This is a genomic window from Paractinoplanes abujensis, from assembly GCF_014204895.1.
Lineage (GTDB): Bacteria > Actinomycetota > Actinomycetes > Mycobacteriales > Micromonosporaceae > Actinoplanes > Actinoplanes abujensis.
The window spans coordinates 5,620,455-5,676,907 of the sequence record NZ_JACHMF010000001.1 but is presented as its reverse complement, the minus strand read 5'-3'; the positions used below and the strand labels follow the sequence as shown (position 1 = coordinate 5,676,907).

The 56,453-nt window shown below is 70.6% G+C and carries 51 protein-coding genes, 1 tRNA gene and 2 pseudogenes (2 of these 54 cut by a window edge); 25 read left to right on the top strand and 29 right to left on the bottom strand.

Annotation, left to right across the window (positions count from 1 at the left end):
- A protein-coding gene (locus BKA14_RS25840; RefSeq protein ID WP_184953440.1) for an arginase family protein crosses the window boundary here: on the top strand, positions 1-1,301 show its 3' end. 3,610 nt of this gene lie to the left of the window's left edge; only the last 1,301 of its 4,911 coding nucleotides appear in the window; the start codon falls outside the window, past its left edge; it ends in the stop codon at positions 1,299-1,301.
- Here the strand turns inward: BKA14_RS25840 and BKA14_RS25835 are convergent.
- Entirely contained in the window at positions 1,298-2,047 is a 750-nt protein-coding gene (locus BKA14_RS25835; protein ID WP_239093501.1) for an alpha/beta fold hydrolase, read from the bottom strand. The genes BKA14_RS25840 and BKA14_RS25835 overlap by 4 nt on opposite strands.
- Positions 2,044-2,232, bottom strand: coding sequence for a hypothetical protein (locus BKA14_RS25830; RefSeq protein ID WP_184953439.1), 189 nt, complete (start codon positions 2,230-2,232; stop codon positions 2,044-2,046). The genes BKA14_RS25835 and BKA14_RS25830 overlap by 4 nt, the downstream gene beginning before the upstream one ends.
- A 108-nt stretch (positions 2,233-2,340) precedes the next feature.
- On the opposite strand from BKA14_RS25830, the gene BKA14_RS25825 reads away from it, so the two are divergent.
- Positions 2,341-3,147, top strand: a complete 807-nt coding sequence (locus BKA14_RS25825; protein WP_184953438.1) for an FkbM family methyltransferase — start codon at positions 2,341-2,343, stop codon at positions 3,145-3,147.
- Here the strand turns inward: BKA14_RS25825 and BKA14_RS25820 are convergent.
- On the bottom strand, positions 3,108-4,703 hold the full coding sequence (locus BKA14_RS25820; protein ID WP_184953437.1) for a restriction endonuclease: 1,596 nt from the start codon (positions 4,701-4,703) through the stop codon (positions 3,108-3,110). The genes BKA14_RS25825 and BKA14_RS25820 overlap by 40 nt on opposite strands.
- A gap of 373 nt (positions 4,704-5,076) precedes the next feature.
- On the opposite strand from BKA14_RS25820, the gene BKA14_RS25815 reads away from it, so the two are divergent.
- The 4 genes from BKA14_RS25815 (at position 5,077) to BKA14_RS25800 (ending at position 8,987) form a co-directional block, all read left to right on the top strand.
- Positions 5,077-6,774, top strand: coding sequence for an EAL domain-containing protein (locus BKA14_RS25815; protein ID WP_184953436.1), 1,698 nt, complete (start codon positions 5,077-5,079; stop codon positions 6,772-6,774).
- Between the two features lie 18 nt (positions 6,775-6,792).
- The gene (locus BKA14_RS25810; protein WP_184953435.1) at positions 6,793-7,182 is read left to right on the top strand and encodes a cupin domain-containing protein; all 390 of its coding nucleotides are present in this window, start codon (positions 6,793-6,795) and stop codon (positions 7,180-7,182) included.
- A gap of 193 nt (positions 7,183-7,375) precedes the next feature.
- Positions 7,376-7,876, top strand: a complete 501-nt coding sequence (locus tag BKA14_RS25805) for a MarR family winged helix-turn-helix transcriptional regulator (RefSeq protein ID WP_184953434.1) — start codon at positions 7,376-7,378, stop codon at positions 7,874-7,876.
- 19 nt (positions 7,877-7,895) lie between these two features.
- Complete coding sequence (locus BKA14_RS25800) at positions 7,896-8,987, top strand: S-(hydroxymethyl)mycothiol dehydrogenase (RefSeq protein WP_184953433.1); 1,092 nt, start codon at positions 7,896-7,898, stop codon at positions 8,985-8,987.
- A gap of 10 nt (positions 8,988-8,997) precedes the next feature.
- Here the strand turns inward: BKA14_RS25800 and BKA14_RS25795 are convergent, their stop codons facing one another.
- Positions 8,998-10,350 carry an MGH1-like glycoside hydrolase domain-containing protein gene (locus BKA14_RS25795; RefSeq protein ID WP_184953432.1) on the bottom strand — a complete coding sequence of 451 codons (1,353 nt, stop codon included), beginning with the start codon at positions 10,348-10,350 and terminating at the stop codon, positions 8,998-9,000.
- A 282-nt stretch (positions 10,351-10,632) separates the two neighbouring features.
- Here BKA14_RS25795 and BKA14_RS25790 point away from each other — a divergent pair, with 282 nt between their 5' ends.
- Complete coding sequence (locus BKA14_RS25790) at positions 10,633-12,027, top strand: hypothetical protein (protein ID WP_184953431.1); 1,395 nt, start codon at positions 10,633-10,635, stop codon at positions 12,025-12,027.
- A 77-nt stretch (positions 12,028-12,104) separates the two neighbouring features.
- Positions 12,105-13,667, top strand: coding sequence for a hypothetical protein (locus BKA14_RS25785; RefSeq protein ID WP_184953430.1), 1,563 nt, complete (start codon positions 12,105-12,107; stop codon positions 13,665-13,667).
- On the opposite strand, the gene BKA14_RS25780 is transcribed toward BKA14_RS25785, so the two are convergent.
- Positions 13,645-14,712, bottom strand: coding sequence for a DNA polymerase ligase N-terminal domain-containing protein (locus BKA14_RS25780; protein WP_184953429.1), 1,068 nt, complete (start codon positions 14,710-14,712; stop codon positions 13,645-13,647). The genes BKA14_RS25785 and BKA14_RS25780 overlap by 23 nt on opposite strands.
- 189 nt (positions 14,713-14,901) lie before the next feature.
- Between BKA14_RS25780 and BKA14_RS25775 the strand changes: the two genes are divergently transcribed.
- Both BKA14_RS25775 and ctaD read left to right on the top strand, forming a co-directional pair.
- On the top strand, positions 14,902-16,008 hold the full coding sequence (locus BKA14_RS25775) for an FAD-dependent monooxygenase (RefSeq protein WP_184953428.1): 1,107 nt from the start codon (positions 14,902-14,904) through the stop codon (positions 16,006-16,008).
- Between the two features lie 137 nt (positions 16,009-16,145).
- Positions 16,146-17,900 (top strand): aa3-type cytochrome oxidase subunit I, encoded by a 1,755-nt coding sequence (gene ctaD / locus BKA14_RS25770; protein WP_184953427.1) that lies wholly within the window; start codon positions 16,146-16,148, stop codon positions 17,898-17,900.
- Between the two features lie 401 nt (positions 17,901-18,301).
- On the opposite strand, the gene BKA14_RS25765 is transcribed toward ctaD, so the two are convergent.
- The 5 genes from BKA14_RS25765 to BKA14_RS25745 form a co-directional block, all read right to left on the bottom strand.
- Entirely contained in the window at positions 18,302-18,781 is a 480-nt protein-coding gene (locus tag BKA14_RS25765; RefSeq protein ID WP_239093499.1) for a TetR/AcrR family transcriptional regulator, read from the bottom strand.
- Positions 18,782-19,071: 290 nt separating this feature from the next.
- Positions 19,072-19,392, bottom strand: coding sequence for a DMT family transporter (locus BKA14_RS44340; protein ID WP_133872928.1), 321 nt, complete (start codon positions 19,390-19,392; stop codon positions 19,072-19,074).
- A gap of 1,084 nt (positions 19,393-20,476) precedes the next feature.
- A complete protein-coding gene (locus tag BKA14_RS25755) occupies positions 20,477-21,835 on the bottom strand; it encodes an MFS transporter (protein ID WP_184953426.1) in 1,359 nt (452 codons plus the stop codon).
- A 74-nt stretch (positions 21,836-21,909) separates the two neighbouring features.
- The gene (locus BKA14_RS25750) at positions 21,910-22,488 is read right to left on the bottom strand and encodes an isochorismatase family protein (protein ID WP_184953425.1); all 579 of its coding nucleotides are present in this window, start codon (positions 22,486-22,488) and stop codon (positions 21,910-21,912) included.
- Positions 22,489-22,498: 10 nt separating this feature from the next.
- Entirely contained in the window at positions 22,499-23,785 is a 1,287-nt protein-coding gene (locus BKA14_RS25745; protein ID WP_184953424.1) for a nicotinate phosphoribosyltransferase, read from the bottom strand.
- A 105-nt stretch (positions 23,786-23,890) separates the two neighbouring features.
- Here BKA14_RS25745 and clpS point away from each other — a divergent pair, with 105 nt between their 5' ends.
- The 5 genes and pseudogenes from clpS to BKA14_RS25720 all read left to right on the top strand — a co-directional run bounded on the left by clpS (position 23,891) and on the right by BKA14_RS25720 (position 26,632).
- Entirely contained in the window at positions 23,891-24,181 is a 291-nt protein-coding gene (clpS, locus tag BKA14_RS25740; RefSeq protein ID WP_184953423.1) for an ATP-dependent Clp protease adapter ClpS, read from the top strand.
- An 18-nt stretch (positions 24,182-24,199) separates the two neighbouring features.
- Complete coding sequence (locus tag BKA14_RS25735) at positions 24,200-24,700, top strand: DUF2017 domain-containing protein (protein ID WP_184953422.1); 501 nt, start codon at positions 24,200-24,202, stop codon at positions 24,698-24,700.
- 47 nt (positions 24,701-24,747) lie between these two features.
- Positions 24,748-25,238 (top strand): annotated as a pseudogene (locus tag BKA14_RS25730) (M67 family metallopeptidase).
- A 63-nt stretch (positions 25,239-25,301) separates the two neighbouring features.
- On the top strand, positions 25,302-25,661 hold the full coding sequence (locus BKA14_RS25725; protein WP_184953420.1) for a MoaD/ThiS family protein: 360 nt from the start codon (positions 25,302-25,304) through the stop codon (positions 25,659-25,661).
- Positions 25,662-25,666: 5 nt separating this feature from the next.
- The gene (locus BKA14_RS25720) at positions 25,667-26,632 is read left to right on the top strand and encodes a PLP-dependent cysteine synthase family protein (RefSeq protein WP_184953419.1); all 966 of its coding nucleotides are present in this window, start codon (positions 25,667-25,669) and stop codon (positions 26,630-26,632) included.
- Between the two features lie 6 nt (positions 26,633-26,638).
- On the opposite strand, the gene BKA14_RS25715 is transcribed toward BKA14_RS25720, so the two are convergent.
- Positions 26,639-27,049, bottom strand: a complete 411-nt coding sequence (locus BKA14_RS25715; protein ID WP_184953418.1) for a hypothetical protein — start codon at positions 27,047-27,049, stop codon at positions 26,639-26,641.
- A gap of 261 nt (positions 27,050-27,310) precedes the next feature.
- Between BKA14_RS25715 and BKA14_RS25710 the strand changes: the two genes are divergently transcribed.
- The 4 genes from BKA14_RS25710 to rdgB all read left to right on the top strand — a co-directional run bounded on the left by BKA14_RS25710 (position 27,311) and on the right by rdgB (position 30,730).
- On the top strand, positions 27,311-28,057 hold the full coding sequence (locus BKA14_RS25710) for an MBL fold metallo-hydrolase (RefSeq protein ID WP_184953417.1): 747 nt from the start codon (positions 27,311-27,313) through the stop codon (positions 28,055-28,057).
- A gap of 70 nt (positions 28,058-28,127) precedes the next feature.
- Entirely contained in the window at positions 28,128-29,309 is a 1,182-nt protein-coding gene (locus BKA14_RS25705) for a glycosyltransferase (protein ID WP_184953416.1), read from the top strand.
- A gap of 81 nt (positions 29,310-29,390) precedes the next feature.
- A complete protein-coding gene (gene rph / locus BKA14_RS25700; protein WP_184953415.1) occupies positions 29,391-30,119 on the top strand; it encodes a ribonuclease PH in 729 nt (242 codons plus the stop codon).
- On the top strand, positions 30,116-30,730 hold the full coding sequence (rdgB, locus tag BKA14_RS25695) for an RdgB/HAM1 family non-canonical purine NTP pyrophosphatase (protein ID WP_184953414.1): 615 nt from the start codon (positions 30,116-30,118) through the stop codon (positions 30,728-30,730). The genes rph and rdgB overlap by 4 nt, the downstream gene beginning before the upstream one ends.
- Here the strand turns inward: rdgB and BKA14_RS25690 are convergent.
- On the bottom strand, positions 30,727-31,296 hold the full coding sequence (locus BKA14_RS25690) for a TetR/AcrR family transcriptional regulator (RefSeq protein ID WP_239093497.1): 570 nt from the start codon (positions 31,294-31,296) through the stop codon (positions 30,727-30,729). The genes rdgB and BKA14_RS25690 overlap by 4 nt on opposite strands.
- Positions 31,297-31,383: 87 nt before the next feature.
- Entirely contained in the window at positions 31,384-32,232 is an 849-nt protein-coding gene (locus tag BKA14_RS25685; protein ID WP_184953413.1) for an SDR family oxidoreductase, read from the bottom strand.
- 140 nt (positions 32,233-32,372) lie between these two features.
- Here BKA14_RS25685 and BKA14_RS25680 point away from each other — a divergent pair, with 140 nt between their 5' ends.
- The gene (locus BKA14_RS25680) at positions 32,373-32,546 is read left to right on the top strand and encodes a hypothetical protein (protein ID WP_184953412.1); all 174 of its coding nucleotides are present in this window, start codon (positions 32,373-32,375) and stop codon (positions 32,544-32,546) included.
- 18 nt (positions 32,547-32,564) lie between these two features.
- Positions 32,565-33,209, top strand: a complete 645-nt coding sequence (locus tag BKA14_RS25675) for a pentapeptide repeat-containing protein (protein ID WP_184953411.1) — start codon at positions 32,565-32,567, stop codon at positions 33,207-33,209.
- Here BKA14_RS25675 and BKA14_RS25670 read toward each other — a convergent pair.
- The 9 genes and pseudogenes from BKA14_RS25670 to BKA14_RS25630 form a co-directional block, all read right to left on the bottom strand.
- The gene (locus tag BKA14_RS25670; RefSeq protein ID WP_184953410.1) at positions 33,196-35,529 is read right to left on the bottom strand and encodes a leucine--tRNA ligase; all 2,334 of its coding nucleotides are present in this window, start codon (positions 35,527-35,529) and stop codon (positions 33,196-33,198) included. The two genes, BKA14_RS25675 and BKA14_RS25670, sit on opposite strands and share 14 nt — an antisense overlap.
- Before the next feature lie 11 nt (positions 35,530-35,540).
- Positions 35,541-36,863 (bottom strand): NAD(P)/FAD-dependent oxidoreductase, encoded by a 1,323-nt coding sequence (locus BKA14_RS25665; RefSeq protein ID WP_239093494.1) that lies wholly within the window; start codon positions 36,861-36,863, stop codon positions 35,541-35,543.
- A gap of 48 nt (positions 36,864-36,911) precedes the next feature.
- Complete coding sequence (gene hutH / locus BKA14_RS25660) at positions 36,912-38,447, bottom strand: histidine ammonia-lyase (protein WP_184953409.1); 1,536 nt, start codon at positions 38,445-38,447, stop codon at positions 36,912-36,914.
- On the bottom strand, positions 38,444-39,601 hold the full coding sequence (hutI, locus tag BKA14_RS25655) for an imidazolonepropionase (protein WP_184953408.1): 1,158 nt from the start codon (positions 39,599-39,601) through the stop codon (positions 38,444-38,446). Before hutI ends, hutH begins: the two co-directional genes overlap by 4 nt.
- Positions 39,598-40,506 (bottom strand): hypothetical protein, encoded by a 909-nt coding sequence (locus BKA14_RS25650; RefSeq protein WP_184953407.1) that lies wholly within the window; start codon positions 40,504-40,506, stop codon positions 39,598-39,600. Before BKA14_RS25650 ends, hutI begins: the two co-directional genes overlap by 4 nt.
- Positions 40,503-41,828, bottom strand: a pseudogene (locus tag BKA14_RS25645) (formimidoylglutamate deiminase); the annotation flags it as partial. The gene BKA14_RS25650 and the pseudogene BKA14_RS25645, both read right to left, overlap by 4 nt.
- A gap of 269 nt (positions 41,829-42,097) precedes the next feature.
- Positions 42,098-43,273: an allantoate amidohydrolase gene (locus BKA14_RS25640; RefSeq protein ID WP_184953405.1), complete on the bottom strand. Its 1,176-nt coding sequence runs from the start codon at positions 43,271-43,273 to the stop codon at positions 42,098-42,100.
- Entirely contained in the window at positions 43,270-44,910 is a 1,641-nt protein-coding gene (gene hutU / locus BKA14_RS25635) for a urocanate hydratase (RefSeq protein WP_184953404.1), read from the bottom strand. The genes BKA14_RS25640 and hutU overlap by 4 nt, the downstream gene beginning before the upstream one ends.
- A gap of 11 nt (positions 44,911-44,921) precedes the next feature.
- A complete protein-coding gene (locus tag BKA14_RS25630; protein ID WP_184953403.1) occupies positions 44,922-45,770 on the bottom strand; it encodes a MurR/RpiR family transcriptional regulator in 849 nt (282 codons plus the stop codon).
- Positions 45,771-45,863: 93 nt separating this feature from the next.
- Between BKA14_RS25630 and BKA14_RS25625 the strand changes: the two genes are divergently transcribed.
- Positions 45,864-47,495 (top strand): integrase, encoded by a 1,632-nt coding sequence (locus BKA14_RS25625; protein ID WP_184953402.1) that lies wholly within the window; start codon positions 45,864-45,866, stop codon positions 47,493-47,495.
- Positions 47,496-47,596: 101 nt separating this feature from the next.
- On the opposite strand, the gene BKA14_RS25620 is transcribed toward BKA14_RS25625, so the two are convergent.
- Positions 47,597-48,172 carry a TetR/AcrR family transcriptional regulator gene (locus tag BKA14_RS25620; RefSeq protein WP_203722710.1) on the bottom strand — a complete coding sequence of 192 codons (576 nt, stop codon included), beginning with the start codon at positions 48,170-48,172 and terminating at the stop codon, positions 47,597-47,599.
- A 63-nt stretch (positions 48,173-48,235) separates the two neighbouring features.
- Between BKA14_RS25620 and BKA14_RS25615 the strand changes: the two genes are divergently transcribed.
- The gene (locus BKA14_RS25615) at positions 48,236-49,666 is read left to right on the top strand and encodes an MFS transporter (RefSeq protein WP_239093487.1); all 1,431 of its coding nucleotides are present in this window, start codon (positions 48,236-48,238) and stop codon (positions 49,664-49,666) included.
- On the opposite strand, the gene BKA14_RS25610 is transcribed toward BKA14_RS25615, so the two are convergent.
- A complete protein-coding gene (locus tag BKA14_RS25610) occupies positions 49,626-51,752 on the bottom strand; it encodes a copper-translocating P-type ATPase (protein WP_184953401.1) in 2,127 nt (708 codons plus the stop codon). The genes BKA14_RS25615 and BKA14_RS25610 overlap by 41 nt on opposite strands.
- A gap of 229 nt (positions 51,753-51,981) precedes the next feature.
- Here BKA14_RS25610 and BKA14_RS25605 point away from each other — a divergent pair, with 229 nt between their 5' ends.
- Both BKA14_RS25605 and BKA14_RS25600 read left to right on the top strand, forming a co-directional pair.
- The gene (locus BKA14_RS25605) at positions 51,982-52,779 is read left to right on the top strand and encodes an MOSC domain-containing protein (protein ID WP_184953400.1); all 798 of its coding nucleotides are present in this window, start codon (positions 51,982-51,984) and stop codon (positions 52,777-52,779) included.
- Positions 52,780-52,869: 90 nt separating this feature from the next.
- A complete protein-coding gene (locus BKA14_RS25600; protein WP_184953399.1) occupies positions 52,870-53,826 on the top strand; it encodes an expansin EXLX1 family cellulose-binding protein in 957 nt (318 codons plus the stop codon).
- Between the two features lie 17 nt (positions 53,827-53,843).
- Here BKA14_RS25600 and BKA14_RS25595 read toward each other — a convergent pair whose 3' ends face one another.
- The 5 genes from BKA14_RS25595 to BKA14_RS25575 all read right to left on the bottom strand — a co-directional run.
- Positions 53,844-54,362 (bottom strand): GNAT family N-acetyltransferase, encoded by a 519-nt coding sequence (locus tag BKA14_RS25595; protein WP_184953398.1) that lies wholly within the window; start codon positions 54,360-54,362, stop codon positions 53,844-53,846.
- 20 nt (positions 54,363-54,382) lie between these two features.
- Positions 54,383-54,466, bottom strand: a tRNA-Leu gene (locus BKA14_RS25590).
- 180 nt (positions 54,467-54,646) lie between these two features.
- Complete coding sequence (gene bcp / locus BKA14_RS25585; RefSeq protein WP_184953397.1) at positions 54,647-55,123, bottom strand: thioredoxin-dependent thiol peroxidase; 477 nt, start codon at positions 55,121-55,123, stop codon at positions 54,647-54,649.
- A gap of 40 nt (positions 55,124-55,163) precedes the next feature.
- Positions 55,164-56,138 carry a hypothetical protein gene (locus BKA14_RS25580; protein ID WP_203722708.1) on the bottom strand — a complete coding sequence of 325 codons (975 nt, stop codon included), beginning with the start codon at positions 56,136-56,138 and terminating at the stop codon, positions 55,164-55,166.
- A protein-coding gene (locus tag BKA14_RS25575; protein ID WP_184953396.1) for a DsbA family protein crosses the window boundary here: on the bottom strand, positions 56,135-56,453 show its final stretch. Its footprint extends 434 nt past the window's final position; 319 of the gene's 753 nt are visible here — the last part of the coding sequence; the start codon falls outside the window, past its right edge — the gene reads right to left on this strand; its stop codon occupies positions 56,135-56,137. Before BKA14_RS25575 ends, BKA14_RS25580 begins: the two co-directional genes overlap by 4 nt.

Here is a 56,453-nt window from a genome sequence, read left to right as displayed (position 1 = left end):
ACATCGTGCTGGTGTCCATGGTGGTCTCGGACAACGACCCCAAGGTGGCCGCGTTCACCAAGCGCGAGTATCACCGCCGGATCAACGTCGCCGCCTCGCGGGCCCGCGACCAGCTGTGGATCTTCCACTCGGTGCGGCCGGGCTCGCTGCTGGCCGACGACGCGCGGGGGCTGCTGCTCGCGTACGCGCTCAATCTGGCCCCCGCCGAGGAGGTCGCCGACCTGGCCGCCCGCTGCGAGAGCGACTTCGAGCGGGACGTGCTGGGACGCCTGACGGCCCGCGGGTTCCGGCCGATCCCGCAGTTCCGGATCGGCGCCTACCGGATCGACTTCGTGCTCGGCGCCCCGGACGGGCGGCGGCTGGCGATCGAGTGCGACGGCGACGCGTACCACGGGCCGGAGCAGTGGGAGAGCGACATGCGCCGGCAGGCGGTGCTCGAACGTGTCGGCAACTGCGTGTTCGTACGCATTCGGGGCAGCATCTTCGCCCGCGAGCCGGAGGCCGCGATGGCGCCGGTGTGGCAGCGGATCGCCGAGCTCGGTATCACACCGCCGCCCCGCCGCACGGTGCTCGAGGTGGGGCAGTGGCAGGGTTCCGGCGCCCCGGACGCCCCGCGGCTGGCCGAGGGGGCGGCCGTGCTGGCCTCGCTGGTCCCGGCCGACCGCCGGGTGCGGGTGCCGATCACCGGCTCGCCGGCGGAGAACCTGGCCGCGATCCGCGCGGCGGTGACCGACCCGCCGATGGTGACCGTCGGCGGCGACTGCGGGGTCGAGCTGGCCCCGATCGAGGCGGCGCTCGAACGGCACGGCGACGGGCTGGTCGTGGTCTGGTTCGACGCGCACGGCGACCTCAACACGCCCGATTCGTCACCGTCGGGGGCGTTCCACGGCATGGTTCTGCGCACTCTGCTGGGGGAGGGGCCGCCCGACATGGCGCCTCGGCGCGTCCTGCGACCCGCCCAGGTGGTGCTGGCCGGGGTGCGCGCCTTGGACGTCTCGGAAAAGGCGTACATCTCCGACAACAACATCGAAGTGGCGGAGCTTGACGAGGTGCCGAGCGTGGTCGCGGCGGCCGGAGCCCGGGCCGTCTACATCCACATCGACCTCGACGTGCTCGATCCGGCCTGGTTCAGCTCGGTCGGCTACCCCGAGCCCGACGGCGTGCGCCCGGAGCGGCTGGCCGCCGCGGTCCGTGCCTTGACGGAGCGGTTCCCGCTGGCCGGCCTGGGCATCACCGAATACCAGCCCGGCGATCCGGCCGACCGGGAAGTGCTGGCCGGCCTGGTCCGGGCGATCTTCTAGACGTCGCGCAGGTGGGCCGCGATCGCCGCGGCCGACCGCCGGGGTGAGGTGGTCAGCACGTTGTGCGCCCCCTGCGGCACGGTCACCGAGATGCCGCCGGTCAGGGCGGCCACCTCGGCCCGCCACCGCGCCGGGGCCACCGGGTCGAGCGAGCCGCCCAGCACGAGCGTGGGCACACCCGCCTTGACCAGGTCGTCCTCGACGCGGTTGCGCACCGAGTGGCCGACCGTGGCCAGCACCCGCCACGGCTTGGCGTCGGCCACGTCGCGGGCCAGGATCGGCACCTGCCAGGGCGCCTCGACGGCGGTGTCGACCAGCCAGCGCCCGATCAGCCCGCGCCGGGTGCGGGCGCGCGGGTCGGTCGTCGGGCTTGCGAGCACCAGCGCGGCCACCGTGCCGGGCACCAGGACGGCGAGCCGGGCCGCCACCTCGGCGCCGAACGAGTGCCCGGCCAGCGCGACGCGCCGCAGCCCCCGCGCCGCCAGCCAGTCCGCCATGACGTCGGCGTGCTCGCTCACGTCGTACGGGTGGGAAGGTTTGCCGCTCAGGCCGAAGCCCGGCAGGTCGGGCACCACCACCGGATGCCATCGGCTCAGGACGGCGGCGGTGGGCATCAGGTAGCGGTGCGACACGGCCAGCCCGTGCAGCATGACGACGGGCAGGGCGACCGGGCCGGGCCCGGAACGATCGTGGATCCGGAGCCCGCGCACCGTCGTCCACCGGCTCCGGAATCCGTGATCGGTCAAGACGCGTCGTCCGCGACCTTGCCGTCCGGGCCGTACGGGGACTCCTGGGCCGCGGGCACCGGCGAATTCCCCGTCTTGTCGGGGCTGCCGTGCGGGGCCTCGGTCGCCTGGGCGTCCTGTGTGCGCTGCTTGGTCGTCGGCGACTCCTCGCTGCGGCGCATCTCCGGCTGCTGAATGTTGGTCATCGCGCTCCCTCCCTCAGGCGCCGACTACCCGATCACGGGTCGGATATGCGCAGGTTGCGGGGCGTATCCGGGTCGCATCAAACGCGGCGGGCGGGGAACGCGACCCGGATGACCGATCCCGGCCCTCGCGATTCGACGGTGATCTCCGAGCTGCTGGCGGACCTCGCCATGGCGCCGCTGCGCCGTTCCCTGCGCCTGTCCTACGGCGACGTGCTCCGTCAGGCCGTGCTGGACGGCTTCTACCAGCGCTTCGTCCGCCCCGGGGACCTGGTGTTCGACATCGGCGCGCACGTCGGTGACCGGGTCGCGAGTTTCCGGCGGCTCGGCGCCCATGTGGTGGCCGTCGAGCCGCAACCGCTCTGCGTCCGGGCGCTCCGCCGGATCTACTCCGCGGACAGCGGGGTCAAGATCGTGCCGGCGGCCTGCGGTGCGCGCTCCGGGATCCTTCCGCTGCGCCTCAACACGCGGAACCCGACCGTCTCCACGCTGTCGGACGACTTCGTGGCGGCGGCGAGCGGCGCCCACGGCTGGGACCGGGAGATCTGGGACGACGTGCTCGCCGTGCGGGTCCGCACGCTGGACTCGCTGATCAGCCGGTTCGGCGTCCCGGCCTTCATCAAGATCGATGTCGAGGGGTACGAGGACGAGGTACTCGCGGGGCTCGGCACGCTCGTCCCCGCCCTGTCGTTCGAGTACACGACCATCAGCCGGGCCGTGGGCCGGCGCTGCCTCGACCGGCTGGACGACCTCGGCTACGCGGGCTTCGACGTCTCGCCGGGGGAGAGCCTGCGGCTGACCTTCGAGCGCTGGGCGACCCGGCGGGAACTGCTCGATCACCTGCGGGCGTTGCCGGTCGAGGCCAACGCCGGTGACGTCTACGCCGTCAGCTCGATCCGGGCCTTCACCCGGCAGTAGTTCGAGAGCAGCGTGACCAGAGCCGGGCCGTCGATCAGCTCGAGCGGCCGGCCCGCCACGGCCCCGTACGCCTCGGGTTCGATGCCGCCCAGCGACACCAGGATGCCCTTGGTCGCCCCGGCCGCCGTGACCGCGCCGGCCAGCGCGTGCACCGCGGCCGGCCCGGACGCCCCGCCGCGCACCGCGAAGATCACCACCGGTCCACCGAAGACCGGCCGCGGATCGGTCGCCTGCCACCGGGTGCCCAGCTCACCGCGCGCCGGCGGACCCATCTGCAGGCCCATGATGCCGAACAGGTCGGCCAGCTGCTGCTCCCACTGGGGGTCGGTCAGGGTCACCAGGTTGGGCCGCTCGTCGATCTCGGCCAGCACGTTGAACTCCTCCGTGAAGTCACGGTCGGCGTCCCGGTCGAAGTCGATCTTTTCCCGTACGGCGGTCAGCTCGTCGGGCGCCGTGGAGAGCGCGCCCTCGAGGTGCTTCACGCAGGCCACCGGGTCGACCCGGCGCAGCTTGATGGCCGCGAACGTCTCCCGCGAGGTCTGCAGCGACACCAGGCAGGGCCGCACGAACCGGCCGGTGCGGCGGTCGATCGTGTCGACGATGCCGTTGAACGAGACCTGCCGGACCAGCCCGCCCCGATCGGCCTCGATCACCTCGTGGATGGTCCGCAGCGTCACCCGCGCGATCACCTCGACGTAGCGCCGGCGCAGCTCGCTCTCGTCGCGCGGCACGGCGTTCACGTCGTCGCGGAACCGGTCGTAGCGGTACTCCTTGACGTGCGGGACCACCTCGATCGGGGGCAGGTGGTACTCGATCAGCAGGTGCCGCTGCTTGGGCAGATAAGCCAGCCGGAAGTGCTGCGGGAAGTCGTCGGGGTAGACCGACCTGCCCAGCACCATCGCGAAGTACTCCACGACCGAGGCCGGGTCGGCTTCCGCGACCGCCCGGGCGAACCGGTCGACCTCCGCGTTGTAGGCCGCGACCTTGGCCTCGTGCTTGCGCACACTTTCCTCGTACGCCTTCCGGCGCGCCGCGAGCTGCCGTCGGCGCCGCTCCTCGGCCTCGGCCCAGCGGGCCCGGGCGTCCTCGTAGGCCCGCTGCGCGCTGCTGTTGTGCTGCTGGCGCAGGCGGTCACCGCCGAGGATCTTGCCCACGCCGCGCGGCTGCGGCGGCACGTAACTGTCCCACCGGGGTTCGGGCAGCGGGCGCGCCAGCGGGCCGGGGTCGAACGGCGGCGCGGTCATCGGCTTCTTGAAGACCTGCAGGTCGATGTGGTCGTCGACATCCAGCGTGGAGAGCAGCAGTGCGTCGAGGTCGCTGAGCCGGGCCCGGATCTCCGCGTTGGCCGCGGCGGCGTCGGCCGTCTTCGCCTCCAGATAGAGCCGCTGATGCTCCCGCTTGCGGTCGACGTCGACCGCGGCCTGCTGCGCCGCGGCGATCGCCAGGTCGGCGTTGCGCCGGATCAGGTCGCGCTGCTGCGCAGCCGCCGTGTTGGCCCGTTGATCGGCGAACGCCTGGGTGGCGTGCGCCCGCTGCATGTCCCGAATGATGCCCATGCCTCGCCTTCCACGTCGGTCCAATAGCCACCATATCCAGCCAGATTGGATCTAGTTACGCGGCGCGTCGCGAGTGTGACGTGGCGTGCATGACCGTGCGGCCGGGCGGGTAGCAGTCGCTTATGGTTTCGCCATCGGCACTAGCAGTAACTGTCTGTCATGGAATAGACGCTAAATCACGTGCGGAACTACGGAGCGCAGTGGTCAACCGATCAGGTATTTCCCTACTCTGATCGGGCGAGAAGCTGCTGCTTGGCGGTGTGGTGGGGGGTTCGGCAAAAGTTTGCGGCAGCCGTCCACTGTTATATCGGCCGCGTGACGGGTCGTAATAGTTCTGGGGTCTGGGGACTTTGTGGGGGGAGGTGGCGGGCGCATGGCCGCACCCGAGGAGCATCAGCATGTGCCGGCGCAGCGGCTTCCCGAGCAGCTGCCGGTCGAGAACCGGCCCGCCTGGTTCTCCTACACGGCCACCGGTGACCGCATCGTGTGGTCGCCCGCGCTGCGCGCGATGCTCGGCGACCCGCCCACGCAGGACGAGGTGAGCCGGGTCCTCGTGCGGTACGTGCACCGCGACGACCACGCCGAGGCGATGTCGGCGATCACCCAGGTGTGGACCTCGCAGGCCCGGGTGCACACGACGATCCGGCTCGTCCGGGCCGACGGCGGGTGGTTCGACGTGGACTGCCGGCTCGACCCGGTGAAGAGCCCGGACGGCGCGGTCCGGGGCATCCGCGGCACGGTGACCGATGTGTCGGACCGCGAGCGCGCCCGCCGCGAACTGGACCGGCTGGCCCGCCGGGGCGAGACCGTACAGGCGTCCCTGGTCGAGACCGACCCGGCGACCGGCCTGCTGACCCGGGCCCGATTCGCCGACGAGATCGACCGGGCCCTGCGCCGCGGCGGCGGAGCGGTGCTGGTGCTGCGGGTGCAGCCCGGCCCGTCCGGCCAGGACGGCGAGCCCGTACGCCTGGAACGCAACGCCAACCTGCTGCAGCGGGCCGCCCGCGTGCTCGAAGGCGTGATGCAACAGGGCGCGCTGCTGGGCCGGGTCGGGCCCAACGAGATCGCCGTGCTGCTGCCCGGTACATCCTGGCCGATGGCCTGCCGCGAGGCCGAGCTGCTGGTGGAGGCGCTGCGGTCGCAGACCTTCGTGCTGCCCGACACCTGGCTGCGGGCGCAGGTCTGGGGTGGGCTGGTGCGGTTCACCCCCGACGGCGACGCCGGCAGCCACGACCTGCTGATCGACGCCGAGCACGCCTGGCGTCAGTCCCGCGACGGCGGCGAGCCGCTCACCCTGATCGCGCACCCGATGCCGGCCCGCGACCGGCAGGGCACCTACCGCAGCCGGGTCGCCGACGCGCTCGACACCGACCGGTTCACCCTCTACGCCCAGCCGATCCTCGAGTTGCAGACCAACGAGGTCACCCGGCACGAGCTGCTGCTGCGGGTGCTCGACGAGGCCGACGGCCCGCAGTCGCCGATCCAGGTGCTCGACATCGCCGAGCGCCTCGACGCGGTCTTCGACATCGACCTGTGGGTGGTCGAGCGGGCCATGCAGCTCGCCGCCGACCAGCCCGGTTCCTGCCTGCAGATCAACCTGTCGGGCCGCTCGGTCGGTGACCCGCGGCTGACCGACGAGGTCGAGCGGCTGATCGAGCGGTACGGGGTCAAGCCCGAGCAACTGACGTTCGAGATCACCGAGACCGCTCTGATCGGCAACCTCAGCGAGGCCCGCCGGTTCGCCGACCACATCCGGGATCTCGGCTGCGAGCTGGCGCTGGACGACTTCGGTTCGGGCTACGCGTCGTTCCGCTACCTGCGAATCTTCCCGATCGACCTCGTCAAGATCGACGGTGAGTACGTGGTCGACCTGGTCAATAGCCCGCAGGACCAGGTCCTCGTGCGAGCGCTGGTGCAGGTGTGCCAGGCGTACGGGATCCACACCGTGGCCGAGTTCGTGCAGGACGAGCCCACCCTGCGCCTGCTGCGCGAGCTGGGCGTCGACTACGTGCAGGGCTATCTGATCGGCCGGCCCGCCCCAGTTCTCGAAGGCCGATTGCACCCGTCCTGAGCTGGGTACAGCAGAGGCATGGAGCACTTCACCATCGCCACCGTCGCCGAGGAGAGCCCGGACTTCCGCCGCGTGCTCTGGACCGGCAAGCACACCCAGCTGGTCATCATGACGATCCCGCCGGACGGCGAGATCGGTGAGGAGGTTCACGAGGTGGACCAGATCCTCACCTTCGTCAGCGGGACCGGGAAGGCTGTCGTCTCCGGCCAGGAGCGCAAGGTCGCCCAGGGCGACCTCGTCGTGGTCCCGGCCGGGCGCAAGCACAACTTCCTCAACACCGGCCCGAACCCGCTGGTCCTCTACACCGTCTACGGCCCCCCGGAGCACGCCGAGGGCGCTGTGCACAAGACGAAGGAAGAGGCCGACGCCCTCGAGGAGGCCGGCAAGGACGAGCCGCCGCAGAGCTAGCCTCCGCGGCGTCGCCGATGTGAGCACGGCGCCGGCACCGGTCGTGGCCCCCCAGCCGAACCGGTGCCGGCGCCGTGCCGCTTCTGGTCGGCCCCCGGGAAAGTCCGAGCGCAGCGTACTAGGGACAACGCCGGTCGTCGATCGATCAGACCCGGATCGTGACCTGGAGCCGGGCCGCTACTAACCTTCGTGCATGACAGACCCATCCGGTGTGGCCCAGCCACGGTGGTTGAGCGACGAGCAGCAGCAGACCTGGCGCCGCTTCGTCGAAGTGCTGATCAAGGTGCCTGCGGCGCTCGAAGCCCAGCTGCAACGCGACGCCGGGCTGACCCACATGGGCTACATCGTTCTCGTGCGCCTCAGCGAGCAGCCCGACCGCCGGCTGGCCATGAGCAAGCTCGCCAAGAATGTGAGCGCCTCCCTCTCGCGCCTCTCGCACGTCGTGGCCCGGCTCGAGGGCCAGGGGTGGGTGCGCCGCGAGCGTGACCCGGCCGACGGCCGCGTGCAGATCGCCGTGCTCACCGAGGCCGGGTTCGACAAGATCAGGGATTCCGCGCCCGGTCACGTCGAGGCCGTGCAGCAGCTCGTCTTCGACCGGCTCACCCCGGCCCAGGTGCGGCAGCTGGCCAAGCTGGCCGACACGCTGCTCGACCAGCCGCTCGATGTTCGCCTCGCCGCTGACCCGTGCGCCTGATCGCCTCTACGCTGGGCCCATGAGTCAGCGAGTGCAGGGCGTGATCGCCCGCAGCAAGGGTGCCCCCGTCGAGCTCACCACGATCGTGGTGCCCGATCCGGGTCCGGGTGAGGCCGTGGTCGCGATCCAGGCGTGCGGGGTGTGCCACACCGACCTGCACTATCGCGAGGGCGGCATCAACGACGACTTCCCGTTCCTGCTGGGCCACGAGGCGGCCGGTGTGGTCGAGTCGGTCGGAGCCGGGGTCACCGACGTCGCCCCGGGCGACTTCGTGGTGCTCAACTGGCGGGCCGTCTGCGGCGTCTGCCGGGCCTGCCGGAAGGGCAAGCCGTGGTACTGCTTCGCCACCCACAACGCCGGCCAGAAGATGACCCTGGAGGACGGCACCGAGCTGTCGCCGGCCCTGGGCATCGGCGCGTTCGCGGAGAAGACGCTCGTACACGCGGGACAGTGCACAAAGGTGGACCCGCGGGCCCGGGCCGCCGCCGTGGGTCTGCTCGGCTGCGGCGTGATGGCGGGCATCGGCGCGGCCATCAACACCGGCGGTGTGACCCGCGGCGACTCGGTCGCGGTGATCGGCTGCGGCGGGGTCGGCGACGGCGCGGTGGTGGGCGCGGCGCTGGCCGGGGCGACCACGATCATCGCGATCGACACCGACGACCAGAAGCTGGAGTGGGCCAAGGGCTTCGGCGCGACCCACACGGTCAACGCCCGTGGCGTCGACGTGGTCGAGAAGGTCAAGGAGCTGACCGGCGGGTTCGGGGCGGACGTCGTGGTCGAGGCGGTGGGCCGTCCCGAGACGTACGAGCAGGCTTTCTACGCTCGTGACCTGGCCGGCACGGTGGTGCTGGTCGGCGTGCCCACCCCCGACATGAAGATCGAGCTGCCGCTGCTGGAGATCTTCGGACGCGGCGGCGCGCTCAAGTCGAGCTGGTACGGCGACTGCCTGCCCACCCGCGACTTCCCGATGCTCACCGACCTCTACCTGCAGGGCCGCCTCGACCTCGACGCGTTCGTGACCGAGGAGATCCCGCTGGGCGGGGTCGAGGAGGCCTTCAAGAAGATGCACACCGGCGGCGTGCTGCGCTCGGTAGTCGTGAGCTCCAGCTAGCTCGGTCAGGTCAACCCGCTTTCGCGTACGCGGGCACCGATCGGTCGGCGAGCAGGTCGAGGGCCAGGGCGGCCGTCCAGCTGAACGTGGGCGCGCCCAGGCCTTCGCCGTTCTTCGGGTGGAAGTACTCGAAGTGGCCGTTGCGGTGCACCAGCCGCACCATCGCGGCCCGCAGGTCCTTGGCCTCGTCGAGCCGGCCGTGGGTCAGCAGGCCCCGCCGCAGCAGCCAGTTCACATTGATCCAGACCGGCCCGCGCCAGTAGCGCCGGGTGTCGAAATCGGGCGCCGTACGGTCGTAGCTCGGCACCGGCAGCCCCGTCTCGTCGGGCAGGCCGAACCGTGGCGAACGGGCCTCGGCCAGCACCCCGTCGACCTGCGCGGCGGGCAGGTCGGGCAGCATCAACGGCAGCAGGCCGCTCACGCAGCGGGCCGGGCTGAGCGTGCCGGTGTGCAGGTCGCGGACGTGGAACGTGCGGGTCTCGGGATTCCACAGCCGCTTGACGATCGCGCCGGTGATCCGCTGCGCCCGCTCGCGGTGCGCGTCGGCCTCGGCGGCCCGCCCCAGCACGGCCGCGATCTGTGCCAGGGCCAGCTCGGCGGCGCCCAGGATCGCGTTGAACGAGGGGCACTCGACGGCGAACGCGTGCCGCCGCAGCAGCGCGGTGTCCGAATACTGCTCGGCCCGATAGCTCAGCACCAGGCCGACGTAGCGGGCGTAGTCCCGGTCGGTCGGGCGGTGCGCGGCGTCGGCCACGTCGAGGTCACGCCGGCGGAACGTGGTCAGCAGCGACAAGTCGGCGGGCACCCCGGCCAGCGCGGCGTCCCAGGCCGGGCTGTTGTCGAGCCCCGACTCCCACGGGTGCACCAGGGCGGCCAGCCCACCCTCGCCCAGGTCGCGGCGCGTCGTCAGATAGTCCTGCTGGGCCACCAGGCGGGGATAGAGCCATTCCAGTTCCCCGTACGCCTGCTGGACGCACGCCGCGCCGTGGGCCGACGCGCGGCGGTAGACCTCCCACGCCGCCACCGCGTGCAGCGGAGGCTGCACGATCCCGGTGCTTCCGTGTGACGGCCGGTTCGCGTACGGGGGAACGCTCCAGAAGGCCGGCCCGGGGAAGTAGTCCGCCTCCGCGGTCGCGGGATCGAAGACGATGTGCGGCACGCGGCCGTCCGGCCACTGCGCCTCGAACAGGCTGCGCAGGTCACGCCAGGCGCGCGCCGGGTTCACGTAGGCCAGGCCGACCGCGATGAAAGCGGCGTCCCAGCTCCACTGGTGGGGATAGAGGCGGCGGGACGGGACCATGTGGTCGTCCTGCCAGTTGATCTCGAGGACGCGGGCGGCGGAGTTCCAGAGTTCAGCAGACATCTCGGTCACGGGTGCGGAGGGCGGGGGGCTGTCGGCGTGCATCTAAACAGAAGACCTTTCCGCTGCGGTCACCGGTAAACCCTTCATCGGGAGCCGGGGGGCTGCGTTGAAGGGAACCGGGAAGCCATACTCGGAGCACGGACTGCCGGTGCGCCGGGCGGACGGATTCAATCGGATTTTACGTTAACGAGAGATAACAATTCTGTTTCGGGGCCGCGGGAGTTTCTGTTGATCTCTATGCTGCGGGCGCCTTTGATGGTTCAAGGACAACGGAGGGGTCCGATGCGCCGACCAGTTCTGCACCGATTGCTCGCCGGTCTGGCCGCGATGGCCCTCGTTCTGGCCTGGGCGCTGCCCGCGCAAGCGGCGGCCAAGGCCAAGGTGGATCTCTTCGTCAAGAGCTACACGATCGCCCCGGGCCACGGCGAGCTGATCTACACGCTGCTGTTCGCCGATCGGCCGCTGCCGGTGGCGCGCGGCGCGGTCAGCATCAAATACCGCTTCGTCAACCAGAACCGGGTCTTCCGTCTGCAGGAGGCGGGCCATCCCAACAACTGCAGCGTCGACATCGAGACCCTGCTCGAGCTGAACTGCGGCGCCGAGGTGAGCGCGCTGACCCCGGCCGGTGTCGACTCCGCAGTCGTGGGCTGGGTGCAGGTCGACGGCGCGGCCAAGCCCGGCGACCAGGCCACGCTCACCGCGACGATGACAGTGAAGGGCTACGCCCCGGTCACCCGTACGGCCCGGATCACCGCCGGCGAGGGCGTGGCGCTCACCCCCGTCGAGCCCGAGAAGGAGCGCTCGGCCGCACCCGGCGCCACCCTCGACACCCCGCTGACCATCACCAACTCGTCCGCGGTGCCGGCGCAGGGCACGGCCGTCCTCGCCTCCACCCAGTACGCCTTCGAGTCCCGCACCCAATACAGCAACTGCGCCTACCTCGACGGCGTGCTGACCGCGTGCGTCTTCCCGCAGACGCTCGCCGCGGGCGCGACCTACCAGGTCACCCTGCCGCAGCGGGTGCGTAAGGACACCGCGGCCCCGAGCGAGCAGTACGCCGGGTGGCGCTGGATGACCGACGAGGAGTTCGCCGACCTGCGGCAGTACGTGATCAAGGGCGGGTTCGGCCGGCTCGGCCCGGCCGGCCGGGGCGGTGTGCTCAAGCTGACCGAGGTCGTCACCGCGAAGGCCGGTCCGCCGCAGGCGTCCGTGACGGAGTACGCGGCGCACAGCCTGAAGCTCACCGTCACCGGCACGAAGTCGAGCGATCTGGCCGCCGTCGCCGCCAAGGCCAAGGGTAAGAAGGGTGCGGTCGTCACCGTGCCGGTCGGCCTGCGCAACAACGGGCCCGCCGCAATCGACCACAGCCGGGTCAACGGCACCTGGCCGACCACCCGGTTCTACGTGCCCAAGGGCACGACCGCGGTGCGCGTGCCCGACCGCTGCTTCCCGATGGCGATCACCGGCAAGATCGACGAGAACCGGCCCGGCGCGCCGGGATCGCTGCGCTACAGCTGTGACTTCTTCTCGCTGCTCAAGGTCGGTGGCACGCTCAAGTTCAGCTTCGGCCTGCGGATCGACAAGGTCGTCAAGGGCGCCCGGGGTGCGGTGGCCGTCGGTGCGCCGGCCGCGGAGCTCAACAAGAAGAACAACACCGCGGCCATCGTAATCAATTAGGCCGCGGGACTGCGGGCCACCGAGATGATCCCTACACTGCGGACGTTTTGATGTTCGGGTCATGCGGAGGAGCCCCGATGCGTCCACTTGTCCTGCGTCGTCTGCCGGCCGGTCTGGCCGCAATGGCGCTCGTATCCGCCTGGGCGATGCCGGCTCAGGCCGCACCCTCGGCTGCGGCCAAGGTCGATTTCTACGTCAAGAGCTACACAGTCACGCCCGGCCCCGGCACGTCGATCGCCACGCGCCTGTTCGCCGACCGGACCCTGGCCTTGGCCGGCGACGCGGTCAGTCTCCGGTACCAGTTCATCGACCAGGACCCGGCCTTCCGGTTCTCGCCCCAGAGCGCCGGGGACAACTGCCGCACGGTCACCCCCGGCAACGTCGATCTGAGCTGCAGTCCGCCGGTGACCGCGCTGACCCCGGCCGGTGCCGACTCCGGGCAGTCCGGCGCCATCATCAGGATCGCCGCCGACGCCGCCCCCGGCCTGCAGGCCACGCTCACCGCGACGATGACCGTCAAGGGATACGCCCCGGTCACCCGCACGGCCCGGATCACGGTCGGCGAGGGGGTGACGCTGACCTCCGTGACCGGCGACCGCTTCGTGCGCGCCGCACCGGGCGCCTCGGTCAACGGCCCGCTCGAGATCAGGAACACGGGCTCCGTGGCGGCGCAGGGCGTCGGGTTCCGTGCCGGCCGCGCATACTTCCTCGAGAGCCGTACGCAGTACAGCAACTGCGACTACGTCGACGGCCGGTTGGCCTGGTGCACGTTCGACCAGGCGCTCGAGCCCGGGACGACGTACCGGGTGAACCTGCCGTTCCGGGTGCGGGCCGACACCCCCGCCCCCGGCTTGGAGGCCAGCACCTTCGAATGGATGACCGACGAGGAACTCGCCGACGAGCAGCAATGGCAGCGCAACGCCGGCTACGGGCCGACCGGCACGCCCGGGCGCGGCGGTGTGCTGCGGCTGACTCCGGTAGCCACGGCCAAGGCCGGTCCTCCGCAGGCCCTGACCGGGAATCCCCAGCACGCCCTGAAGTTCACCATCACCGGCCGGAACTCGGCCGACCTGGCCGCGGTCGGCGCCACGGTGTCGGGTCCGGAGGGCGCCGTGGTCACCGTGCCGGTCGGCCTGCTCAACCACGGGCCGGCGACGTTCGACGACTCCTCCAACACCGGCGTGCCGAAGACCCGCTTCTTCGTGCCCAAGGGCAGCACCGCAGTCCGGGTGCCGGACAGGTGCTACCCGATGTCCGCCGACGGCACGGACGACTGGGCCCGGCCCGGGGCGCCGGGTGCGCCGCGCTACAAGTGCTATTCCTCCGCGCTGCTCAAGCCCGGCGGCACCGTGAAGTTCGAGTTCGGGCTGCGCGTCGACCAGGTGATCCCGGGGGCCCGGGGTGCGGTGACGTTTGTCGTGGAGGCCGAGGCGGGCGAGCTGAACCCAGCCAACAACACGGCGGCGGTCGTCATCAACCCGGCCGCCGCGCCGGCCCCCGGTGACGGCGGCGGCGAAGGTGGTGGCGAGGGCGGTCTGCCGATCACCGGGCCGCAGGGCGCCCTGTTCGGCGCCATCGGTCTGCTGCTGGTGCTGGCCGGGGCCGGGGCGCTGGTCCTCACGCGCCGCCGGGCTGCCTGATCTCCAGCCACAGGCGGCTGCGTCGTCCGGGGAGGTAAGGGGAGTCGAGGCGTTTGGCCACGATTCCCCCGAGGCCCTGGGCCGCGGCCGCCTCGAGTGCGAACTCGCCGCCGCCGGGGAAGTACGGCGGCGTCTGCCAGTGGTCGCCGTTGATCGACAGGCCCTCCAGCAACTCACGCCGCTCGGCATAGCGGACGGCCTCGACCGTGCTGTGACCCTCCAGCCAGAGCAGGTCGTACGCGAGGAAGTGCACCGGGGTGCGCTCGGCGGCGCGTTTGGCCGCGGCTGAGTCCTTGGGTAGCTTGCGCCGTTCCAGGAGAGCCGGGTCGGGCAGCGTCACGATCTCCCCGTCGAGCACGACCTCGATCGGCGCCAGCTGCGGCCCGAGCGGGCGGATCTCCGGATACCACGAGGTCACGTCCTCGCCGTCGCCGTTGAGCAGCCTGATGCGGCCGCCCGAGACGAAGACGGTGGTGCGCCGGCCGCCCCAGGCCATCTCGTAGCCCCACTCGTCGTCCTCGACCGGCAGGTGCGTGCTCCGGGTCGCCAGCATCGGGGGCACGACCTCAGGCATCGTCTCCCAGCCCGGCTCGGGCGGATCCATCCGGCGGACCATCCAGTCGTTGCCGCCGGTCTGAAAGAAGACATAGCGCCCGCCGGTGCGCTCCCCGTGGAAGGTGACGCCGATCTCGTCGTCGCGCCACTTGCCGGTCTCGTACGTGCCCGTGTCGAAGATCGTCATCCGGCCCCCGCCGTACTCGCCGGCCGGGATCTCACCCGAGAAGTCCAGATATTCCAGCGGATGATCCTCGGTGTGCTTGGCCAGATTGTTGCGGTGCTGGTCACGAGGCAGTCCACGCGGCACGGCGAACGAGACCAGCACACCGTCCCGCTCCAGCCGCACGTCCCAGTGCAGGCTCCGCGCATGATGCTGCTGAATCACGAACCGCTGCTGCTCGGTGCGCTTGGGCGCGGCCTCGGGCACCGGTTCCGGAGTGCGTGATGCGTCCCGTTTGCGGCGATATTCGTCGAGACGGTCGGTCATGGCTCCAGTGTTCTCCCGGGAACGGCGGAAATACACCGGCGTAATTCGTCGTACCCCCGTGCGGGAGTGAAGACATGGGCGTCATCGGAACAATTCGGACTCCTCGATGATCGCGGGTTTCCCCCGACGGTGGCTCGGGGTAGTGTCTTGGCTCCGACGCGTGTCCGACGGGTGGGAGGCAAGGCTGCGATGACGTTGCGCATCCTGGTGGTGGGCGCGGGAATCGCCGGGCTGGCCGCCGCGCGAGCCCTGCGTCTCGCGGGCTTCCGGCCCGACGTGGTGGAGGAGCTTCCGGCATCCATGCTCCCCGGGGCCGGCATCTACCTCCCCGGCAACGCCTCCCGGGCCCTGCGCCAGCTCGGCCTCGACGCGCCGCTGCGCCCACTGGGCGACCTCATCTTCCGGCAAGCCTTCCTCGACTCGCGGGGCCGTGAGCTCTTCGAGATGGACGTGGCCGCCCTCTGGGCCGGTGTCGGCGAGTCGCGCGCCCTGTCCCGGGCCGACCTGCAGCAGGTGCTCCTGACCGGGGTCGGTGGCGAGGTGCGTTACGACACGGCCGTACGGGATCTGGAGATCTTCGACCACGCCGCCAAGGTCGAGTTCGCCGACGGCCGCGTCGCCGAATACGACCTGGTCGTCGGGGCCGACGGCCGCCGCTCGACGATCCGGTCCAAGGCCGGGCTGGGCGGTGCGGCCACCCCCACCGGCCAGATCGTCTACCGCTCGGTGGTCACCGGCGGCCCGCCCCTGAGCGACTGGACGGCGCTGCTGGGCCGCCGGTCGTCGTTCGTGGCGATGCCGATGGGCGGCCGCAAGCTCTACTTCCACGCCGACGAGACCGCCCCCGACGCGCCCAACCCCGACGATCCGCTGGCCCGGGTGCGCGAGCTGTTCGACGGTTTCGGCGGGCCGGCCCCGGCGATCCTCAAGGCGATCGAGAAGGTCCAGGTCGCGCGCACAGACGAGGTCGTTCTCGACGCATGGTCGCGCGGCCCGGTAGTGCTCGTCGGTGATGCAGCCCACGCCACCGCCCCGACCCTCGCCCAGGGTGCCGCCATGTCGTTCGAGGACGCCGTCGTCCTGGGTGATGAGCTGCGCAAAGCCGCCGACGACGTGCCGGCGGCCCTCCGGGCGTACGAGGATCGCCGCCGCCCCCGCTGCGCCGAGATGCGGGACCGCACCCGCGAACGGGACCGCACCCGCGACGTGCCGCCCGCCCTGCGCGACCCGATGCTCCGCAGGCGTGGCCTGCGGATCTTCTCCGATCACTACCGCCTGTTGGTCCAGCCGGCCTGAGGCGCGTCACCAACCGTTGTTGACCTCTTTGGTCACCCCCCGCCCGCGGGGGGTCGGCGGGGGACTATTCTGCCTGCGAGGTACGCCTTTCATCTCTGGCGTACTGAGTGGGACGAACGAGACAACGGAGGCTATTCGTGACGACCGTTGCGCCTAAGCCGATCGTGACCCGGCCTTACCCGGTCAGACGGCAGGTCAAGGGTTCGGCGCTAGCCCGAATCCTGCGCACGACGGACGCGAAGCAGATCGGGATCATGTACATGATCACGGCCTTCGTGTTCTACATGCTCGGCGGCCTGATGGCGCTGCTGATGCGCACCGAGCTGGCGCGCCCGGGCATGCAGTTGCTCTCCCCTGAGCAGTACAACCAGCTGTTCACGATGCACGGCACGATCATGCTGCTGTTCTTCGCGACGCCGATCGTGTTCGCCTTCGCGAACTTCGTGGTGCCGATCCAGATCGGCGCGCCCGACGTGGCCTTCCCGCGTCTGAACGCGTTCGCGTACTGGCTGTACCTGTTCGGCGGCACGATCACGATCAGCGGCTTCTTCACCCCGGGGGGCGCGGCCGACTTCGGGTGGTTCGCCTACACCCCGCTGAGCGACTCGCTGCACTCGCCGGGCGTCGGCGGCAACATGTGGGTCGTCGGCCTGGCCCTCTCGGGTCTGGGCACGATCCTCGGTGGCGTCAACCTGATCACCACGGTGCTCACCCTGCGCGCCCCCGGCATGACGATGTTCCGCATGCCGATCATGACGTGGAACATCCTCGTCACCAGCCTTCTGGTGATCATGGTGTTCCCGTTCCTGGCGGCCGCGCTGTTCGCCCTGGCCGCCGACCGCGTGCTCGGAGCCCACGTCTTCGACGTCGACACCGGCGGCCCGATGCTGTGGCAGCACCTCTTCTGGTTCTTCGGCCACCCCGAGGTGTACATCGTGGCGCTGCCGTTCTTCGGCATCATCACCGAGGTCATCCCGGTCTTCAGCCGCAAGCCGGTCTTCGGCTACAAGGGCCTCGTGGCCGCGACGCTGCTGATCGCGGCGCTGTCGATGTCGGTGTGGGCGCACCACATGTTCGTCACCGGCCAGGTGCTGCTGCCGTTCTTCAGCTTCCTGAGCTTCCTCATCGCGGTCCCGACGGGCATGAAGTTCTTCGTCTGGATCGGCACGATGTGGCGCGGCCAGATCAGTTTCGAGACGCCGATGATGTTCGCGATCGGCTTCCTGGTGACGTTCCTCTTCGGCGGCCTGTCCGGCGTGCTGCTGGCCTCCCCGCCGATCGACTTCCACGTCTCCGACTCGTACTTCGTGATCGCGCACTTCCACTACGTGCTGTTCGGAACGATCGTGTTCGCGGTGTTCTCGGGCATCTACTTCTGGTTCCCGAAGATGTTCGGGCGGATGCTCGACGAGCGCCTCGGCAAGGTCCACTTCTGGCTGACGTTCATCGGCTTCCACGCGACGTTCCTGGTGCAGCACTGGCTGGGCACCGAGGGCATGCCGCGGCGCTACGCGGACTACCTCGCGAGCGACGGTTTCACGTTCCTGAACACGTTCTCGACGATCGGTTCGTTCGTGCTCGGCCTGTCGACGCTGCCGTTCATCTACAACTGCTGGAAGTCGTACAAGGTGGGCCAGGTCGTCACGGTCGACGACCCGTGGGGCCACGGCAACTCGCTCGAGTGGGCCACGTCCTCCCCGCCGCCGCTGCGCAACTTCGACCGCATGCCGCGCATCCGTTCCGAGCGCCCGGCCTTCGACGCCAAGTTCCCGGAGCTGGCCGCGGGCGAGCAGTCGATCGCCGGCCCGCCCGAGGGCGGCGCCCGCCCCCTGACGCGCGAGTCCGACGGCGGCGCGACCTACCCCGAGGACACCAGCACCAACCGCGACTGAAAGCCCTGAAACGGCCCGCCCTCACCCGAGGGCGGGCCGTTTCGTTGTCCGGCCCACTTCCCACCCCGGAACCGGCCCATCCCCCTCGCCACCCGCGGCGGCCCTCTCGCGAGACCTGCCCATGCCCTGACCCGGTGCTGGCGGCGGCTGTTTCGTAAGTCCTGCCCGATCCCTGACCCGGTGCTGGCGGCCCATTCGCCTCATCCAGCGGCCGTGGCGGCTGTCTCCTGGGTCCTGGCCATCCGCCTCATCCAGCGCCTGCGGCGGTCTTCTCAAGAAACCTGCCCAGCGCCTGCGGCGGCCCTTTCAAGGGACCGCCCTTCCCCGAACGCCGTCACACGCCTCCGGAGGCGGCCGGGAACCTCGGCCAGCACCCGCGACGGCCGTCGCTCGTGGGAAGATCAGGGGCTTGTCAGGCGGCGGATCGTGGCGGTCAGGGCGGCCGGGTCGACATCGCGGCCGGTGATCAAGGCTTGGAGCGTCACGCCGTCGAAGAGCGCCATCACGTCGCGGGTGGCGTCGATGCCCAGGTGCGGCTCGAGAATGTCGCGCATGCCGGTCAGCCAGGCCATCGCCAGCGGGCGCAGGGCGGCATCACGGGCGGCGGCCACGTACAGCTCACATTCGAGCTGGGCCCGTTGACGATCCGCGAGGTACTCCACGATGAGACCGGCCACCGCCGCCGGGACGTCGTCAGCGTGCCGCAGCCGCTCGGCCCACCGCTCGAAATCGTCCTGCAGCCCGGCCGCGGCCAGCTGCAACCCCGCGGCGATCAGGTCGTCCAGCGTGGGGAAGTAGTAGGTGGTCGCCCCGAGCGGAAGGTCGGCCTTGGCCGCCACCGCCCGATGCGACGTGCGAGCCAGCCCCTGCTCCGAGATCACCTCGAGCGCCGCGGCCGCCAGTGCCCGCCGCCGCGCCTCCGGATCCCGCGCCCGCTGAGGCCGCCGCGCCTCCCCGTCCGTACGTCGCCGCGCAGGCCGTCCCGGCGCCGGACTGTCGTCGTGCCGAGGGTCCCGATCGCTGCGCCGCCGCCGGGGCCGGGCTGCTGTCGCGGCGTCGGCCGGGCCTGCCTCGCGGTCTGCCCGCCGCCGTCCCGATGCGGAGCCGGCGGCGACGTTCGAGGTCGTGTCGCCCGCCGAAGCTGAGGCATCGGCTGGAGATGCGGGATTGCTCAATGGGCACCGCCCAGGTTCACGGTCACTACACCGGCGATGATGAGGCTGACGCCGACGACCTTAACCGTCGTGAGCGGCTCACCGAGGAAGACCGCGCCGATGGCCACGATCGCGGCCGTGCCCAGAGCCGACCAGACGGCGTAGACCACACCGACCGGCAGGTCCCGCACCACGAGCGACAGCGCGGCGAACGAGACCACGTAACCCGCCAGGCAGCCGATGGTCGGCCATAGCCGAGAGAAGCCTTCCGTCGACTTCAGCATGCTCGTCGCCAGAACTTCCGCACTGATGGCAACCAGCAAAAACACGTAAGGCACGGCGTTCCTTCTCTCGACTTGTACGGCTGTACAAGTACGAACGTACAAGAGCGATGCGGAGTTGCCCTCATGACCTGAGTCACAGCAGCTCAGGAAGCTCGGCGACCTGCCACCCAACGGTTGCAAACCGCCTTGACGGCCGCCACTCCGCCCAGCGCCCGGCCGGCGGCGTGGAGACTCTTCACCGACTGAGCCGGTCGCCGCTGGAGAAAGCCACAGGCCAGCGTCAGGTGGATGGGTACGGCGCACGGCGAGGCCGGCTGCGTGGCGCGGGCCGCACGGGCGGCTGCATGGCGGGCGGCGACGCGGGCGGCTATACCGCGGGCGGCTGCCTGGTGAGTCGACGGGCGCCTTATGGCGGGCGCCGACGCGGGCGCCGCATGGCGGGCGCGGGCGGCTGCATGCTGAGCCCCGACGCGGGCGGCTGCATGGTGCCGACGGGGGCGGCTGCATGGTGAGTGCCGACGGGGCGGCTGCATGGTGGGTGCCGACGGGGCGGCTGCATGGTGGGTGCCGACGGGGGCGGCTCAGGACTGCGTCGGTGAGATGGCGGTGACCGGTGGACGGGTGCCGTGGCGAATGCGGAACGCCGGCAATCCCCCGCATACATCAACAAGTCCACGGCATCTGCGAGGCTTGGATTTCCCGCACCCGCGCTCTGGTGAGCAGATCATTGTCGGACCTGAAGCCGGCGGGATGAGGGCTGCTACGGCGAACGCTGGCCAAGGCGGCAGGTATCAGTCGATCGCCGGAACTGATGCGGCCGTAGCAAGTAGGCCGGTAGCAAGTGTGGGACGTGGCAATTGCGGCCTGTTGCAGATTGCGGGGTCGTAGCGAGCGCAGGTGGCCGGCCGTGGCGGGTGCGGTCTGGTGCGGGTGGCCGGCCGTGGCGGGTGCGGCTGGGTGCGAGAGACCGGGCCGTGGCGGGTGCGGCTGGGTGCGAGAGACCGGGTCGTGGCGGGTGCGGCCTGGTCCAGGGGGCCGGGCCGTGGCGAGGGCGGCCGGTTGCGGGATGCGGGGCGTGGTCGGCGCGGGGTCGTGTTGCCCGTGCGGCGGAGAGGGCCGAGGCGGCCTGCAGGGTGGGTCAGGGGCGGCCGGCGGGCAAGGAGTCGCCGTGGTCGGGGGCTTCGTGGGGCGTTCGCTGAGGTGGGGTGCGGTCGGACGCGGCTTCGGTGAGGGTGTCGGGGAGGGCCGCGGCGGTCAGGGCGGGTTCGGTGGCCGGGCCGGACTTGCCGGTGCCGAGAGCGGGCACGGCCGGGGCCGAGGGCGCGGCCTGGCGGTGGCGGCGGAGTTCGGTCGGGAGGACCGTCAGAGCGATCAGCACGCCCGCGCCGCCGACGGCGACGAAACCCCAGGGTGGGGACAGGGCGTCGGCGGCCAGGCCGGCCAGCGGGCCGCCCAGGGCCACGCCCACCGTGAGGGCCGAGTTGTGCAGGCCCATGGCCTCGCCGCGGGCGGCGGCGGGGATCATGCGGCTGATGGCGTCGGCCGTGCTGGTGATCAGGGGGGCGCACAGGGCGCCGGCCGGGATGAGCAGCAGGGCGATCAGCCACCAGTGGGCGCTGCCCAGGCTGACGAGCATCGTCGTCAGAGCCAGCGGAGTCAGGATGACCACGGGCGGGAACGAGCGTTGCATCGTGCCGTAGGCGAAGCCGCCGAGCAGCGAATAGAACGCCCACATCGACATGACCAGGCCGCTCCAGCCCAGCTCGCCGTTGTCGCGCAGCACGGCCACGAGCGCCACGTCGGTGCCGGAGAGCACGAGTGTGGCGGCCATCGTGACGAGCAGGACGGCGACGAACCGCGGCCCCAGCCAGCTGCGCCGGGGCACCCGCTCGCCGGCCGTGATCGGCGCCTCGTGCGCGGCCCGGACCGGCGGGTTGAGCAGCCACAGCCCGATCCCGGAGAGCAGGATGCCGACGGCCAGCATGAGCATCGCCCAGCGGCCGCCGGCGGTGGTGGCGACCAGCACACCGAGCGCCGGGCCGGCCATGAACGACAGCTCGGTGGTGATCGAGTCGAGCGCGAACGCCGGCAGGCGCTGGGCCTCGGGCGTCAGGGCGCTGATCGACTGGCGGGCCACCGAGAAGGCCGGCAGGGCCAGGAACCCGCCGAACAGGGCCATCACCAGCAGCGCCCAGTACGGCACGGCCTGCCCGGACGACCAGAAGATCACCTCGGCCACCGTGGTCAGCACCAGCACCGGGCGCAGGCCGCGCCGGTCGATCAGGCGGCCCATCACGGGCGCGCCGACCGAGCCGCCGATCGTGAACGCGGCGCCGATCAGCCCGGCCGCGGCGTAACCCCGGCCGAGATCGGTGACCACGTGCAGGGTGAGCACGACGGCGCCGGCCGCGATCGGGATGCGCGCCAGCGTCGCCACCGCCAGCAGCGACTTGATGCCGGGCAGAGCGAGCGTGTCACGGTAAGGCTTGAGCCGCATGTCGTTCCTGACCTCCGAGGCAACATCCTGCCCCGGAGGTACGACAAAAAACCAACTACTTGATCAGGCGGAAATCAGGACGACACGACCGGCGACCCGGTGGTCTCGATCGACGCCGTACGGAACTCCTCCAGCGCGGCGGCCGTCGTGCCGGCCGCGACACCCGCCGTGAGCTCCAGCAACACCGTCGTGGCGAACCCTTCGGACTTCGCGTCGAGCGCGGTCGCCCGTACGCAATGGTCGGTGGCGATGCCTACCAGTTCGACTTCCGTCACATCTCGCTCGCGCAGCCACGCGGTCAGGGTCTCGCCGCTCTCGGTGTGCCCCTCGAAGCCCGAGTACGCCGCCTTGTGCTCGCCCTTGTGGAAGACCGCCTCGATGCGCCCGGTGGCCAGCTCGGGGTGGAAATCGGCCCCGGACGAGCCGACCACGCAGTGCGCGGGCCAGGTGTCGAGGTAGTCCGGGTGGTCGCTGAAGTGGTTGCCGGGATCGATGTGCCAGTCCTTGGTGGCGACCACGTGGTCCCATCGGTCACCGGCCTTGTCCAGCACCAGGGAGATGCCCGCGGCCACGGCGGCCCCGCCGGTCACCGCCAGCGATCCGCCCTCGCAGAAGTCGTTCTGCACGTCGACGATGATCAGCGCTCGTGTCACGGGACAACCCCTAAACGGTCGGGACGATGGTGACGGGGATGGCCGGGTCGCCGGCCGAGAGCTTGAGACCTTCCCACGGTATCGAGATCAGGCACTGGCGCAGGTGCTCGCGCGACTCCTGCAGGGTGGGGAAGTCGACCGGCTCGCCCGCGGCGATGTACGAGCGCTGCAGGAGCCGGTCGTTGGCGGCGTGGTCGGGCACCCCTTGCGACACCACGATCTCCTCGGTCGCCGTGCCCGTGGGCTTGTGCCGGCGTACGGCGGTCTTGCGCCCGCCCACGGTGGCTTTGTTCTCCGAGCGCTTGACCACGGGGCGCCCCTCGACCTCGACCAGCTTGTAGACCAGGCCCGCGGTGGGTGCGCCGGAGCCGGTGACCACCGCGGTGCCCGCGCCGTACATGTCGACGGGCTCGGCAGCCAGCGTGGCGATCGCGTATTCGTCCATGTCGCCGGAGACCACGATCTGCGTCTCGACGGCCCCGAGCGAGTCGAGCAGTTCCCGCGAGTGCTGCGCGAGCACCGACAGGTCACCCGAGTCGATCCGGACGGCGCGCAGGTCGGGGCCGGCCACCGCGATGGCGTTGCGGATGCCCTGCCCGATGTCGTACGTGTCGACGAGCAGCGTGGTGTTCTTGCCGAGCGCGGCCACCTGGGAGGCGAAGGCGGCCGGCTCGTCGTCGTGCAGGAGAGTGAACGCGTGGGCCGAGGTGCCCGTGGTGGGGATGCCGTAGAGCGCGCCCGCCGCGAGGTTGGAGGTCGAGGCGAAGCCGGCCAGGTAGGCGGCCCGGGCGGCGGCCACGGCGGAGTCCTCGTGGGTGCGCCGGGAGCCCATCTCGATGATCGGCCGGCCGCGGGCCGCGGTGACCATGCGGGCCGCCCCGGCCGCCACCGCGCTGTCGTGGTTGAGCACCGACAGGATCAGCGTCTCGAGCACGACGCACTCGGCGAAGGTGCCGCTGACCGTCAGGATCGGGGAGCCCGGGAAGAAGAGCTCACCCTCGGCGTATCCGTCGATGTCGCCCGAGAAGCGATAGCCCGCCAGCCACTTGGCGGTGGTCTCGTCGACGATGCCCGCACCGCGCAGGAAGTCGACCTCGGCCGGGCCGAAGCGGAAGTTTTTGATCAGCTCGATCAGGCGGCCCGGCCCGGCCACCACGCCGTAGCGCCGGCCACCGGGCAGGCGGCGGGCGAAGACCTCGAAGACGCACTGCCGGTCGGCGGTGCCGTCCTTGAGCGCGGCGCTGATCATGGTCAGCTCGTACTGATCGGTCATCAGCGCGGGGGCGAAGGTGTTCACAAGCCCACCCTATTGCGCCTGGCCGCCCCTTACGAACCGCGTCCTGACCTGCGGATCGGCGTTCCGGTTCACCGATGCGGCGAAACCGGTGGCACCATGGTGGGCATGGCGCTCCCCCAGGTCGCTCCGCTCGAGAGCCCCGAGATCGAGGAGGCACCCGCTGACGACCGGCCGTGGGTGACCATCGTCTGGGATGATCCGGTCAACCTCATGTCGTACGTGACCTGGGTTTTTCAAAAGATTTTCGGCTTCTCCAAGGAAAAGGCCGAAGCCCTGATGCTCGACGTGCACAACAAGGGCCGGGCGGTGGTCAGCTCCGGAGCGCGCGAGCGCATGGAGATGGACGCCAGCCAGCTGCACGGATACGGTCTCTGGGCGACGGTGGACCGGGAATGACACTGCGGGAGAGAGCAGATGTTCCGACGCAACGGCAGCCAGTGCGTGGCCACCTTCGCAGTGGACGAGGTGCGCGTCCTGCGCAAGGTCGCCGGTGAGGTGGTCGGCCTGCTGACCGACGGCATGGATCACACCGATCCGGTCGTCAGCCGGCTTTTCCCCGACATCTACCCTGACCTGCCGGACGATTCGGCCGAGTTCCGCCTCTACACCGAGGGCGAGCTCAAGACCGGCAAGATCGACCAGGCCGGGGCGATCCTGGCCGCGCTGCCCGACGACGGCGAGGGCGAGGTGCGGCTCGACGGTGAGGCAGCCGAGGCCTGGCTGCGCGCGATCAACGACGCGCGGCTGGCCATGGGCACCCGCCTCGACATCGCGGCCGACACCGACCTGGGCGAGGAGCTCGACGCCGCGGTGCTGCACGACCCCGGTTCCAGCCGGGTCTTTCAGCTCAGTGTGTACGCGTACCTGGGTTATCTGCAGGAGTCGCTGCTCAACGCGCTTCCCGAAATCGAGTGAGAGCCGCCACGTCGGGCTCGGGCAAATCTCACGGTAATGTGAACGACGTGCTGACCATCGACAGCGCGATCGTCGACGCGATCGTCGCCCATGCCCGCCGGGACCACCCCGACGAGGCCTGTGGTGTCGTCGCGGGCCCGATCGGCAGTGACCTGCCGACCCGGCTCATCCCGATGGACAACGCCGCCCGGTCGATGACGTTCTACGAGTTCGACTCCATGGAGCAGCTGCGCGTCTGGCGCGAGATGGACGACAACGACGAAGAGCCGGTGGTCATCTACCACTCGCACACGGCCACCGAGGCCTACCCGTCGCGCACCGACATCTCGTTCGCCGGTGAGCCGGGCGCGCATTACCTTCTCGTGTCGACCCGCGAGAGCGACTCGGAAGAGATTCGCTCGTTCCGCATAGTGGACGGCGTGGTGACCGAGGAAGAGATCAACATCGTGGATGCGACGGTGGACGCGTGATTGCGAGCGCTGTGCAGTCGTACATGTTCGGGCAGAGCCCCGTGTCGGTTTTCTACGAGTGTCGCTGACCAAGCCCACTCGCCAGACGACCCTGCCCTGAGTTCGACCTTCGTTTTGGAGCATTCACAGCCATGGCTATCGAAGTCCGCATCCCCACCATCCTGCGCAGCTACACCGGCGGCGCCAAGATCGTCGAGGGTTCCGGTGACTCGCTGACCGCGCTCATCGACGACCTGGACGCCAAGCACAACGGCCTCAAGGGCCGGCTGATTACCCCCGAGGGCGGGCTGCACAAGTTCGTCAACATCTACGTCAACGACGAGGACGTCCGCTTCCTCGGCGCGCTCGACGCCAAGCTCAGCGACGGTGACTCGATCACCATCCTGCCCGCCGTGGCCGGTGGCGCGCTGGGCTTCGTGGCGGCCGCCGCGCTGCTCGGGCGCTACCCGTCCAACCACCCCGCCGCCGCCCCTGTCACGACTGAAGGCTGAGTCCATTGGCTCGCTACGAGAGCCTCTTGGATGCCTGCGGGGGCACGCCGCTCGTCGGCCTGCCCCGCCTCTCGCCGACGGTGCCCGACGGGGCACCGCCGGTGCGGTTGTGGGCCAAGCTGGAGGATCGCAACCCGACCGGCAGCATCAAGGACAGGGCCGCGCTCTTCATGGTGCGCGAGGCCGAGGAGTCGGGGCACCTGCGCCCGGGCGACACCATCCTCGAGCCGACCAGCGGCAACACCGGCATCGCGCTGGCCATGGTGGCCAAGCTGCGCGGCTACCGGCTGGTCTGCGTCATGCCCGAGAACGTGTCGGCCGAGCGGATCCAGCTGCTGCGGATGTACGGTGCCGAGATCATCTTCTCGCCCGCCGCGGGCGGGTCCAACCAGGCCGTGGCCACCGCGAAGCAGATCGCCGCGGAGCACCCCGACTGGAAGATGCTGTTCCAGTACGGCAACCCGGCCAACGCCCGCGCACACTTCGAGACCACCGGCCCCGAGCTGCTGCACGACCTGCCCACGATCACGCACTTCGTGGCCGGCCTGGGCACGACCGGCACCCTGATGGGCACCGGCCGCTTTCTCAAGGAAAAGGTCGAGGGCATCCAGATCGTCGCCGCCGAGCCGCGGTACGGCGAGCTGGTGTACGGGCTGCGCAACATCGACGAGGGTTACGTGCCGGAGCTGTACGACGCGAGCGTGCTCGACCGCCGGTTCTCGGTCGGCACTCGCGACGCCGTGCTCCGCACCCGCCAGCTGGTCGAGGTCGAGGGCATCTTCGCCGGGTTCTCCAGCGGCGCGATCCTGCACGCCGCGCTGGCCGTCGCGCACGACGCGGTAAAGGCGGGCCGGCGGGCCGACGTCGCTTTCGTGGTCTGCGACGGCGGCTGGAAATACCTTTCGACGGGCGCCTACGGCGGCACTCTCAATGACGCCGAAGAGGCCCTCGAAGGTCAGCTCTGGGCCTGACGACGGTCAATAGAGCGCCGCGATCAGCACGTCCAGGGCGAGTGGTGCGGTCGCCCCGGCGAGCAACAGCCAGGGCAGGACGGGGCGGTGGATCGACAGGAACGCGGCCACCGCCAATGCCACGCTGAGCAAGCCGAACAGGGCCAGGGTCGGCACATACCAGAATGCGGCGCCGCCGAAGACGGTCACCAATGCGGTAACGCCGACACCGGCGGCGGTCAGACCGAGTCCGGCGCCCCACAGCGCCATCGTCAGGACCCGTGCGGTGCTCGGCGCCGGATCGTCGGGCGCCGGAAATCGGAAAAGCGTTTCGTCGTCCGGTGATCCTGGCCCCGTCGGTGTACTCTCCCAGCCACCGAACGGCATGATCGCTGCCGCCTCGGTGCGCGTGGTGCGGTCCTTCTCGACCGTTGTCACGCTGCCTCCGCCTGTTCCGTCCTCAGAAGTCCTCACTTTGTGCAACGCAAACGACTCACCGGACGTAACGGGAATTGCGTTAATGGCCGAGGTCACGGGCGGTGTGATGTACGTTGTCGATTTAGCGACAAATCGATCAGACGTTTACATGGCGCGCAGGTCCCGGCGTACGCTTCGCTGCGTGATTGACTGGTCTGAGGACGTCAGCACGGACCGGTCGGGCGGGGCGTGTTCGACCCAGCGTGAGCCAAAGGGACCCGCATGCGACTGACCGTTCTCGGCTGCGCCGGCAGTTTTCCCGGCCCCGAGTCGGCGTGTTCCGCCTATCTCGTCGAGGCTGAGGGCTTCCGGCTGCTGATCGATTTCGGCTCGGGTTCGTTGTCCGCCCTGCAGCGCTACTCGGACATGAACAAGATCGACGCGATCATCCTGACCCATCTGCACTGCGACCACATGCTCGACGCGTGCACCTACATCGTGGTCCGTCGCTACGACCCGTCCGGCTCGCTGCCGCCGGTGCCGGTCTACGCCCCCCTGGGCGCGGCCGAGCGCATCTCCGCGGCCTACAGCCAGGACAACGAGCCGGTGGACGACGTCTACACGTTCTACGGCCTGCAGCCGGGCACGTTCCCGATCGGTCCCTTCTCGATCACGGTCGACCGGGTCAACCATCCGATCGAGACGTACGGTGTCCGCATCGAGCACGCAGGGTCGGTGCTGGCGTACTCCTCGGACACCGCGCCGTGCGAGCCCCTGCTGCGACTCGCCGCCGGCGCGGATTTGTTTCTGTGTGAGGCCAGTTACCTCGACGGCGCCGACAACCCGCCTGGCCTGCACCTCACCGGCGGTGAGGCGGGCGAGGCGGCCACCAAGGCGGACGTCGGCAAGCTGCTTCTGACCCATCTCGTCCCCGCATGGGTCAGTGAGGCATCTATTGTGGATGCCGCCGTGGCCGCGTTTGCGGGACCGGTTGAGGTCGTGCGTCCAGGTGCCCGCTACGATCTCTAGGCCCTAGACCGGGGCGGGGGCACGGTCGGAGCGCGGGAGCACCAGCGGATCGTGATCTTGGAGTTGTTGGATGCGCATCGTTCGCCTGGCCAACTTTGTGACAACCCATTCGGGTGGCCTGCGGACAGCTCTCCGTAACCTCGGCGAGGGCTACCAGAGTGCCGGCCACGAGGCGGTGCTGATCGTTCCCGGACGCGAGCGCTCCGACAAGATGACCTCGCAGGGCCGCGTCATCACGCTGCCCAGCGCGCCCCTCCCGCGTACGGGGGGCTATCGGGTCATGACCGGGCGGCGGGAACTGACCGAGCTGCTCGACGAGCTCGAGCCCGACCGCCTCGAGGTCTCCGACCGCACCAGCCTGCGCTGGACGGGCGGCTGGGCCCGCAACCGCGGCGTGGCGTCGGTGATGGTGTCGCACGAGAGCCTGGCCGGCCTGCTCGGTGTCTGGGGCGTGCCCAAGCGCGACGCCCTGGCCGACAAGTTCAACCTGCGTACGGCCGAGTTCTTCGACCAGATCATCTGCACCACCTCGTTCGCCGCGGCCGAGTTCCGCCGCCTGGGCGTGCCCAACCTGATCGAGGTGCCGCTCGGCGTCGACCTCGACGGTTTCCACCCGGCCCGGTACGACGAGGCCGTCCGCGAGCGTTACGCCCGGCCCGGCGAGCTGCTGATCGCCTTCGCCAGCCGGCTCTCCAGCCAGAAACGGCCTGAGCTCGCCGTGGACACGATCGCCGCGCTGCGCAACGACAAGGTGCCCGCGGTGCTCGCTGTGGCCGGAGACGGCGTACGGCGGGCCGCGCTGGCCTATCGTGCGGCGCGCCTGCCCGTGCGGTTCACCGGTCACATCTCCGACCGCTCCGCCGTGGCCGCGCTGCTGGCCAGCGCCGACGTCGTGCTCGCGCCCGGCCCGGTGGAGACCTTCGGCATGACTGCCCTGGAGGCGCTGGCCTGCGGCACCCCGGTCGTGGTGAACGAGACGAGCGCGTTGCCCGAGGTCGTGGGTGACGGCGGCGTCGGGGTTCCTGGCACCCCGGAGGGCTTCGCCGAGGGCGTACGGCGTCTGATGGAGCGCCCCGAGGCCGACCGCCGGGCCGCCGCCCGCGCCCGGGCCGAGCACTTCGGCTGGCCCCAAGCGGTCGACGGCTTCCTGCGGGCCCACGGCGCGCTGCCCGAGGTGGCCCTGGCCGGGCGGCAGCGGCCGGTCGCGGTGCTGCGTCCGGCCGTGCCGAGGCCCGCCGGCCCGATGGCCTAGTTATCCACAGGCCACCCCGAGTTATCCACAGGCGGTGGGGCGGACGCAGCGGTTCCGGCCCGGGCCTAATAAGGTTCTCCCATGGCACGCCCCGACGGCCGTTCGGCCGACCAACTCCGACCGGTGACGCTGACTCGGCACTGGAGCATCCACCCCGAAGGGTCGGTGCTCGTCGAGTTCGGCAACACGCGAGTGCTCTGTACGGCGAGCGTCACCGAGGGCGTCCCGCGCTGGCGTAAGGGTTCCGGGCTGGGCTGGGTCACCGCCGAGTATTCGATGCTGCCCCGCGCCACCAACACCCGCGGCGACCGCGAGAGCATCAAGGGCAAGGTCGGCGGGCGCACCCACGAGATCTCCCGTCTGATCGGCCGCAGCCTGCGGGCCTGCATCGACCTCAAGGCGCTGGGCGAGAATTCGGTCGTGCTCGACTGTGACGTGCTGCAGGCCGACGGCGGCACCCGCACGGCCGCCATCACGGGGGCCTACGTCGCGCTGCATGACGCGGTGGGCTGGCTGGCCGAGCGCAAGTCGCTGGCCGGCAAGGTGGAAAAGGTCATGCACCGGTCGATCCAGGCGGTCAGCGTGGGGATCATCGAGGGTGAGCCCCGCCTCGACCTGATGTATCTCGAGGACGTCGCGGCCGAGGTCGACATGAACGTGGTGGCCACCGGTGACGGCGACTTCGTCGAGGTGCAGGGCACGGGGGAGAACGGCGTCTTCCGCCGCGACCAGATGGACGCGCTGCTCGACCTGGCCCTGGCCGGCTGCGCCGACCTGTCGGCCGCCCAGCAGAAGGCTCTGGCCGCATGAGCGCCCGGCTGCTGCTCGCCACGGCGAACAAGAAGAAGCTGGTCGAGCTGCAGCGCATCCTCGACACCGCGCTCGGCGCCAACCGCATCGCGCTGGTCGGGCTGGCCGACTTCGAGGGCTATCCCGACGTGCCCGAGACGGGGCTCACGTTCGGGGAGAACGCGCTGATCAAGGCGCGGGAGGGCGCCAAGCGTACGGGGTTGCCGACGGTGGCCGACGATTCCGGGCTCGCCGTCGACGCGCTCAACGGCATGCCCGGCGTGTTCAGCGCCCGCTGGTCCGGCGGCCACGGCAACGACGACGCCAACCTCGACCTGGTGCTGGCCCAGATCTCCGACGTCGCCGACGAGCAGCGCGGCGGCGCCTTCGTGTGCGCGGCGGCGCTGGTGCTGCCCAACGGCCGCGAGCATCTGGTCGAGGGCCGCCAGGCCGGGCGCATCCTGCGGGCGCGCCGGGGCGAGGGCGGGTTCGGCTACGACCCGATCTTCCTGGGCGACGGCCAGTCCAAGACCAACGCCGAGCTGTCACCGGCCGAGAAGGACGCGATCAGCCACCGGGGCAAGGCCTTCCGCGAGCTGTCCAAGGTGATCTCGCGCGAGGTGACGGCCTAACTGCGGGGGCGGACGCCGTCGAGGGCCAGCGTGACCAGGCGGGCCGCCTCGGCGTCCGCGTCGGGGCTGCCCTCGGTGGCCAGCGAGACGGCGTTGACCAGCGTGAGCAGGTCGATGATGGTCACCTCGGGCCGGACAGCGCCGGCCGCCTGGGCCGGGCGCAGCAGTTCTTCGCCCGCCTCGACCAGCATGGCCTCGCAGGTGCTGGCCGTCGGGTTCTGCACGCCGCCGAGCAGCGACTTGGCCAGCCCGCGGGTGACGGCGCCGTAGGAGGCCAGCGATCGTAGCCAGCCGGTCAGCGCCTGCCCGATGTCACCGGGGGCGGCGGCCAGCTCGTGGGCCTGGGCGCTGAGGGCCGCCACGCGGTCGTGGAAGACGGCCTCCAGCAGGGCCTGCCGCGACGGGAAGTGGCGGTGCAGGGTGGCGGAGCCGACGCCGGCCCGGCGAGCGATCTCCTCCAGCGAGGCTTCCGCCCCGGCCCGGGCCACCTCGGCCTCGGCCGCGGCCAGGATCTGCTCGTAGTTGCGCCGCGCGTCGGCTCGCATCGGTCGGGTGGTTCCTCCCACGCCCCGGAGCCTAGTGGGTCTGCGATCGCGTGGCTTCGCCCATGTGCCGGGACCAGTGGATGCCGGTCGGCGAGCCACGCGCGGGGCCTAGCGGGTCATGAAAGCGGCCACCCCCATGGCCGCTCCGGCCTGTTCGGCGGTTTCGGCCGAGGCGCGGCTGAGGGCCAGGGCAGGCTCGCGCTGGCCGGCCGGGCCGACGACCGTACGCAGGGGCCGGTCGTCGCTCTCGATCAGCTTGACCACAGCGTCGGCGACCTCGCGGGGGTCGCCGCCGATCTCCGTCGAGCGCTGGACGACGGCGGTGGTGAAGCCGCCGAACGCCTCGCCGTACACACTCAGCCGCTCGGTGTCGGCGGGCAGGGCGGCGTTGAGCCCGATGCTGGTCGGGTAGGAGGCGGCGTCGACGATCACCGATTCGATGCCGAACGGGGCCAGTTCGTGCCGCCACGCCTCGGTCAGGCTTTCCAGCGCGGCCTTGCTCGCCGCGTAAAGGCCGGTGAACGGCGTCGTGACCAGGCCCGCGATCGATCCGATCTGGAGCAGCAGACCTTGGCCCCGGGCGCGCAGGTGCGGCAGGGCGGCCCGGTTGACCCGGAGCGCGCCCAGCACGTTCACGTCGAACTGCCGCTGCGCCTCCTCTGCGGTGAACGCCTCCAACGGCCCGGGGAAGATCATCCCGGCGTTGTTGACCACCACGTCGATCCGGCCCGCGGCGGACATGATCTCGCTCACTGCGCGGTCGGCCGAGGCCTGCTCGGTGACGTCGAGCTCGACGACCCGCATCGATGCGCTGAGGTCGGCGGCGGCCTGGGCGTTTCGTCCGGTCACGTCCCGCAGGCCCGCGAAAACCGTGTGCCCGCGCCGCGTCAGGGCCTCCGCCGTCAGCCGCCCGAACCCGCTGCCGGCCCCGGTCACCAGCACTACGTACCCGCTCATGCAGTCCTCCTCCGTCGAAATGGGGTGCCACCCCGTTTTGTGTCGCCACTCTAACCGGGGTGGCCCTCCACTTGTCAACGAGCGTGTCTTTGTTGAAAGTGGGAGTATTGGGGCCTGGCCGCCGGTAACAGGGGGAAGTCATGCAGCTGAGGTTCGCCGCGCTCTTCGCGGCCACGGTGCTCGTCGCGCTGTCCGCCCTGTTCGCGGTCAAGCCGCTCAGCAGTAGCGCCACGACCCCGGCCGCGGCGGCGACGTACGTCGTGGTCGAGCCGGTCCCCGACGACTGCCCGTGGGAGTCGTCCTCGGCCGCGTAGGGCTTACGATTGCCGCCCATGACGAGCCTCCAGGACCTCCCGTACGCCCAGCATCTGCGCCCGTGGGACGAAGAGCTCAACCGCGACGGCGACTACGCCGAGGTGCACATCGACGGCGCCGAGTTCGACGAGGCCGAGGCGAGCGGCTCCCGCTTCTCCGAGAGCGCGATCACCGGGGTCACCTTTACCGGCGGCGATTTCGGGCACGTACGGCTGGACGACGTCTGGATCTCGAAGAGCCGCTGGATCGGCGGCACCTGGGCCGAGGCCGACCTGATGAACACATCGATCGTCGACGGGGTGCTCGCGGGCGTGCAGGCGTACGGGTCGCAATGGCGGCGGGTGATCGTACGCGACTGCAAGATCGACAGCTTGAATCTGCGCGGCTCGCGTCTGCAGGACGTGGAGTTCCGCGACTGCGACCTTTCGGAGGTCGACTTCGGGCAGGCCACGCTGGCCGGCGTGACCTTCCCCGGCTCGACGGTCCGGCGGGCACGCTTCACCAAGGTCACGGTCAAGAAGCTCGACCTGCGCGGCGCGCGCACGCTCGACGTGGCCGAGGGCTGGGAATCGCTGCGGGGCGCGATCATCGACAGCAATCAGCTGGTGGAGTCGGCCGCCGCACTCGCACAGACCCTCGGCATCGCTGTCAAGGACCGCTGACCACCAGGTTCACCAGGCGTGGCGGCCTGACGACCGTGCGGGTCACCGTGCGCCCGGCCGCCGCCGGGGAGGCCAGGGCCAGTGCGATCAGATCGTCGGCGGTGATGTCGGCCGGCACCTCCAGGCGGTCGCGCAGCTTCCCGTTCACCTGCAGCGCGCAGATGACCGTGGGCTCGGCCGCCAGCTCGGGGTCGACCACCGGCCACCCGGCCCGGGCCACCCCGGGCGGATGACCGAGGCGGGCCCACATCTCCTCGGCCGTGTACGGCGTGAACAGCGACAACACCACGGCCAGGGCCTCGGCAGCCTCGCGCACAGCCGGGTCGGCGGCCGAGCCGTCGTCGATCGCCCGGCGGGCCGCGTTGGCCAGTTCCATGGCGCGGGCCACGACCACGTTGAGCCGCCGCTCCTCCATCAGGCCGGTGATCGCGCGCACCAACCGATGCGTGGTTCTCCGCAGACGCTCATCGCCGGGGCCGGCCGGGGGAGTCGGGCCGACGTCGGTGGCCAGGCGCAACGCGCGGCTCAGGAACCGTACGGAACCGGCCGGTGACACGTCCGCCCAGTCGACGTCGTCCTCCGGCGGGCCGGCGAACACCATGGTCAGCCGGACCGCGTCGACCCCGTACGTGTCGATCTGCTCACCCAGGTCGACCAGGTTGCCCTTGGACTTGCTCATCGCCGCGCCGTTCAGGATCACCTGGCCCTGCGTCAGCACCCGCCGGAACGGCTCCGCGAAGTCGACCAGCCCCAGGTCACGCAGCACCTTCGTGAAGAACCGGACATACAGCAGGTGCATCACGGCGTGCTCGGACCCACCCACGTACTGATCCACCGGCATCCACCGGCGCACTGCCTGCGGATCGAAAGGCCCTTCCCCGTACGCGGGTGAGCAGTACCGAAGGAAGTACCAGGACGAATCGACGAACGTGTCCAGCGTGTCAGTGTCGCGCTCGGCCGGGCCCCCGCACCGTGGGCAGTCGACCTCCACCCAGTCGCGCGCCGCGGCCAGCGGGGACACCTCGCCCGGGACCAGCTGGTCGCCGCGCAGATCGGGCAGCCGGACGGGCAGCTGATCGTCCGGCACGGGCACGATCGCGCACGTCGCGCAATGCACGATCGGGATCGGACAACCCCAGAACCGCTGCCGGGACACCAGCCAGTCGCGCAGCTTGTAGGTCACGCCGCCCCGGCCGACACCGCGCGCCTCGGCCTCGGCGATCACCCGGTCGGCCGGGAACGTCGCGGCGGGAGCGGCCGCCGGGCGTACGGGCAGGTCGTGGGCCTGGGCGAACGCCAGGTCGCGCTGGTCGTGCGCGGGCACGGCCATGACGGCGCCGGTGCCGTAGCTGGGCAGCACGTAGTCGGCGGCCCAGATCGGCAGCCGCTCGCCGGTGAACGGATGGTGCCCGTACGCGCCCAGAAAGACGCCCGTCTTCGCGCGATCTGCTGTCGTGCGTTCGATCTCGGACATTGCCCGTACGCGGGAAACATAGTCGTCGAAGGCGCGGCGCTGCCCGGCCGTGCACAGCGACGAGGCCAGCGGCGAGTCGGGCGCCACGACCAGGAACGTCGCCTCGAAGACGGTGTCGGGCCGGGTCGTGAACACCTCGAACGGGCCGAAGTCGAGGTAGGCCCCGGCGGAGCGGCCGATCCAGTTGCGTTGCATGGTCAGCACCGGCGCCGGCCAGTGGCCCTCCAGCTCGGCCATGTCGTCCAGCAGCTGTTCCGCGTACGCCGTAATGGTCAGGAACCACTGGGTCAGCTCGCGTCTGGTCACCGGTGAACCGCATCGCTCACACTGCCCCGCGACAACCTGCTCGTTGGCCAGCACCGTGCGGTCGACCGGGCACCAGTTGACCGCCGCGCGCCGCCGCACGGCCAGGCCCCGCTCGTAGAAGCGCAGGAACAGCCACTGCGTCCAGCGGTAGTACTCCGGGTCGCTGGTGTGCAGCCGCGTGCGCCAGTCGAACGAGACCGCGTAGCGCCGGAACGACTCCGCCTGCGTCTCGATGTTCGCGTACGTCCAGTCGGCCGGGTGCTCGCCCCGCCGGATCGCGGCGTTCTCGGCCGGCAGCCCGAACGAGTCCCACCCGACGGGATGCAGCACGTCGTAGCCCTGCTGCATCCAGAAACGCGCGACGGCGTCGCCCAGCGCGTACGCCTCGGCGTGGCCCATGTGCAGGTCACCGGAGGGGTAGGCGAACATGTCGACGAGTGAGCGACGTTGTCCGTTCGTGGCGCCGGCCGCGAGGTGACCGAGCGATTCCCACACCGGTCGCCACCGCCGCTGCATCGCCTCGAAGTCATAGTCGCTCATGCCGCCGGAAGTTAACGCACCGGACCGGACCCGCGCCTGCGTTTTCTCGCCATGCGCAACACGCGCAGCACGAACCCGGGCCGCATGAGCGTCCGGGGCGGATCGATCAGATGTTGCACACGCGCGAACGTCCCGTTGACGCCCGAGTCGATCTGCGACGCCAGGGCGATCCGGCGCGAATACCACCGCCGGACGGCGAACCCGCGCGGCCGCGGCCCGACCGTCCGCGGGAACGAGAAGTCGCCGCCGACCGCGAATGACCACGGCACGTCCAGGATGGCCGCCGCCGCCGCGTAGAACGCACGCGCGGCCTGCCGTCCGTGCTTGTCCAGGGCGTGGCCCAGCGCGATCGCCGACATGGCCGCGCAGGACATGCCCTGGCCGTAGATCGGGTTGAAGCTGCAGATGGCGTCGCCGAGCGCCACATACCCGGGCGGCGGATCGCGCAGGTCCTCGAACAACCGCCGCCGGCTGGCCGGGAATCGCGTGGTGACCAGGTCACTGATCGGTTCCGCGCGGTCGAGCAAATCGCTCAGGATCGGGTCGGGCAGCCCGCGCGCGTGCCCCTCGAACGTCTCGGCGTCGGCCGGCGGCTCGGTCACGTGCCAGCCCCCGATCGCCGTCAGCCAGCGGTCGCCCTCGACCGGCAGGGCCAGCCCGCTCAGCGACTCGCCGGGCGGCGTGGGCAGGATGAAGATCGCCGACCAGTCGGTCAGGTCGCCGGGTTGGCGGCGATAGAGCCGGGACGTGTACGCCACCCCGACCTTGACCTCGAGCTGGGCCGGGATGGGCAGGCCGAGCGCGGCCAGCCAGCGATCGGAGCGGGCGCCCCGGCCGGTGCAGTCGACGACCAGACCGGCGTCAAGCGTCTCGCCGTCGTCCAGCACGACACCGGTCACTTCCCTGGCCGACCCGAGCAGGCCGGAGACGGCCACACGGTCGCGCAGGGTCACGTTGGGCAGAGTGGTCACTCGGGCCCGGACGATCGCCTCGATCAGCGGCCGGGTCGCCGCGACCAGCGAAACCCCCGTCGGCGCGGACGGCCACCGGCGGCCCATGCGATAGCTGCACAGGCCGAGGCCGGTGTCGAAGCGCGTGCCGCCCGCCGCGATCAACTCGGTTTCGAAACCCGGGAACAGCTCGTTGAACGTACGCATGCCGCCGGCCAGCATGATGTGCGGCTGACTGCCCTGCGGCACACCCCGCCGGGGCACGGGCTCGCCCGGCAAAACGTCACGATCGAGCACAACCACGTGCGCGAAACGCTCACTCAGCACCCGGGCGGCGGCCAACCCGGCCATCCCGGCCCCGATCACCACCGCCCGCTGATCCACAGTGGCAAGTTAACTACAGCAGCGCGCCCTCGGGCCGCAGCGGCACCGTTACAGCAGCGCTCCCGTCGCCGACTCGATCTCCGCCCGCAGGCCACGACCGGCGACCACCTCGCGTGCCGCCTCCAGCGCCGGGGCCAGGAACAAGTCCGGCCCGGGGCGACCGGCGGCACCCTCCAGCGCGGTGATCGCCGCGCGCCCGGCCGGCGAGGGCACCAGCGGTGAGCGCAACTGCAGACCCCGTACGGCGGAAAGCAGCTCCACGGCCAGCAGACTGGTCAGGTTGTCGAGCACCGTCCGCAGTTTCTTGGTCGCGGCCCAGCCCATGGACACGTGGTCCTCCTGCATGCCGCTCGTGGGCAGCGAGTCGACACTGGCCGGGGACGCGAGCCGGCGGTTCTCGGCCACGATCCCGGCCGCGGTGTACTGCGCGATCATCAGGCCCGAGTTCACCCCGGCGTCGGGTGAGAGGAACGGCGGCAGGTCGCGGTTGCGGGTCACGTCGAGCAGCCGGTCGACGCGGCGTTCGGCGATCGCGCCCACCTCGGCGGCCGCGATGGCGAGGAAGTCGGCCGCGAACCCGAGCGGCGCGCCGTGGAAGTTACCGGTCGACTCGACCCGGCCGTCGGGCAGCACCACCGGGTTGTCCACCACCGACACCAGTTCGCGGGCGGCCACCGTACGGACGAAATCGAGCGTGTCGCGGGCCGCGCCGGCCACCTGCGGGGCACACCGCATCGAATAGGCGTCCTGCACCGCGTGGGCCAGGTCGTCCCGGTGCGAGTCCATGATCGTCGAGTCTTGCAGCAGCTTGCGGATGTTCGCGGCGGAGGCGGTCTGACCCGGATGCGGCCGGATCTCGTGCAGTTCGGGCAGGAACGGCCGCTCGGAACCCAGCATCGCCTCGATCGCCAGCGCCGCGGTCACGTCGGCCATCGCGAACAGGTGCGCGGCGTCGTCGATGGCCAGCAACAGCATCCCGAGCATGCCGTCGGTGCCGTTGATCAGGGCCAGCCCCTCCTTGGCGGCCAGCTCCAGCGGGCGCAGCCCGGCCGCGTGCAAGGCCTCGGCGGCCGCCGTCCGGGCGCCGTCCTTGCCGAGCACCCAGCCCTCGCCCAGCAGCACGATCGCACAGTGGGCGAGCGGCGCCAGGTCACCCGACGCGCCCAGCGAACCGTGCTCGGGCACCCACGGCGTGATGTCGTGGTTGAGCAGGTCGGCCAGGCCCTGCGCGAGCACCGGGCGCACACCCGAGCGGCCGAGCGCGAGCGAACGCAGCCGTAGGAGCATCATCGCGCGCACAACTTCGCGCGGCATGGGCGCACCGATACCGGCCGCATGCGAGCGGATGAGCGCGTGCTGCAACTCCGCCCGGCGCTCGGGCGCGATGGACGTGTTGGCGAGCGCGCCGAAACCGGTCGACACGCCGTACACGGGCTTGCCCGACGCCTCGATGGTGTCGACGATCGCCCGGCTGGTGGCCATGGCGGCGACGGTCTCGGGGGCGATCTCGACGCGGGCGTCGCCGCGGGCGACCGCGAGCACGTCGGCGGGGGTGACCCCGGTGGGCTGGACAATGACATTCATCGGGGCACTCCGTTGTGCAGAACAGTGCTGATCAGGGGTACGCCGGGCCGGTAGGCCAGGTGGATGTGGGACGGCGCGTCGAGCACCGTCAGGTCGGCGCGCGCGCCGGGGCGCAGCCGTCCGATGTCGTCGCGGCGCAGGGCCCGGGCGCCACCCGCCGTCGCCGCGTGCACTGCCTCGGCCGGGGTCATTCGCATGTCCCGTACGGCCAGCGCGATGCAGAAGGGCATCGAGGACGTGTACGACGAGCCCGGGTTGCAGTCGGTGGCCAGCGCGACCGTGACGCCGGCGTCGAGCAGCCGGCGCGCGTCGGGATAGGGCGAACGGGTCGAGAACTCGGCCCCCGGCAGCAGCGTGGCCACGGTGTTCGAGCCGGCCAGGGCGGCGACGTCAGCCTCGCTCACATGGGTGCAATGATCGGCGCTGGCCGCGTCCAGTTCCACCGCCAGCTGGACGCCCGGACCCGCGACCAGCTGATTGGCGTGCACGCGCAGTTGCAGGCCTTTGCGTGCGGCCGCCTCCAGGATCGCGCGTGTCTGATCACCGTCGAACGCTCCGCGGTCGCAGAAGACGTCGGCCCACTTCGCGTACGGGGCACAGGCGTCGAGCATGTCGCCCTTGACCAGATCGACGTACGCGTCGGGATCGCTCCCGGGCGGCACGACGTGCGCGCCCAGGAAAGTCGTCTCGGTCGTCAGCTTCGCGGCCAGGCGCAGCGAGCGGGCCTCGTCGGCGACGTTCAGGCCGTAGCCGCTCTTGATCTCGATCGTGGTCGTGCCCTGCCGCCGCGCCTCGTCGACCAGCCGGCTCGCGTTGCCCAGCAGCTCGTCGTCGCTCGCGGCCCGGGTGGCGGCCATCGTCGTACGGATACCGCCGCCCGTGTACGGCTCACCGGCCATTCGCGCCCCGAACTCGGCCGCCCGGTCACCCGCGAACACCAAGTGCGCATGGCTGTCCACGAACCCGGGCAGCACTGCGCGTTGTTGCGCGTCTATGCGCGCGTCGGCCGCCGGTTTCTGCCCGCTCGGCCCGATCCACGCGATCCGATCACCTTCGACCACGACCGCGACGTCCCGCCGGATCCCCAGCAGCCCCTCACCCTGCGCCTGGTCGTTGGTGACGAGCTCACCGATGTTGTCGATCAGGATGCTCATGCCCCGCCCACCCCGTCACTCGTCGATTGCGCATCGTTGTTCGTGGCGTTCATCGACTGGCCGCCGCCCTCCGCAGCCGCCCTGGAGTGCGCGTTGGTGTCCATGACGCTCATTGACCGGCGGCTGGTGTTGGTGGTCGGTGTTGAGTGCGCGTTGTTGTTCGTGGCGTTCATGGACCGGCCGCCGCGGTCCGCAGCCGGCTCGGAGTGCGCATTGTCGTCCATCACGCTCATTGACTCGGAGTGCGCGTCGTTGTTCGTGGCGTTTTTTGACTGGCGGCTGAAGTTGGTGGGCGGCGTGGGGTGCGCGTTGTTGTTCATGACGCTCATTGACCGGCGGCTGGTGTTGGTGGTCGGTGTTAAGTGCGCGTTGTTGTTCGTGGCGTTCATGGACCGGCCGCCGCGGTCCGCAGCCGGCTCGGAGTGCGCATTGTCGTCCATCACGCTCATTGACTCGGAGTGCGCGTCGTTGTTCGTGGCGTTCGTTGACTGGCGGCTGAAGTTGGTGGGCGGCGTGGGGTGCGCGTTGTTGTTCATGACGCTCATTGACCGGCGGCTGGTGTTGGTGGTCGGTGTTAAGTGCGCGTTGTTGTTCGGGGTGTTCATCGACTGACGGCCGCGATCCGCAGCCGGCCTGGAGTGCGCATTGTTGCTCGAGGTGTTCATTGACTGGCGGCTGGTGTTGGTGGTCGGTGTTGAGTGCGCGTCGTTGTTCGTGGCGTTCATGGACCGGCCGCCGCGGTCCGCAGCCGGCTCGGAGTGCGCGTTGTTGCTCGTGGCGTTCATTGACTGGCGGCTGGTGTTGGTGGGCGGCGTGGGGTGCGCGTTGTTGTCCATCACGCTCATTGACCGGCGGCTGGTGTTCGGGGGCGGCGTTGAGTGCGTGTTGTTGTTCGTCTTGCTCACGGGTGACCGCCGGTGTTTGCGTTTGTGCTGGTGAGCGTGGCAATCGTTCGGGACAGTTCGGCGGGAACGTCGATGCTCGTGTGGCGGCCGTCGGCCACGATCAGGCGGCCGTCGGCGATCACGTGTGTGATGTCGGCCGCGGTGGCCGCGAGCACAGCCTGCGCGGGGTCGACCCCGGCCGTACGGGGGCTGTCGAGGCGGACGCTGACGAAGTCGGCCCGCCGGCCCACGGCGATCTCGCCCGCGTCGAACCAGCCGATCGACGCGTGGTTGGCCGCGGCCGTGATCAGGTCGGACGGTGTGAAGCGGCCCCGCTGCTCGGTGGCGAGCCGGTCGTTCATCTCCAGCCCGCGCAACTCCTCGAACTGGTCGATCACGGCGTGACTGTCGCTGCCCAGACTCAACCGGGCGCCCGCGTCGGAAAGCCGACGGGCAGGTCCGATGCCGTCCGCGAGGTCCCGTTCGGTCGTCGGGCAGAAGCACACGTGGTGACCGCCAAGGATGTCGATGTCGCCATCGGTGAGGTGCGTAGCGTGGACGGCCACGGTCATCGGCTGCCACACGCCGTGCGCCTCGAGCAGTTCGGCCGGTGTGCAGCCGTGCACTGCGCGACATTGCTCGTTCTCGGCCCGCTGTTCGGAAAGGTGCACATGAACGGGCTGCCCGTCGGTGCGGTGAGCGAATGTGGACAGGTATTCGGCCGGAACCGCGCGCACCGAGTGCAGCGCCGCGCCGATCTTGGAATGAGCGGACGCGCGCAGGAGTGAGGTGCGCGCCGACCAGCCGTCGAGATCGCCGTCGCCGAACCGGCGCTGCACACCTTCGAGCGGTTTTCCGTCCACGCCGGCCGTCAGATACAGCGTGTCCAGCAGCGTGATCCGAATCCCGGCGTCGGCCGCGGCGGCGACCAGGGCGTGGCCCATCGCGTTCGGGTCGGCGTAGGGCGTGCCGTCCGGACCGTGGTGCAGATAGTGGAACTCGCCGACGGCAGTGATCCCGGTCAGCGCCATCTCGGCGTAGACGGCCTTGGCCAGCGCGTAGTAGCTGTCCGGGTCGAGCCGCTCCGCCACCTGGTACATCAGGTCGCGCCACGTCCAGAAACTGCCGCCGCCCGCGTGTGTCCGCCCCCGCAGCGCGCGATGAAACGCGTGCGAATGCGCGTTGGCGAAACCCGGAAGCACCAGGCCAGGCAACCGAATGACCGATTTGTCCCCGGGGGAGGGGGCCGGGGCGGAGGCGGGCGAAGCAGCGGCGGACGAGGGGTCCGCGGCGGCGGAAAGCGAAGTGCTGAGGGAAGGGGAGGAGGCGGCGGAGAGCGGAGTGGTGAGGAAGGGGGAGGCGGCGGAGAGCGGAGTGGTGAGGGAGGGGGAGGCGGCGACGGAAGCGGAGTCCGCGGCTGCGGCGGGCGAAGTAGTGAGTGATGGGGAGGAGGCGGCGGGCGTAACCGACGCGCCAGGGTCTGAAGAGGGCGCACCGGAGGGACGCGGCGATGAGGCGGGGCCGACGGCGGTGATGAAGCCGTCGGCCACCTCGATGTGGACATTGTGGGCCAGCGTCCCGCCCGTCCAGGCGTACGGGGCGAAATAGACCGTCATGTGAGGTCGCCCAGCACCCTGGCCAGTGCGCCGATGCCCGCGACGCAGTCGGTCTCGTCGGCGTGTTCGGCGGGGGAGTGCGAGACGCCGGTCGGGTTGCGGACGAACAACATGGCCGTCGGGACGTGTGCGGACAACACGCCCGCGTCGTGGCCGGCGCCCGTCGGGAGCACCGGCGCGTCGTCCAGCAGGGCGGCGATCCGCGCGGCCAGCGACGTCTCGAAGGTCACTTCGGCGCTGAACGACTCGGACGTCACGGTGATCTCGGTGCCGTCGCGGCCCGCGCGCTCGTGGGCCCGCTTGAGGATGGCCTCAACCATCGTGTCCAGCGTGCCGGTCTCCGCCGCCCGTGCGTCGAGCCACCCCCGTACGAGGGAAGGAATGGCATTGGTGGCGTTGGGCTCGACCTCGACCCGAGCCATTGTGGCGTGCGCGCCGTTGAGCCGGGCCTCCTTGTTCGCCGCGAGCACCGTGTACGCGAAGGTGAGCATCGGGTCGCGCCGGTCGGCCATGCGCGTCGTGCCCGCGTGGTCGCCGTGCCCGGTGAAGTCGAACCGCCAGCGCCCGTGCGGCCAGATCGCGCTGGCCACCCCGACCGGCACCTCGAGGGCGCGGCCCTGCTCGATGTGCAGCTCGATGAGCGCCCCGATCCGGCTGGTCAGCCCGGGCAGCCGCCCGGCCGGCGTGTCACCCAGCGCCTCGCCGAACGTGATGCCTTCGCGGTCCTTGAGCGCCGCCGCCTGCGCGGGTTCGATCACCCCGGTCAGGAGCCGGGACCCCAGGCACGGTACGCCGAACCGGCCGCCTTCCTCCTCGACGAAGGCGACCACGGCGATCGGCCGTCGCGGCACGTGCCCGCGGCGGCGCAGCTCGTCGACGGCGAGGAACGCGCTGACGATGCCGAGCGGCCCGTCGAAACCCCCGCCGTGCGGCACCGAGTCGAAGTGCGAGCCGGTGAGCACCGCGTCGTGCCCCCACTGGTCGCCCCACCAGGCGAACAGGTTGCCGTTGCCGTCGTCGGTGACCGGCATGTCGCGCCGCGCGGCCTGGTTGCGGAACCAGTCGCGCAGCACCAGTTCGGGCTGCTCCAACGCGTACCGCAGGTAGCCGCCGTTCTTGGTCCGCCCGATGGGCGCGATTCCGTTCCAGAGTTCGGTGAAAGTGGCCGTCACTGCGCATCCCTGCGCATCGGGATGTGCACGCCGGCCGCCGCTTCCGACTCGTAACCCGCGTCGACGTGCCGGATCACCCCCGTGCCGGGGTCATTGGTCAGCACCCGCGCGATCTTCTGCCCGGCCAGGTCGGTGCCGTCGGCCACGCAGACCTGACCGGCGTGGATCGAGCGTCCGATGCCCACCCCGCCGCCGTGGTGGATCGACACCCAGCTCGCGCCGCTGGCCGTGTTGAGCAGGGCGTTCAGCAGCGGCCAGTCGGCGATCGCGTCCGAGCCGTCGAGCATCGACTCGGTTTCCCGGTACGGCGAGGCGACCGAACCGGAGTCGAGGTGATCACGGCCGATCACGATCGGCGCCTTGAGCTCGCCGCGGGCCACCATGTCGTTGAACCGCACGCCCGCCTTGTCCCGTTCGCCGTACCCGAGCCAGCAGATGCGCGCGGGCAGGCCCTGGAACGCGACCCGCTCCTCGGCCATCTTCATCCAGCGGGCCAGCGACTCGTTCTCCGGAAACAGGTCGAGCACGGCCTTGTCGGTGGCCGCGATGTCGGCCGGGTCGCCGGAGAGCGCGGCCCAGCGGAAAGGCCCCTTGCCCTCGGCGAAAAGCGGACGGATGTACGCCGGGACGAAGCCGGGGAACTCGAACGCGCGCTCGAAGCCGGCCAGTTTGGCCTCGCCGCGGATCGAGTTGCCGTAGTCGAACACCTCGGCCCCCGCGTCCATGAACCCGACCATGGCCGCCACCTGCTTGGCCATGCTGGCCCGGGACCGGTCGGTGAACTCCTCGGGCTTCTTGGCCGCGTAGTCGCGGGCGTCGGCCAGGTCGACCCCGACCGGCAGGTACGACAGCGGGTCGTGGGCGCTGGTCTGGTCGGTGACGATGTCGACCTCGACGCCGCGGGTCAGGATCTCGCCGAAGACCAGGGCCGCGTTGCCGACGATCCCGATGCTCACCGCCTTTTTGGCTGCCTTGGCGACCGTCGCCCTTTCCAGAGCGTCGTCCAGGTCGTCGGCGATCTCGTCCAGGTAGCGGGTCTCGACCCGGCGGCGCAGGCGGGTCTCGTCGACGTCGACGATCAGGCAGACGCCCCCGTTCATGGTGACCGCGAGGGGCTGGGCGCCACCCATGCCGCCGCATCCGCCGGTCAGGGTCAGCGTGCCGGCCAGGGTGCCGTTGAACCGCTTCTCGGCCACCGCGGCGAACGTCTCGTACGTGCCCTGCAGGATGCCCTGGGTGCCGATGTAGATCCATGACCCCGCGGTCATCTGGCCGTACATGGTCAGGCCGAGGTTCTCCAGGCGGCGGAACTCGGGCCAGCTCGCCCAGTCGCCGACGAGGTTGGAGTTGGCGATCAGCACGCGCGGCGCCCACTCGTGGGTCTGGAACACCCCGACCGGGCGGCCCGACTGCACGAGCAGCGTCTCGTCACCCTTGAGCTCGTCGAGTTCCCGCACGATCGCGTGGTAGGACGGCCAGTCCCGCGCGGCCCGGCCGGTGCCGCCGTAGACCACCAGATCCTCGGGGCGCTCGGCCACGTCCGGGTCGAGGTTGTTCATGAGCATCCGCTTGGCGGCCTCCTGCGGCCAGCCCTTCGCGGTGTACGCCGCCCCGCGAGGCGCCCGGATCTCCGACATGGTTGCCCTTCCTACGCTTGGAAAATGTTGCGGCGCGAGGCCGTCGCCTCGAACGCCTCGAGTCTTTGCTGCACGGGTTCCGGGTCGGCGTCGCACATCGCCTGCAGCAGCACCATGGCCATCGCCATCGGGCCGGTGTGCAGGTCGAAAACCAGCCGGGTGCCGACCGCCGCGGGCAGCGCGACGTCGCAGTGCTCGGCGACCGGGCTGACCGCCGAATCGGTGATCGCGACCACGGCGTACCCCATCGCCTTGGCCTCCCGGACGGCGTCGAGCGACTCCCGCGGATAGCGGGGCAGCACCAGCGCCAGCATCGCACCGGCACCGGCCGCGCGGGCCTGATCGAGCCGGTCCAGCAGTGACGTGCCACCGGCGTCGAGCACCCGCACATCCGGGTGCACTTTGCTCGCGAAATAGCCGAAATACCCAGCCAGAGGCGCCGCCGCCCGCAGTCCCAGCACCGGCAGGGGCCGGCTGACGATCAAAAGCTCGGCCGCCCGCCGTACGTCGTCCAGCCGCTCGAGCTGCCCGACGAGGCGCCCGAGGTGCTCCGCCTCGGCCGCGACCGCCAGCTGCATCGCGTTGTGGTCCTCGCCACGCTCGGCGTCCGCCCCGGCGGTGAGCTCCCGCAACACCCGCCGCAGGGCCGGATAGCCCTCGTGGCCGAGCGCGATGGCGAACCGGGTCACGGACGGCTGGCTGACCCCGGCCAGGTCGGCCACCTCGGCGGCGGAGAGATAGGCGGCCTTGCTCGCATGTTCCACGAGACAGTGCGCGATCCGCCGCTGCGTCGGCGTGAGCCGCGCACCGGCGAACAGGTCGAGTACGCGCTCGCCCGCCTTGACCTCTCCGCCATTCACACGAGCACTCTATGCATAAAAACTTTCAGTCCGCTAGAGGTTGGCACTTCCTCGACGTGGCAACGGGGGTAGGCAAACGACTAGGGTGCACCGGTGGCGCCCGAAACCTCAGCAAACGTCTATGACAGTCACGTTCGAGCCCGAATGATCGACTTCTTCACCCTCGAAGGCGTGCCCTGGCCGCGCCGGCTGTGGGACGTCGGCTCGCTGCTCGCCCTGCAGGAGTTGCTGGAGGCGAGCTCATGGGCGCGACATCGCGTGCTGTCCCCGGCCGCGGTCGACTGGCAGCGCCATCAACTCCTGAAGGTCATCGGCCCGGACGTCGGCCTCGGTAGCAGGGATCTGCGTGCTGAGTTGACCTCACTCCTGGGGCAAGCCCTTCCCGACCCCAGCCCGGCCCACCGCCGTCTGCGGGAAGTCCTCGAACATGCCCGTGCCGGCCACCTGAGCCGCTGGGCGACCGCGATCGCCCAGCCGGAGGATCGTCGGCCGCGACCGGAGCGGCTGGCCCGGGTGGTCGCGGCGCATCTGCTCGACATCGGTTACGACGCGAACCATCTGGCGGCATGGATCGGGCGACTCGCTCATCAGCAAGCGGGCGCCGAAGAAATCCTGCAGGGTGCTATCGCCCTCGATACCGCCGCCCCGCGCGAATTCACAGTTCTTGCCGTTTTCAACAAGGTGCCCGAACGGGGACAGGCCGAGAGCCACGAGATGTGGGTCTCCAGCCGGGAGATCGCGGGCTGGCTCAGACAGCGAGGTCATGCGACGAGCGGACTCCGTGCCGGCGGTGGCTTTCTGTATCGGGTCAACGCGCGGGATCCGTTCAGCGCCGCGAGCCACGTCCGTGAGCTCGTTGAACGCCTGGTGGCGCGATCATCGTTCATGCGAGGCAGCCGAGGTGGCATCCGGCCGGCCTCGCAGATGTGGGTCGATCAGCATCCCGAGCCGATTCCCTTCGCCGCGCCGACTCGGGGTGCTGACGTCCTCTCGCTGTTCAGTCAGGGGCGGCTCTATCAAGTCGGCGGACAGCGCACCCTGTTCGACGATGCCCTGGAACTCGCCGCACCGATCAATCGTGGAGTTCTCGGGCCGGCTGTCGCGGGAGCGTGGGCGGCCATCGAATCACTACTTTCCCATCCGGACGACCCTGCCGAGCAGGAGCGATCGGGCAAGGCTGTCGCAGCGGACAGGCTGGCGGCCATCATCGCTTGTTCGTGGCCCCGTGCGGAGATGACCGCGCTCTCTCACAGGCATCAACCCCCGACTCCTGACGCGTTGGCCGAGCGGCTCGCCGTATGCGAGACCAATCAAGAGCGAGCTTCTGCCGTCGCGGAGGCCTTGGCCGCTGGCGCCACGCTGGATCCGGCCGATCGGTTCCGACGGGATGCTGACATCGCGGCGGTGCACCGCATGCGGCGAGTCCTCAGCGAGCCCAGGAAGGAACTGGGGACTGCGGTCACCGTCCTGAGGATCGCCCTGAGGCGCCTTTATCGAACTCGCAACATCGTGCTTCATGGTGGCTCCACGCAGGGGGTCGCGCTGAAGGCGGCTCTTCGCATCGCCGCCCCGTTGGTCGGCGCCGGACTGGACCGGATCACTCACGCCGCGCTCGTTGAGAGCTTGGCCCCGCTTGGCCTGGCGGCTCGTGCGGAGGTCGGTTTGAATCTGGTGGGGGGCGAGACCGGCCTGAGTGTGGTCGACCTTCTCGAGCCGCGCCACTGAAGGCGAATCGCTTCGAAACGCCAGAGGGCCCCAAGATAATTCGTCGGGGGCCCTCAGCGAGATGTTGAGAAGTGTACACGACCGGCGTTCTGCAGCAGGTATCACTCGACCTGACAGATGATGTCGAAGGCCCGGTTGATACGGGTCCGTACGTCGGCCACGGAGGCCTCGCCGGCCGTCAAATCTCGTAGGCATACCCGGCATGCGGCCGTGAGCAGGGCGGCCGACATTTTCGGGTCGATGGGCCCCGGCCGTTCGGCGAAGAGGCCGGCCGTCATCTCTTCGAGTTCCTCGGCGATCTCGCGAGCGCGTGCCCGCAGGGCGGGAGAGTCGTTCGCGACCTTCCAGAACGCCACCATCCGTTCGTGGTGTCCGGGCGGCTCGACGCTTTCGGTCATCAGTCGCAGTACCTCGTCCCGCAGCGCGGTCTGCGGGGTCCGGCCCTCGGGGCGTGAGCGGACCGCGGCGGTGATGCGCTCGTGGATCAGCGGGACGCGGTCGAAGAACATGTCTTCCTTGCGCGGGAAGTAGTTGAACACCGTCATCCGGGACACGCCGGCCCGCTCGGCGATCTCCGAGACGCTCACCGCGTCGAAGCCGCGCTCGATGATCAGTTCGGTGGCGGCGTGTGAGATCTGCAGGCGTACCTGTTCCTTCTTGCGTTCACGGAGACCCATGAGCGGATCATATACCGAGTAAAAGCATTGACTGAGTATAAGTTTTGCGCCCATGCTGGTGGCATGACCACATCCGCGCACCGGCCGGTGTCCCTGAGGGCGGCCTGGATGGCTCTGACCGGGCTGTCCGCTGTCTTCCTGTTCGAGATGCTCGACAACTCGATCCTCAACGTCGCGCTGCCCACGATCGGCCGCGACCTGCACGCCTCGACCGTCGCCCTGCAGTGGGTGACCGGGGCCTACGCCGTCGTCTTCGGCGGCCTCATGCTGGCGTTCGGAGCCCTGGCCGACCGGTTCGGCCGCCGCCGGGTCATGCTGGCCGGCCTGGTCCTGCTCGGCCTGGCCAGCCTGGCCACCGCGTTCGTGAGCACCGCCGGGCAGCTCATCGCCGTACGGGCCCTGCTGGGTGTCGCGGCCGCGATGACCACCCCGGGGTCGCTCGCGCTGGCCTTCCGGCTCTTCGCCGACGACGGCCTGCGGGTGCGCGCGACCACGTTGATCTCCACCGTCGGCCTGGTCGGGCTGGCGATCGGCCCCACGGCCGGCGGCTTTGTGCTCGCGTTCGCCCCATGGCAGGTGCTGCTGCTCGTCAACGTGCCGATCGCCGGGCTCGCGCTGATCGGTGTGCGCCTCGGCATCGCCGCCGACGACCCGGCCGACCTGCACCGCGACCTCGCCGACATCCCGGGCGCGCTGCTGGGCACGGCCACGATCGTGCTCGCCCTGATCGCACCTACGCTCTTCGTCGACCGCAGCCCCGGCGCCTGGGCCGTCACCGTCGCGGCGCTGGTGACGGCGGTGCTTTTCGTCGTCCGAGAGCGCACCACGCCGTACCCGCTGCTCGATCTGAAGCTTGTCGCGCGCCCGCTCGTCTCCAGCGGTCTGGCCTACAAGGCGGCGGCCGGGCTGGCCACCGCGGGCCTGGGTTACCTGGTCACGCTGCAGTTGCAGCTCGACTGGGGCTGGTCGCCCGCGCTGGCCGCCGCCGGCCTGCTGCCGCAGGTGATCGTGCTCGTGGCGGGCGGCGCAGTGGTCGGCCCGTTCGTGCGGCGGGCCGGGCTGGAACGGGCGGCCTGGCTCAGCGCGTCGGCGGTCGTGTCCGGCCTCGCCGTCTACGCCCTGCTGGGCCGGCTCGGCTACGTCTGGGTGGCGGCCGCGCTGGTGCTCGTGGCGGCCGGGATGCGCGTGGTCGGCGTGGTCGCCGGCGTGAACGTGCTGCGCGGCCTGCCCGGCAACCGCACCACGATCGGCGCCGCCCTCACCGACACCGCCGGCGAGGTCACCTCGGGCGCCGGGCTGGCCGTCACCGGCACGATCCTGGCCGCGCTGTTCACCGGCAGCCTGGCCGCCGCGCACTGGAGCCCGCAGCAGACCGCGCAGTTCGAGCAGGCCGTCACGATCGCCGGACTGACCCTCACCGTGCTGGCGGCGGCCCTGGTCGGATGGGGATATCTCAGGGCGTCAGGCGTACGCGACGCAGAAGTTGGGCGTTGAGCGCCACCACAATGGTCGAAGCGCTCATCAGGATCGCGCCGACCGCCGGGTTCAACGTGAAACCGGTCCAGGCCAGCACGCCCGCGGCCAGCGGGATCGCGATCACGTTGTAGCCGGCCGCCCACGTCAGGTTCTGGATCATCTTGCGGTACGAGGCCCGGGACAGCTTGATCACACTGGCCACCGCGCGCGGGTCGGAGGAGGCCAGCACCACCCCGGCCGACTCGATCGCCACGTCGGTGCCGGCCCCGATGGCCAGGCCCACGTCCGCGCGGGCCAGCGCCGGGGCGTCGTTCACGCCGTCGCCGACCATCGCCACCCGCAGCCCACGCGCTCGGAGGTCGGTTACTGCCTTGTCCTTGTCGGCCGGCCGCACCTCGGCGAACACCTCGTCCAGCCCCAGGTCGGCGGCCACCGCCTCGGCCACCGACCGCGCGTCACCGGTGACCATGACGAGCTTTCCCACCCCGTACGAGCGCAACTGCTCGATGGCCGCGCGCGCCTCGGGCCGCACCTCGTCCTCCAGCGTGAACGATCCGAGGATCTTCCGGTCGGTCACGCGCACCAGATGCAGCACCGCCGCGCCCCGGCGCGATCCTTCCGCCGGCGGCATGCCGAGTTCGCGCAGCAGGGCAGGACCCCCGACCGCGTACGTCTCCCCGTCGACCACTGCCTGCACCCCGCGCCCGGTCAGCGAGCGGAAACCGGTGGCTGTCGCCCGTTCCGGAGCCGCCGCGACGATCGCTCGGGCCAGCGGATGCTCGCTGTCGCTCTCGACCGCGGCTGCGATCCGCAACACCTCGTCCTCGGTGTGACCGGTCGTGACGTCGATCCCGGTCACGATGTGCGCGCCCTTGGTCAGGGTGCCCGTCTTGTCGAACAGGACGGCGTCCACCGTGCGCATCCGCTCCAACGCCAGCCGATCCTTGACGAGGATGCCGGCCCGGGCCGACAGGGCCGTCGACAGCGCGATGACCAGCGGGATGGCCAGGCCCAGGGCGTGCGGGCAGGCGATCACGAGCACCGTCACCGTCCGTACGACGGCCTGGTTCAGGTCGCCGATCGCCCACCATGTCCCGAAGGTGATCAGGCCGGCCGCCGCGGCCACGTAGAACAGCCAGGCCGCGAACCGGTCGGCCAGCACCTGCGCGCGGCCACCGGCCGCCTGGGCCTGCGCGACCAGCCGGCCGATCCCGGCCAGCGCGGTGTCCGCACCGACGGCGTCGACTTCCACCCGTACGGCCGAGTCAGTGACCACCGTGCCCGCCACCACACGGCTGCCCGCCGTACGGGAAACCGGTTGGGACTCCCCGGTGATCATCGACTCGTCCACCTCGGCCGAGCCTTCCACGATGCGGCCGTCGGCGGGAACGCGGCCGCCCGGCCGGACGAGCACCCGGTCCTTGACGCGGAGCCGCGCGACGGGCACCTTCTCGGTCGTGCCGCCGGGCCGGATCAGCTCGGCCTCGTCGGGCAGCAGGGCCGCCAGCGCGGACAGGGCGCCCCGGGCCTGGCCGATCGCCTTCATCTCCTGCCAGTGCCCCAGCAACATGATCGTGACCAGGGCGGCCAACTCCCACCAGAAGTCCAGCTCGAACAGTCCCGCACTGGTGGCGATCGAGGCCCCGTAGGCCACGGTGATCGCCATCGCGACGAGCACCATCATTCCGGGCGCGCGGCTCCGGATCTCGTCCACCGCCCCGGCCAGGAACGGCCACCCACCGTAGAAGAAGACGATCGTGCCCAGCACCGGCCCGACCCCGCTGATGCCGGGGAAGTCGAGCGAGTAACCGAACCACTCCATGACCATCTCGCTGGTGATCACGACCGGAACGGTCAGCGCCAGACTCAGCCAGAACTTCCGCCGGAAGACCTCCGGATCGTGCCCGGCGTGCCCGTCATGACCGGTGTGTGCGTGCTCGGTGTGGTGTTGCTGAGCCGACGGCGCGTGCTGATGCCCGCGGTGTCCATCGTGGCCGTCGCCAGGTGGGTGATCGTGTCCGCCGTGCGCGTCGCTGGTGGCGTTGGGCGTGTGATCGTTTTCGTTGTTCGCGTCAGTCGGCAGCGGCCGCTGCGGGCTTCCCATATCGAACACCTCCACTCGGAACTTATACCCCCTGGGGGTATGTGACCAGGGAGAGGTAAGGATCAGTACGTGACGTGGCACACGTCCAGCGGCGGGCGTACGGGCATGTCACGCGGACGGGGCGGCGCTGGAGAGGTGAAGCCACGAAGCTGAGCCGGCGAACGGGTGGCCTGCTCGTCGGGTGGGGAAACGACGCGGCGGCCGGCTGGCCGGCGTGCGAGGGTGGGTTATGCGGATCACAGCCCTGTACTCGTACCCGGTCAAGGGTTGTCATCGCATTGAGCACGTCAGTGCGCGGGTCGAGCCGTGGGGGCTGGCCGGTGACCGGCGGTGGCTGATGATCGACACCGAGGGCGTGGGGATCACTCAGCGTGAGACCCCGCGGCTCACTCAGCTCATAGTGAGGCCGGGAGCGGGCGGGCTGGAGTTGAGCGCTCCGGGGCTGCCGTCGCTCTGGGTGGATGAGCCGGTCGACGGGCCCGCGGAGGTCGTGCGGGTGTTCCGGGGCAAGGGGCCGGTGCCGGCGCGGGTGGCTGAGACGGAGTGGAGCAGCCGGTTTCTGGGGCGGGACGCGCGGCTGGTGTGGCAGGCCGACCCGAGGGGCCGCGCGATCGACTCGCATGCGCGGCCGGATGATCGGGTGAGTTTTGCCGACGGGTTCCCGGTTCTGCTGGCCAACGAGGGTTCGTTGTCGGCGCTTAACGACTGGCTGGTGGAGGCCGGGGAGGAGCCGGTGCCGATGACCCGGTTCCGGCCCAACCTGGTGGTCGACGGCGCGCCGCCGTGGGCTGAGGACGGGTGGCTGGGGCGGCGGCTGCGGATCGGTGACGTGTGGTTCCGGGCGGCCAAGTCGTGCGCGCGCTGCCTGGTGACCACGATCGATCAGGAGACGGGGGAGAAGGGTGGGCAGCCGTTGCGTATCTTGGGCACCCATCGGCGTTTCGACGACGGTCTGCTCTTCGCAATCAACCTTATTCCGGATATGTCCGGAGTGGTGCATTTGTATGACCCGATGGAGGTCGGGTAGGCCCGCGACCGGGTGAAGCCGACCACCGGCACCTTAGGAGTGTCTTAGGAAAGTTGCCGCTGCGGGCCTGCGGCGGCAGGGTTCCTCTGCGTGACCGGATCTCGCCTCTTCTCGCCCCGATGGCTCGCTGCCGGGGGCGCCGTCGTTCTCGCCGCCATTCTCGGAGTCACGCTCGTGCTCCAGAACAGTGGCGCCGCCTGCGCCGCGCCGCCGTCCACGTCGGCCAAGAAGGGCAAGGCGACGTACTTCTTCATGGAGGGCACGCTCGGCAACTGTTCGTTCCCGAGCCCGCCCGCCGACGACCTGTACGTGGCTCTGGGGCAGCACAACGAATATTCCCAAGGCGCGGCCTGCGGCACCTACATCGACGTGACCGGGCCCAAGGGCAAGACCCGGGTCAAGGTCATCGACTCCTGCCCGGAGTGCCCGGCCGGTCACCTCGACCTGAGCCTGAAGGCGTTCCAGAAGATCGGTGTGAAGTCGGACGGGATCATCCCGATCACGTACAAGGCGGTTCCCGGCGCGGCAGTGCCCGGGCCTCTGTCCGTACGGGTGAAGGAAGGGTCCTCCCGGTACTGGCTCAGCGTGCTGATCGACAATCACAGCAACCAGCTGTCCTCGGTCAAGGTCGCCGGCTCGGGCGGCAGCTTCAAGAACGCGTCGCGTGAGGACTTCAACTACTGGACGATCCCCAGCGGCGCCGGCAACGGGCCGTTCAAGGTCAAGGTCACCGACGTGTACGGGAACTCGGTGACGGTTTCCCACATCAAGCTCGCGGTCGGCAAGACCCAGAAGACCACGGCCAAGCTCGGCGGCAGCGTCGTCCGGCAGCCCGAGACCGCGACGCCGGCCAAGAAGGCGCCCGCCAAGAAGAAGCTCACGGAGAAGACGACCAAGCCCACCCCCAAGCCCACCAAGACGACGGCGTCCCCCACCCGGGCGCCGCTGCTCGAATCGGCGACGACGTCCCCTGCGGCCCCCACGACCCAGCCCGCCCAGCTGGACGCGAACCTGGCCGCCAACGCCGACGCCCCACGCTGTTCCTGAGCGCGGCCGGGCGACGCCTACCCCAGCGGCAGCCACATGTGGATCTCGTCGCGGTCGTCGCCCGGCCCCACCCGCAAAGCCCCGGGCAGCCGGCCCACCTCGCGGTAGCCGAGCCGCTCGTAGAACGCCTCCGTCCCCGCCCCACCCCGCACCGTCACCTGGACAGCGTCCAGGCCCATTCCCCGTACGACCCGTTCGGCCTCGCGCATCAGGGCGGCGCCGTAGCCGCGGCCCTGCCGTTGCGGGGTCACCATGACCCGTTTGAGCACACGCCAGTGCTCCTTGAGCCCGAACCGGTTGCTCACCACGAACAGCAGCGCGACGGGTTCGCCGTCGTCGACGCCGAGCAGCAGGTGATCGAGCCCGGCCTCCACCGCGGTGAACGCGTCACCGGCCACGGGTGCGACGTCGGCCGCGGTGACCGGGGCGACGAAACCGACGGCCCCGCCGGCGTTGGTGACCTCGACCCAGAGCGCGATGATGCTCGCGCGGAGGTCGGCGGTGAGCGGGGGATCCAGAACGAACGCGACAGCCATGCGGCCATCATCGTCATCGGTGCGGAAGGGGGGACTTGAACCCCCACGCCCTCTCGGGCACGGGCACCTAAAACCCGCGCGGCTGCCTATTACGCCACTCCCGCCGGGTCTGCCCCGCCGGGGCAAACACGTTCCACGCAGTCTAGACGCTCACCCGCGAAAAGCCTCACACAGCACGGCGGCCGCCTCGCGGATCGAGCCGCGTGACAGCCGCCGTGGGTCTGGAGAGCTCCCGCACCGGGTCCTGCTTCAGTAATCGCCCGGGAAAGGTGGGACTTTAGGGATTAGTCGACGCCGAGGTCCCGGCGCAGCTTGGCGACGTGGCCCGTGGCCTTGACGTTGTAGAGGGCGCGCTCGATGTTTCCGTCCTCGTCGATCACGAAGGTCGACCGGATGACGCCCATGACCGTCTTGCCGTAGTTCTTCTTCTCGCCGAACGCCCCGTATGCGGTCAGCACGCTCTTGTCCTCGTCGCTGACCAGCGGGAACGTGATGGCGTCGCGCTCGCGGAACTTGGCCAGCTTGGCCGGGGCGTCGGGCGAGATGCCGACGACCTCATAACCGGCGGCCTGCAGCGAACCCAGCGAATCGCGGAAGTCACACGCCTGGGTGGTGCAGCCGGGCGTCATCGCGGCCGGGTACGCGTACAGCACGACCTTGCGTCCGCGCAGGTCCTTGAGGGTGAGCCGGTCGCCGTTGTCGGTCGGCAGGCTGAAGTCGGGCGCCGGGTCGCCGGCGGACAGTCGGGCGGTCTCAGTCATGCCGATGACGATAGACCCGCCCGATGAGACAGGCCGCGTGTCACGCCACGGCGGGTGTGGGCTCGGCGGGCACGGCCGCCCGCATCCGCAGCACGCCGGTCAGCGCCAGCCCCGCGCCCAGGCCCAGGGCGAGCGTCACGGCCAGCCGGGCGATCCAGCTCGGCCCGACGGTCGGGGTCACGGCGGCGAAGAAGATCCGGGTCTCGTTGAAGCCGCCGAACAGCGCCACCACCGCCCCGGACAGCGCGAGGAAGAACGGCGGATGCCGGTACGCGGCGGCCAGACCCAGCAACCCGGCCAGGATCAGCACCGGGGCCGGGGTCTCGCCGTCCAGGGCGCGCAGGACCGCGTACGAGAGGGGGGCAAGCCCCGCGACCAGCGCGACCACGCGCACGGAGCGCGACCACCGGTAGGCCAGTGCCGCAGCGGCCAGGCCCGCGAGCGCGGCCCCCGTCCACCACATCCAGGCGGCAGGCGGCGGTTCCCAGTCGAGTGTGCCCCTGATCTCGTACGTCGTGGTCTGCGTGCGCAGCGGCACCGACCAGTCGCGCAGGCGATGCGCTCGGGACCGGTCGGCGACGGCCTGCGGTGGCCGATCACCGCTCAGCCACTGGGTGCGCTGATCGTGCCAGCGCACCGTGGTGGAATCCGAGATCTTGCGCCAGGCCGGCGGGGCGGTCGGGTCGGCGTTCGCGGGCGGAATCGCCTCGAAGGTCAGCGTCTCGTTCACGTACGACGCCGGCGAGTTCACGTTCTGCCAGGTGCCGTCGGGCCGGACATCGAGGTAGGGCTCGCCGGCGTAGCCGAGGATCTCGACGGAGTGCCCGGTGTCGTTGGTCAGCTCGACGCGGGCGCCGGCCTCCACCATGCGCGCCTCGACCCCGACCAGGGTGATCGACGCCACCTCCGTCCGGTACGCCGTGGCGCCCGGAATGTCCCCGCCGTGGGCGAACGCGGGAGTGGCCGGCGCGAGCACCGCACCGGCCACCGCCACGAGCAGGGCGAGCCGTCTCACCCGGCGGCCGCCGTGACCGCCTGCGTGAAGATCTCGGTGGTGGGCAGCGTGTTGCCGGGACCTTCGACCTGCTTGCCGTTGACCACGATGGTCGGGGTGCCGTTGAAGCCGCGCGACGCGAACGTCTCGGTGGTCTTGGTGGCCCACGACTTGTACGTGCCCTCGTTGACCGCAGTGGCGAACGTGTCGCCCAGCCCGACCGACTGGCCCAGCTCGATCAGCTTGGCGTTGTCGAGGCCGTCGGAGCCCTCGGCGGGCTGATTCTCGAAGAGCACGTTGTGATACTCGAGGAACTTGCCGTCCACCGCCGCGGCC

Bases quoted from the DNA above. Each gene is read 5' to 3' on its own strand.
- BKA14_RS25810 (WP_184953435.1), top strand. From the start codon at position 6,793: ATGGAGCACTTCACCATCGCCACCGTCGCCGAGGAGAGCCCGGACTTC.
- BKA14_RS25735 (WP_184953422.1), top strand. From the start codon at position 24,200: ATGTTCCGACGCAACGGCAGCCAGTGCGTGGCCACCTTCGCAGTGGAC.
- rph (WP_184953415.1), top strand. From the start codon at position 29,391: ATGGCACGCCCCGACGGCCGTTCGGCCGACCAACTCCGACCGGTGACG.
- clpS (WP_184953423.1), top strand. From the start codon at position 23,891: ATGGCGCTCCCCCAGGTCGCTCCGCTCGAGAGCCCCGAGATCGAGGAG.
- BKA14_RS25615 (WP_239093487.1), top strand. From the start codon at position 48,236: ATGACCACATCCGCGCACCGGCCGGTGTCCCTGAGGGCGGCCTGGATG.
- BKA14_RS25605 (WP_184953400.1), top strand. From the start codon at position 51,982: ATGCGGATCACAGCCCTGTACTCGTACCCGGTCAAGGGTTGTCATCGC.
- BKA14_RS25725 (WP_184953420.1), top strand. From the start codon at position 25,302: ATGGCTATCGAAGTCCGCATCCCCACCATCCTGCGCAGCTACACCGGC.
- BKA14_RS25705 (WP_184953416.1), top strand. From the start codon at position 28,128: ATGCGCATCGTTCGCCTGGCCAACTTTGTGACAACCCATTCGGGTGGC.
- BKA14_RS25620 (WP_203722710.1), bottom strand. From the start codon at position 48,172: ATGGGTCTCCGTGAACGCAAGAAGGAACAGGTACGCCTGCAGATCTCA.
- BKA14_RS25685 (WP_184953413.1), bottom strand. From the start codon at position 32,232: ATGAGCGGGTACGTAGTGCTGGTGACCGGGGCCGGCAGCGGGTTCGGG.
- BKA14_RS25680 (WP_184953412.1), top strand. From the start codon at position 32,373: ATGCAGCTGAGGTTCGCCGCGCTCTTCGCGGCCACGGTGCTCGTCGCG.
- BKA14_RS25755 (WP_184953426.1), bottom strand. From the start codon at position 21,835: ATGCGGCTCAAGCCTTACCGTGACACGCTCGCTCTGCCCGGCATCAAG.
- BKA14_RS25675 (WP_184953411.1), top strand. From the start codon at position 32,565: ATGACGAGCCTCCAGGACCTCCCGTACGCCCAGCATCTGCGCCCGTGG.
- BKA14_RS25595 (WP_184953398.1), bottom strand. From the start codon at position 54,362: ATGGCTGTCGCGTTCGTTCTGGATCCCCCGCTCACCGCCGACCTCCGC.
- BKA14_RS25795 (WP_184953432.1), bottom strand. From the start codon at position 10,350: ATGTCTGCTGAACTCTGGAACTCCGCCGCCCGCGTCCTCGAGATCAAC.
- BKA14_RS25780 (WP_184953429.1), bottom strand. From the start codon at position 14,712: ATGACCGACCGTCTCGACGAATATCGCCGCAAACGGGACGCATCACGC.
- bcp (WP_184953397.1), bottom strand. From the start codon at position 55,123: ATGACTGAGACCGCCCGACTGTCCGCCGGCGACCCGGCGCCCGACTTC.
- BKA14_RS25710 (WP_184953417.1), top strand. From the start codon at position 27,311: ATGCGACTGACCGTTCTCGGCTGCGCCGGCAGTTTTCCCGGCCCCGAG.
- BKA14_RS25825 (WP_184953438.1), top strand. From the start codon at position 2,341: ATGACCGATCCCGGCCCTCGCGATTCGACGGTGATCTCCGAGCTGCTG.
- hutU (WP_184953404.1), bottom strand. From the start codon at position 44,910: ATGTCGGAGATCCGGGCGCCTCGCGGGGCGGCGTACACCGCGAAGGGC.
- BKA14_RS25815 (WP_184953436.1), top strand. From the start codon at position 5,077: ATGGCCGCACCCGAGGAGCATCAGCATGTGCCGGCGCAGCGGCTTCCC.
- BKA14_RS25820 (WP_184953437.1), bottom strand. From the start codon at position 4,703: ATGGGCATCATTCGGGACATGCAGCGGGCGCACGCCACCCAGGCGTTC.
- rdgB (WP_184953414.1), top strand. From the start codon at position 30,116: ATGAGCGCCCGGCTGCTGCTCGCCACGGCGAACAAGAAGAAGCTGGTC.
- BKA14_RS25800 (WP_184953433.1), top strand. From the start codon at position 7,896: ATGAGTCAGCGAGTGCAGGGCGTGATCGCCCGCAGCAAGGGTGCCCCC.
- BKA14_RS25670 (WP_184953410.1), bottom strand. From the start codon at position 35,529: ATGAGCGACTATGACTTCGAGGCGATGCAGCGGCGGTGGCGACCGGTG.
- BKA14_RS25790 (WP_184953431.1), top strand. From the start codon at position 10,633: ATGCGCCGACCAGTTCTGCACCGATTGCTCGCCGGTCTGGCCGCGATG.
- hutI (WP_184953408.1), bottom strand. From the start codon at position 39,601: ATGAGCATCCTGATCGACAACATCGGTGAGCTCGTCACCAACGACCAG.
- BKA14_RS25785 (WP_184953430.1), top strand. From the start codon at position 12,105: ATGCGTCCACTTGTCCTGCGTCGTCTGCCGGCCGGTCTGGCCGCAATG.
- BKA14_RS25610 (WP_184953401.1), bottom strand. From the start codon at position 51,752: ATGGGAAGCCCGCAGCGGCCGCTGCCGACTGACGCGAACAACGAAAAC.
- hutH (WP_184953409.1), bottom strand. From the start codon at position 38,447: ATGAATGTCATTGTCCAGCCCACCGGGGTCACCCCCGCCGACGTGCTC.
- BKA14_RS25805 (WP_184953434.1), top strand. From the start codon at position 7,376: ATGACAGACCCATCCGGTGTGGCCCAGCCACGGTGGTTGAGCGACGAG.
- BKA14_RS25775 (WP_184953428.1), top strand. From the start codon at position 14,902: ATGACGTTGCGCATCCTGGTGGTGGGCGCGGGAATCGCCGGGCTGGCC.
- BKA14_RS25830 (WP_184953439.1), bottom strand. From the start codon at position 2,232: ATGACCAACATTCAGCAGCCGGAGATGCGCCGCAGCGAGGAGTCGCCG.